Annotated in this window: 50 protein-coding genes, 1 tRNA gene and 1 riboswitch (1 of these 52 only partly in view); of the genes, 14 read left to right on the forward strand and 37 right to left on the reverse strand. The window is 63.9% G+C overall.

Annotated elements, in window-relative coordinates; translation table 11 throughout:
- Positions 1-185 precede the first annotated feature (185 nt).
- Positions 186-899: an SIMPL domain-containing protein gene (locus C7I85_RS00005; protein WP_106721865.1), complete on the reverse strand. Its 714-nt coding sequence runs from the start codon at positions 897-899 to the stop codon at positions 186-188.
- A 134-nt stretch (positions 900-1,033) separates the two neighbouring features.
- Between C7I85_RS00005 and C7I85_RS00010 the strand changes: the two genes are divergently transcribed.
- Positions 1,034-1,109: transfer RNA gene (locus C7I85_RS00010), tRNA-Ile, on the forward strand.
- Between the two features lie 207 nt (positions 1,110-1,316).
- On the opposite strand, the gene C7I85_RS00015 is transcribed toward C7I85_RS00010, so the two are convergent.
- On the reverse strand, positions 1,317-2,864 hold the full coding sequence (locus tag C7I85_RS00015; RefSeq protein WP_106721867.1) for a sensor histidine kinase: 1,548 nt from the start codon (positions 2,862-2,864) through the stop codon (positions 1,317-1,319).
- A gap of 252 nt (positions 2,865-3,116) precedes the next feature.
- On the opposite strand from C7I85_RS00015, the gene C7I85_RS00020 reads away from it, so the two are divergent.
- Positions 3,117-3,848 carry a response regulator transcription factor gene (locus C7I85_RS00020; protein WP_106721869.1) on the forward strand — a complete coding sequence of 244 codons (732 nt, stop codon included), beginning with the start codon at positions 3,117-3,119 and terminating at the stop codon, positions 3,846-3,848.
- Here C7I85_RS00020 and C7I85_RS00025 read toward each other — a convergent pair.
- Complete coding sequence (locus C7I85_RS00025) at positions 3,821-6,736, reverse strand: hybrid sensor histidine kinase/response regulator (RefSeq protein ID WP_106721871.1); 2,916 nt, start codon at positions 6,734-6,736, stop codon at positions 3,821-3,823. The two genes, C7I85_RS00020 and C7I85_RS00025, sit on opposite strands and share 28 nt — an antisense overlap.
- A gap of 305 nt (positions 6,737-7,041) precedes the next feature.
- Between C7I85_RS00025 and C7I85_RS31990 the strand changes: the two genes are divergently transcribed.
- Positions 7,042-10,110, forward strand: coding sequence for an autotransporter outer membrane beta-barrel domain-containing protein (locus C7I85_RS31990; RefSeq protein ID WP_106721873.1), 3,069 nt, complete (start codon positions 7,042-7,044; stop codon positions 10,108-10,110).
- A 253-nt stretch (positions 10,111-10,363) separates the two neighbouring features.
- Here C7I85_RS31990 and C7I85_RS00035 read toward each other — a convergent pair whose 3' ends face one another.
- Entirely contained in the window at positions 10,364-11,086 is a 723-nt protein-coding gene (locus tag C7I85_RS00035) for a DUF1868 domain-containing protein (protein WP_106722552.1), read from the reverse strand.
- Positions 11,087-11,318: 232 nt separating this feature from the next.
- Between C7I85_RS00035 and C7I85_RS00040 the strand changes: the two genes are divergently transcribed.
- Positions 11,319-11,615 carry a hypothetical protein gene (locus C7I85_RS00040; RefSeq protein ID WP_106721875.1) on the forward strand — a complete coding sequence of 99 codons (297 nt, stop codon included), beginning with the start codon at positions 11,319-11,321 and terminating at the stop codon, positions 11,613-11,615.
- Between the two features lie 49 nt (positions 11,616-11,664).
- Here C7I85_RS00040 and C7I85_RS00045 read toward each other — a convergent pair whose 3' ends face one another.
- The 5 genes from C7I85_RS00045 to C7I85_RS00065 form a co-directional block, all read right to left on the reverse strand.
- The gene (locus C7I85_RS00045) at positions 11,665-12,585 is read right to left on the reverse strand and encodes an ABC transporter permease (RefSeq protein ID WP_106721877.1); all 921 of its coding nucleotides are present in this window, start codon (positions 12,583-12,585) and stop codon (positions 11,665-11,667) included.
- Positions 12,585-13,652 (reverse strand): ABC transporter permease, encoded by a 1,068-nt coding sequence (locus C7I85_RS00050; protein ID WP_181257035.1) that lies wholly within the window; start codon positions 13,650-13,652, stop codon positions 12,585-12,587. The genes C7I85_RS00045 and C7I85_RS00050 overlap by 1 nt, the downstream gene beginning before the upstream one ends.
- Positions 13,636-15,174 carry an ABC transporter ATP-binding protein gene (locus C7I85_RS00055; RefSeq protein ID WP_106721880.1) on the reverse strand — a complete coding sequence of 513 codons (1,539 nt, stop codon included), beginning with the start codon at positions 15,172-15,174 and terminating at the stop codon, positions 13,636-13,638. Before C7I85_RS00055 ends, C7I85_RS00050 begins: the two co-directional genes overlap by 17 nt.
- Before the next feature lie 98 nt (positions 15,175-15,272).
- Positions 15,273-16,367, reverse strand: coding sequence for a BMP family ABC transporter substrate-binding protein (locus tag C7I85_RS00060; RefSeq protein ID WP_106721881.1), 1,095 nt, complete (start codon positions 16,365-16,367; stop codon positions 15,273-15,275).
- A 49-nt stretch (positions 16,368-16,416) separates the two neighbouring features.
- A complete protein-coding gene (locus C7I85_RS00065; protein ID WP_106721882.1) occupies positions 16,417-17,193 on the reverse strand; it encodes a GntR family transcriptional regulator in 777 nt (258 codons plus the stop codon).
- Positions 17,194-17,437: 244 nt separating this feature from the next.
- On the opposite strand from C7I85_RS00065, the gene C7I85_RS00070 reads away from it, so the two are divergent.
- The 4 genes from C7I85_RS00070 to C7I85_RS00085 are packed head-to-tail and all read left to right on the forward strand — an operon-like array spanning position 17,438 to position 21,692.
- Positions 17,438-18,304, forward strand: a complete 867-nt coding sequence (locus C7I85_RS00070; RefSeq protein ID WP_106721883.1) for an aromatic ring-hydroxylating oxygenase subunit alpha — start codon at positions 17,438-17,440, stop codon at positions 18,302-18,304.
- A 38-nt stretch (positions 18,305-18,342) separates the two neighbouring features.
- Positions 18,343-19,245 (forward strand): aromatic ring-hydroxylating oxygenase subunit alpha, encoded by a 903-nt coding sequence (locus C7I85_RS00075; protein WP_106721884.1) that lies wholly within the window; start codon positions 18,343-18,345, stop codon positions 19,243-19,245.
- A 20-nt stretch (positions 19,246-19,265) separates the two neighbouring features.
- Positions 19,266-21,035 carry a Rieske 2Fe-2S domain-containing protein gene (locus tag C7I85_RS00080; RefSeq protein ID WP_106722553.1) on the forward strand — a complete coding sequence of 590 codons (1,770 nt, stop codon included), beginning with the start codon at positions 19,266-19,268 and terminating at the stop codon, positions 21,033-21,035.
- 9 nt (positions 21,036-21,044) lie between these two features.
- Positions 21,045-21,692, forward strand: a complete 648-nt coding sequence (locus C7I85_RS00085) for a glutathione S-transferase family protein (RefSeq protein WP_106721885.1) — start codon at positions 21,045-21,047, stop codon at positions 21,690-21,692.
- Positions 21,693-21,695: 3 nt separating this feature from the next.
- On the opposite strand, the gene C7I85_RS00090 is transcribed toward C7I85_RS00085, so the two are convergent.
- The 4 genes from C7I85_RS00090 to C7I85_RS00105 form a co-directional block, all read right to left on the reverse strand.
- Positions 21,696-22,016, reverse strand: coding sequence for a DUF982 domain-containing protein (locus tag C7I85_RS00090; RefSeq protein WP_106721887.1), 321 nt, complete (start codon positions 22,014-22,016; stop codon positions 21,696-21,698).
- A 31-nt stretch (positions 22,017-22,047) separates the two neighbouring features.
- A complete protein-coding gene (locus tag C7I85_RS00095; protein ID WP_106721889.1) occupies positions 22,048-22,305 on the reverse strand; it encodes a DUF982 domain-containing protein in 258 nt (85 codons plus the stop codon).
- Between the two features lie 188 nt (positions 22,306-22,493).
- Positions 22,494-23,741, reverse strand: a complete 1,248-nt coding sequence (locus tag C7I85_RS00100; protein WP_106721891.1) for an MFS transporter — start codon at positions 23,739-23,741, stop codon at positions 22,494-22,496.
- A gap of 17 nt (positions 23,742-23,758) precedes the next feature.
- Positions 23,759-24,373, reverse strand: coding sequence for an isochorismatase family protein (locus tag C7I85_RS00105; RefSeq protein WP_106721893.1), 615 nt, complete (start codon positions 24,371-24,373; stop codon positions 23,759-23,761).
- A 283-nt stretch (positions 24,374-24,656) separates the two neighbouring features.
- On the opposite strand from C7I85_RS00105, the gene C7I85_RS00110 reads away from it, so the two are divergent.
- Positions 24,657-25,619, forward strand: coding sequence for a helix-turn-helix domain-containing protein (locus C7I85_RS00110; RefSeq protein ID WP_181257036.1), 963 nt, complete (start codon positions 24,657-24,659; stop codon positions 25,617-25,619).
- A gap of 6 nt (positions 25,620-25,625) precedes the next feature.
- Here C7I85_RS00110 and C7I85_RS00115 read toward each other — a convergent pair whose 3' ends face one another.
- From C7I85_RS00115 to C7I85_RS00175, 13 genes are all read right to left on the reverse strand, one after another.
- Entirely contained in the window at positions 25,626-25,832 is a 207-nt protein-coding gene (locus tag C7I85_RS00115) for a TOBE domain-containing protein (protein ID WP_106721897.1), read from the reverse strand.
- Positions 25,833-25,879: 47 nt separating this feature from the next.
- Positions 25,880-26,671 (reverse strand): ABC transporter ATP-binding protein, encoded by a 792-nt coding sequence (locus tag C7I85_RS00120; protein WP_106722554.1) that lies wholly within the window; start codon positions 26,669-26,671, stop codon positions 25,880-25,882.
- On the reverse strand, positions 26,668-27,657 hold the full coding sequence (locus C7I85_RS00125) for a FecCD family ABC transporter permease (RefSeq protein WP_245444774.1): 990 nt from the start codon (positions 27,655-27,657) through the stop codon (positions 26,668-26,670). Before C7I85_RS00125 ends, C7I85_RS00120 begins: the two co-directional genes overlap by 4 nt.
- Before the next feature lie 62 nt (positions 27,658-27,719).
- Positions 27,720-28,769 carry an iron ABC transporter substrate-binding protein gene (locus tag C7I85_RS00130; RefSeq protein ID WP_106721901.1) on the reverse strand — a complete coding sequence of 350 codons (1,050 nt, stop codon included), beginning with the start codon at positions 28,767-28,769 and terminating at the stop codon, positions 27,720-27,722.
- Positions 28,770-28,966: 197 nt separating this feature from the next.
- The gene (locus tag C7I85_RS00135; protein ID WP_106721903.1) at positions 28,967-29,284 is read right to left on the reverse strand and encodes a hypothetical protein; all 318 of its coding nucleotides are present in this window, start codon (positions 29,282-29,284) and stop codon (positions 28,967-28,969) included.
- A gap of 138 nt (positions 29,285-29,422) precedes the next feature.
- Positions 29,423-29,779: a cupin domain-containing protein gene (locus C7I85_RS00140; protein ID WP_106721905.1), complete on the reverse strand. Its 357-nt coding sequence runs from the start codon at positions 29,777-29,779 to the stop codon at positions 29,423-29,425.
- Between the two features lie 39 nt (positions 29,780-29,818).
- Positions 29,819-31,201 (reverse strand): NAD(P)/FAD-dependent oxidoreductase, encoded by a 1,383-nt coding sequence (locus C7I85_RS00145; RefSeq protein ID WP_106721907.1) that lies wholly within the window; start codon positions 31,199-31,201, stop codon positions 29,819-29,821.
- A 26-nt stretch (positions 31,202-31,227) separates the two neighbouring features.
- Positions 31,228-32,346, reverse strand: coding sequence for an ABC transporter ATP-binding protein (locus tag C7I85_RS00150; RefSeq protein ID WP_106721909.1), 1,119 nt, complete (start codon positions 32,344-32,346; stop codon positions 31,228-31,230).
- 1 nt (position 32,347) lies between these two features.
- A complete protein-coding gene (locus C7I85_RS00155; protein WP_106721911.1) occupies positions 32,348-33,133 on the reverse strand; it encodes an ABC transporter permease in 786 nt (261 codons plus the stop codon).
- Positions 33,130-34,038, reverse strand: a complete 909-nt coding sequence (locus tag C7I85_RS00160) for an ABC transporter permease (protein WP_106721913.1) — start codon at positions 34,036-34,038, stop codon at positions 33,130-33,132. Before C7I85_RS00160 ends, C7I85_RS00155 begins: the two co-directional genes overlap by 4 nt.
- Positions 34,039-34,066: 28 nt before the next feature.
- A complete protein-coding gene (locus C7I85_RS00165) occupies positions 34,067-35,149 on the reverse strand; it encodes an extracellular solute-binding protein (protein WP_106721915.1) in 1,083 nt (360 codons plus the stop codon).
- Positions 35,150-35,845, reverse strand: coding sequence for a helix-turn-helix domain-containing protein (locus tag C7I85_RS00170; protein ID WP_106721917.1), 696 nt, complete (start codon positions 35,843-35,845; stop codon positions 35,150-35,152).
- 180 nt (positions 35,846-36,025) lie between these two features.
- The gene (locus C7I85_RS00175) at positions 36,026-36,499 is read right to left on the reverse strand and encodes a 6,7-dimethyl-8-ribityllumazine synthase (protein WP_106721919.1); all 474 of its coding nucleotides are present in this window, start codon (positions 36,497-36,499) and stop codon (positions 36,026-36,028) included.
- 82 nt (positions 36,500-36,581) lie between these two features.
- A riboswitch (FMN riboswitch) is annotated at positions 36,582-36,729 on the reverse strand.
- Positions 36,730-37,030: 301 nt separating this feature from the next.
- Here C7I85_RS00175 and glpD point away from each other — a divergent pair.
- The 3 genes from glpD to C7I85_RS00190 all read left to right on the forward strand — a co-directional run bounded on the left by glpD (position 37,031) and on the right by C7I85_RS00190 (position 42,027).
- Positions 37,031-38,554 carry a glycerol-3-phosphate dehydrogenase gene (glpD, locus tag C7I85_RS00180; RefSeq protein WP_106721921.1) on the forward strand — a complete coding sequence of 508 codons (1,524 nt, stop codon included), beginning with the start codon at positions 37,031-37,033 and terminating at the stop codon, positions 38,552-38,554.
- Positions 38,555-38,823: 269 nt separating this feature from the next.
- A complete protein-coding gene (gene ilvD, locus C7I85_RS00185; RefSeq protein WP_106721924.1) occupies positions 38,824-40,662 on the forward strand; it encodes a dihydroxy-acid dehydratase in 1,839 nt (612 codons plus the stop codon).
- A gap of 150 nt (positions 40,663-40,812) precedes the next feature.
- Positions 40,813-42,027: an MFS transporter gene (locus C7I85_RS00190; RefSeq protein WP_106721926.1), complete on the forward strand. Its 1,215-nt coding sequence runs from the start codon at positions 40,813-40,815 to the stop codon at positions 42,025-42,027.
- A gap of 156 nt (positions 42,028-42,183) precedes the next feature.
- On the opposite strand, the gene C7I85_RS00195 is transcribed toward C7I85_RS00190, so the two are convergent.
- From C7I85_RS00195 to C7I85_RS00240, 10 genes are all read right to left on the reverse strand, one after another.
- Positions 42,184-42,444 carry a zinc ribbon domain-containing protein YjdM gene (locus tag C7I85_RS00195; RefSeq protein WP_146148818.1) on the reverse strand — a complete coding sequence of 87 codons (261 nt, stop codon included), beginning with the start codon at positions 42,442-42,444 and terminating at the stop codon, positions 42,184-42,186.
- A 214-nt stretch (positions 42,445-42,658) separates the two neighbouring features.
- Entirely contained in the window at positions 42,659-45,181 is a 2,523-nt protein-coding gene (secD, locus tag C7I85_RS00200; protein WP_106721930.1) for a protein translocase subunit SecD, read from the reverse strand.
- A gap of 100 nt (positions 45,182-45,281) precedes the next feature.
- Positions 45,282-45,692, reverse strand: a complete 411-nt coding sequence (locus tag C7I85_RS00205; protein WP_106721932.1) for a hypothetical protein — start codon at positions 45,690-45,692, stop codon at positions 45,282-45,284.
- Between the two features lie 282 nt (positions 45,693-45,974).
- Positions 45,975-47,162 carry a serine hydrolase domain-containing protein gene (locus C7I85_RS00210; protein WP_106721934.1) on the reverse strand — a complete coding sequence of 396 codons (1,188 nt, stop codon included), beginning with the start codon at positions 47,160-47,162 and terminating at the stop codon, positions 45,975-45,977.
- Positions 47,163-47,182: 20 nt separating this feature from the next.
- Positions 47,183-48,379: a serine hydrolase domain-containing protein gene (locus tag C7I85_RS00215; protein WP_106721936.1), complete on the reverse strand. Its 1,197-nt coding sequence runs from the start codon at positions 48,377-48,379 to the stop codon at positions 47,183-47,185.
- A 57-nt stretch (positions 48,380-48,436) separates the two neighbouring features.
- Entirely contained in the window at positions 48,437-49,471 is a 1,035-nt protein-coding gene (locus C7I85_RS00220; RefSeq protein WP_106721938.1) for an extracellular solute-binding protein, read from the reverse strand.
- Between the two features lie 42 nt (positions 49,472-49,513).
- A complete protein-coding gene (locus C7I85_RS00225) occupies positions 49,514-50,317 on the reverse strand; it encodes an ABC transporter permease (RefSeq protein ID WP_106721940.1) in 804 nt (267 codons plus the stop codon).
- A complete protein-coding gene (locus C7I85_RS00230) occupies positions 50,310-51,230 on the reverse strand; it encodes an ABC transporter permease (RefSeq protein ID WP_106721942.1) in 921 nt (306 codons plus the stop codon). The genes C7I85_RS00225 and C7I85_RS00230 overlap by 8 nt, the downstream gene beginning before the upstream one ends.
- Positions 51,231-51,233: 3 nt before the next feature.
- Positions 51,234-52,334 carry an ABC transporter ATP-binding protein gene (locus tag C7I85_RS00235; protein ID WP_106721944.1) on the reverse strand — a complete coding sequence of 367 codons (1,101 nt, stop codon included), beginning with the start codon at positions 52,332-52,334 and terminating at the stop codon, positions 51,234-51,236.
- A gap of 136 nt (positions 52,335-52,470) precedes the next feature.
- Positions 52,471-54,135, reverse strand: a complete 1,665-nt coding sequence (locus C7I85_RS00240) for an amidohydrolase (protein ID WP_106721946.1) — start codon at positions 54,133-54,135, stop codon at positions 52,471-52,473.
- Between the two features lie 145 nt (positions 54,136-54,280).
- Here C7I85_RS00240 and C7I85_RS00245 point away from each other — a divergent pair, with 145 nt between their 5' ends.
- Both C7I85_RS00245 and C7I85_RS00250 read left to right on the forward strand, forming a co-directional pair.
- Positions 54,281-55,312 (forward strand): histone deacetylase family protein, encoded by a 1,032-nt coding sequence (locus C7I85_RS00245; protein ID WP_106722555.1) that lies wholly within the window; start codon positions 54,281-54,283, stop codon positions 55,310-55,312.
- Between the two features lie 60 nt (positions 55,313-55,372).
- The gene (locus C7I85_RS00250) at positions 55,373-56,800 is read left to right on the forward strand and encodes an aldehyde dehydrogenase family protein (RefSeq protein WP_106721948.1); all 1,428 of its coding nucleotides are present in this window, start codon (positions 55,373-55,375) and stop codon (positions 56,798-56,800) included.
- 488 nt (positions 56,801-57,288) lie between these two features.
- On the opposite strand, the gene lpdA is transcribed toward C7I85_RS00250, so the two are convergent.
- Positions 57,289-57,339, reverse strand: the 3' end of a protein-coding gene (gene lpdA, locus C7I85_RS00255; protein ID WP_106721950.1) for a dihydrolipoyl dehydrogenase. It continues 1,347 nt past the right edge of the window; 51 of the gene's 1,398 nt are visible here — the last part of the coding sequence; the start codon falls outside the window, past its right edge — the gene reads right to left on this strand; it ends in the stop codon at positions 57,289-57,291.

Genomic DNA, 57,339 nt, shown 5'->3' on the forward strand with positions numbered 1-57,339 from the left:
GACCGACGAACAGATCCATGGGCATGGCTCCTTGACCAGTTAAGCTTGAGGAGCCTGCCCGCAGATTGAAATCCTGTCACCCCCGCAGCGGGAGCGCCACGGGAGCCCCAATCATCCGATCTTTTTTTTGTCTACCGTGCAAGCGCAATTCCAGGCGGCGCCACGGGGCGCCGCCTGGAGTGCGGTCACTTGATCTCGAAGGTGACGTTGACCTGAACGTTGTACGAGTTCTCGCCGGCCTGGACCGGCACCGCGCCGGCGCTGTCATAGGCCACGCTCTTGGCCATCGGCATGGGGCGCGGCTGGAAGGTCTGGTCGGAGATCTCGAGCACGCGGCCCAGCTGCACGCCGGCCGCCTCGCTCAGCACCTTGGCCTTGTCGATCGCGTTCTTCACCGCCATCTTGCGCGCCTCGGTGAGGGCTGCTGACGGGTCGTTGTTGGTGAAGGTGATGCCGCCACCCTGGTTGACGCCGAGCGAGACCGACTTGTCGAGGATGTCGCCGGCCTTGGCGAGATCGCGCACCCGCACCGACAGCGTGTTGGTGACCTGGTAGGCGATCAGCTGCGCCTCCTGGCTGCCATCCGGCTTGTTGTTGTAGTTGTAGCGCGGGATGATCTGGATGCCCGAGGTCTGCATGTCGCGGTCCTCGATGCCCGCGGCCTTCATGGCCGCGATCACCGCGGCCATCGCGTCGTTGTTGGCGTCGAGCGCCTCGCGCGCGGTCTTGGCCTCGCGCATCACGCTGAGCGAGAGCAGCGCAAGATCGGGGGCGACAGACTTTTCGCCTTCGCCGGTCACGACGATGCGCTGCGGCGGCTGATTCTGCGCCTGGGCGGCGGTGAAGGCGGGGAGCGCCATCGCTGCGGCAAGCGCCAGTGGGAGGTAATACTTCGTCATGCAAATCTCCAATATCGTCGTCCCTATCGAAGCGGCACTATGTTGCGATTATGGGTGGATTGCGGCAAGTCCAAACTGTTTGCGGGATAAGCCTTGTGCGCTTCGCAAAAAGACTCTATCCAGCCCAATGAGTGGGGCCTGTAGCTCAATGGTTAGAGCCGGCGGCTCATAACCGCTTGGTTGGGGGTTCGAGTCCCTCCGGGCCCACCAATCCTACCATAAGTGTTTGATTTTATTGGATTATTATTGGATAGCCTTGCGGCTGCCCAACAAGGTTGCCCAGCGGGTTATCGCGCATCAATTTGACGACTTTCGCCATGCCGGCAGCGGCGAGTCGTGCTTGCTCCGCAGATCGTGAACAAAGCTCGGCGTGTTCAATATTGTCCTAGTCGAGAATTTTGCGATCCGCCCCCAAGGTCAGCGGCTTCCTATGCGATGGAATAGTTTGCTCGGCAGAATGATCTCGACGCTCACACCGCCCATTGTCCGGTTGCGGGTATAGCTTCCTTGCAGTTGCGATTTGATCGTGAGGTCCAAGAGCCTCGAGCCGAAGCCACTGTCGCCGGCGGCGGGTTGGTTGCTTGCCCTGGAAACTCTCTCGATCCACTTCATATGCAATGCGTCGACGTGGCGCTTGATGTGTACTTCCAGAGTTCCATTCGGATCGCTTAGCGCGCCATATTTGGCCGAGTTCGTTGCCAGCTCATGGAAAACGAGAGCAAGCAGGGTGACGGTTCCGCTATCGATAAAGACATCATCGCCATCGATGACGAGCTGTTTTTCGGACCCTCCCTCGTAGGGTCTAAGCAGAACACCGATCAGTTCCTTGAGCGAAGTAAGCTCGCCTGCGGCGTTGGGAGAGGTGTTCATGGTCCGTATGAGGCCATGTGCATGCTGCAGCGCGACGAGGCGATTTTTCAGCGTGTCGGCCAAGGGTCGCAAATCGGGGTTGTCCCTGATGGACAGGCCGATCAGTCCGTTGACCAGAGCGAACAGGTTCTTGATCCGATGCTCGAGTTCGTTGGACACGATCTCACGCTCGGCGGCGAGATATCTGAGTTGTTCGAGAACCTCGTTTCTTGTCGCCGTGGTCGTGGAGATGATGAGCGGACCCAAAGTGACCAGTGCGCGCCCGATCGCGATCGACAGCACCAGCGAGTGATTGATATTCGACAGATCGACATAGGCCAATGTCGTCGCAGTGACGGTCCATGCGCAGTATGCGAAGGTCAGCACAGCCGTCAGGAATACGCGATAGGAAATCGCGCACAAAAGAAGGGCCGGAACCGGGAATGCGAGCGCGGCCAGTCCGCCGAACAAGGTTCCCGCGGCGGCCGAGACGATCAGCACGATGATCGGTGCCAGATCGTGAAGGGTAAGCGGCAGTTGCCGCGTCCAATGCCCCTGTTGCGGGAGGGTCAGGATCATCGGCAGAAAGGCTAGCTGGTTCAAAAGCTCGACCGAAAACCAGTATTGAAAGGCGTTGACCGTTTCGGGGGTGCTGAACACGCGCCCGCTCAGGATCGAGCCCACGATTCCAGCGTAAAGGGACGCCGGGACCACGGCCGAGAGCATGTAGAAGACCGAGATCGGGCGCTCCAGGCGCTGGTCGACCCGACTGAAACTCGAAAGCAGGCTATAGCCGACGGCGACAACGCCAAAATTATAGGCGGCCAGTCTCGCGCCTTCGACAATCCCGAAGCCGATAATGGGGAGCGCAATCACGAGCCCTGCAAGACAAGCAATCCAGCCGAGGGGGCGCGCCAGCATAGGAAAGCGCACCAGCATGCCGAGCATGAACGCATTGGCAGGCCAGGCCAGCGCCAGCACGCTGTTGTAGTCGGTGTAGACGCCTAGAGCGAAGAGTGCAGAATAGGCCGCGCCGAATAACAGGTAAGGAAGCCAGGCCCGGTTCGAGGTGAATAGTCTTCTTATCTTGGCGTCGACTTCACCGGCACTGAGCATGATCCACCATTCCAGGGGCTAGCATCCCAGGCTTCGTTGAGCCAATTGCAAGGTAACCACCAATGCCCTTCACCGACAAGCGGGACGCAGAGGGAACATTGGTGCGCTACGCGCCGACGCCCGGAGCCGCCACGGAAACAATCGCCTCTGCGAGCACCTCGATTTGATGTCTCGCTGCACCGACACAAAAAATCTCCTCCAGAGCGTTCTCCAGTCCTTCACGGCGGTTTAAGAGGCGTCGGAAACGAAAATATGCGACTCGGTCGGGAGTTGGGTTTGCAGATCATGGCCGAGCCGCGTCCATCAGTCCTTCTCGTGGAGGACGAAGTCTTCGTGCAGACGTTGCTGGCGGCCTATCTGGAGAAGGAGGGCGTCTCGGTTACGGTGGCTTCCACGGCTGCCGAGATGCGCGCAGCGCTACGCTTGCCGGGCCAGCCGGTCGATGCCATCGCCCTCGACCTCGGTCTTCCCGATGAAGAGGGGCTTGCGCTCCTCCGGCAGCTGAGGACACGGCTGAAGGTACCGATCTGCATCACCACGCAGGACAACTCGGCGACCAGCCGCGCCGTCGCGGCGGAACTGGGGGTCGACGACTATCTGGTAAAACCATTCCACCCGCGACAGCTCATCGCCAGTCTCATGACGCTGCTGGGCAGGAAGAGCGAGGCGGGTGCACCGGTGCGACTTGAGGGATGGTCGTTCGACAGCGCCGCCCGTGTGCTGACAAATCCTGGGGGCCAGCCCGTTCCTCTGACGCCGGCCGAATTCGATGTGCTGGCGGCGCTGGTGAAGGCCGCAGGGCGTACGGTATCCCGTGCGCATCTGCTGGATGCGATTGCGTCCGACAGCAGCAGTGCGTCCTCGCGTGTGGTGGATGTGATCGTCAGCAGCCTGCGTCGCAAGCTGGGCGATCCGGCGCGCACGCCTCGCCTGATCGTCACCGTGCCCGGCGTCGGCTACCGGTTGTCCGCCAGTCCCGAATAAGTGCTTCGCAGGTCTTCGGCGGCGCGCTCTGCCATGGTGAGCGTGGCCTGCATTTCCGCGTCGATCTCGACTGTCGACGATTGAGTCAGCCGATTTTCGAGCTTCGCAGCTGCGGCGCCTAGCGCCGTCAGGCCGGCCAATCCTGCCGAACCGGCCAGCCGGTGTGCGGCAAAGCACACAGCCTCCCGGTCGCCGCGTTGCGCGGAAGCCTTGATCTCTGCGGCGCCGCTTTCTACCGCCGCCAGAGCCTGCCCGACCAGCCGGTCAACGGTCTCCGCTCCGAGCTCCTGCTGCAATGATGCCAGGAAATCGACCTTCTGCGCTTGGGGAGCAGGCTGAACGAGCGGTCGGCCCGCGCAAACTGCGTCGATCGTGCGCTGCAGGTCCTCGGGCATGATGGGCTTGGAGAGGTAGCCATCCATCCCTGCCTCAATGCAACGCTCGACCACGCCCGCCGCGACATTGGCAGTGACGGCGACGATCGGGACGGTCGCCACCTCTCCCCGCTGAGCACGGACGTGGCGAACCAGTTCCATCCCGTTCAGGCCAGGCATTTCGAGATCGGCCAGCACCACGTCCACCGGCCGCTCGGCCAGTAGCGCGAGCGCCTGTACACCGTCCATGGCTTGCTCGACGCGGTGGCCCATCACGTCGAGCAAGCCGGAGAGGACAAAGCGATTGTTCTCGTCATCGTCGACGACGAGAATGCTGAGACTTTTGCGAATGGCATCGTCCTGTCGTGGGGGAGACTGGATTTCGATTTCGCCTGCATCTGCCGCCGGCAGCGGCAATCGGACCCGGAACCTGCTGCCCCGCCCCAGCTTGCTATCCGCCGTGATGGAGCCTCCCATCGCTTCGGTCAGCCGCAGGCAGATCGCTAGCCCTAGGCCGGTGCCACCGAACCGGCGGGCGATCGAGGAATCGGCCTGCACGAAGGGTTCGAACAACCGGTCCAGTCTGTCCTGTGGGATGCCGATGCCGGTGTCGGCCACGTCCAGCCGGATCCAGTCGGCACGGGCCGTGTCGGGCGCGGCGGACAGGCGAATCTCGCCGGTCTCGGTGAACTTCACGGCGTTGCCGACGAGGTTGAGCAGAACCTGACGGAGGCGGTCGGCGTCGCCCATCACCGTCGCGGGCAATGCCGGATCGACGGTGACCGTGAGCGATACGTTTTTCTGCTCGGCACGCAAGCTCATGATCGCCTGGACATCGGCAAGCAGCGCGCGAAGGTCGAAGGGCACGTAGCTGGTTTCCAGCTTGGCGTCGGAGATTTTCGCGAAATCGAGAATGTCGCCGATCGTCGCCAGCATTGCGGCGCCGGTGCGCTCGGCGACGTCGACCGCGGTGCGGACCTTGCCTTGCAGCGGCATGGATTTGAGCAGATGGATGGCCCCGAGCATCCCGTTCATCGGGGTGCGGATCTCGTGGCTCATGACTGCAAGAAAGTCCGACTTGGCGCGATTGGCAGCGTCCGCCGCGACGAGGGCGGTCTGAAGTTCACGCGTGCGCTCGTCGACCGCCCGCTGCAGACGCTCTCGCTCTTCTTTCTGGAAGGCCGCCAGTTCCTGCTGCGCTTGCTCCCTGGCGCGTTGCATTTCGCGCAGGCGCCCGATCGCGGTGAGCGCGAGCAAGAGCATGATGGACAGATTGTTCCAGGCAATTTCCGGCCCGAAGGACCAGGATGCCGGAAAGACGCCGAGAATGTGCCCCAAGTAGAGGAAGAACCTGACGGCCGCGGGGCCGCTCGCGAGCATCACAAGGCGGGCGTTGCCGAAGCCGCGGCGCCAGCTGTCCAGCACGGCGACGATCCATATGGCCTCATAGGCGATTTGCAGGGCCGTGAGGTTGGAGACCACGGCTCTGTAGTCGCCGAATGCGGCCGCTAGGGCGCCTGCCAGCAGGACGGCACTGAGGATGCAGAGGGTTCTCCACCAGACCGCAAGACGGTCAATCCCGATGAACATCGCCGTCATCGTGCACAGAAGGACGTGCGCGATCGGGCCGAGGACACCCGGCGCACGCAAGACCATATCGCCGCCGCCCGTCAGGATGAAACGGTACAAAAACCCTTGAAAGGCCATGTCGTATGCGATTTCGGCCATGGCGCCGCCAGCTAGCGCCAGGAAGACGCGATCACGGCGCGCAAGGCCGAGGGCCAGGCTGAACAGCGCCATGGTGCCCATGGAACCGATGAGCAGCATCTCGATGAGCACATCGACCGCCTCCGCCTCCCGGAAGCTGGCGGGTCTCCACATGCTGGCGTCGATGCCGACGGAAGAGCGGCTTTGCACACGCAGCGCGACGATGATCCGCTCGCCCGGCGCGAGCTTGATGGGAAACACGGATGGCGCTGCCCGGACCGGGCGGCTGTCGAGAGGTATTCGATTGCCGGCGAGCAGTGTCTCGGAGGGCGTTTCCTCGCCGGGGGCGAAGCGGAAATATCGCACATCCTCCAGCCGCACGGCGCCAATGGACAGCCATCGCGTGACCGGCTGATCGCTGCCGTTATAGAACGCGCTGCGCAGCCAGAAGGCCGAGCTTGTAAATCCCTGGGACATCGTTCGGGGTGATGCCTCAACCCATCCCGACCGGTTGAGCGCCTCGCTGGCGGAGAGCCGGCCGTCGCGGTCTTCAAGAAAGGACAGCGATTGAACCAGTGACAGATGATCGGTGACGCGCGAAAGGTCCACGCCGTCTTCGTCGGCCGCTGCGAAGCTGCACGAGAACAGCGCCAGTGCAGCGAGCGCCAGAAGACAGATCGCCAGGCTGCGGATCGGAGCAGGGCAGGCTTTCAGCAGGCGGCTCGTCGAGCGCGCGCTGCATTCGGGCCGGTAGGAATGCGAGCCCTTGGTCTCCCATGCGGGCGCGTAGTCGGCGATGATCGTCATCGGTTGGAGACCAGGGCTTTATGTGCCCTGGCATGCGCGCTGCATTCGGGCCGAAGAAGGATGCGAGGCGCTGTTGATCACGCGGCCGCCCGCAGCACAAGTGCCGGCATGCAATCACATTCCAGATGATCGGCGAGGATGAGCAAAGACCCGCCGCGTCTTTACATCCCTTTACAACGCTTAATCAGATTGCCGGACAAATCTCAGGCGACGGAGCGTAAGTAGCTTCAATCGAGCCGTACCAAAAGGGCGGGCGGCGACTAGTCGATTGGGGTAAAGCATTGGAAATTTCGAGACTGCATTGGATGGCTCTGGACGCGGATAAAGCCATCCACCGGACCCTTCGCATCAGCGGCCTGGTGGCGACGCTTCTTCTCAGCACAGCGCTCACCGCGCCGGCATTTGCCGCCGGTGGTGACTCGTGGTCTGACGCTAGCCACGTGGCGCCCGGAGGCGATGATTCTCTGGAGTTCAACGAAAGCCATGCGGGTGGGGATGGCAACATTTACGGCAGCGGCGGCGGTGGTGGCGGCGCCGGCATCGCCGGCGGTCAGGGCGGCGCGGGACATGACGGTGTTACGCCGGGGGGCGCAGGCGGCGGTGGTGGTTACCCGCGCGATGGCGGCGACGGTTCAACGGACACCCTGGGATTTGGCACCGGCGGCGGTGGTGGGGCACATGGCTACTTTGATTATTTTCAGACGCCGGTCCCGGAGTACTCGACAACCGGTGGCAATGGCGGCGCCGGCGGCGCGGCTACGACTGTCGGAGCCACGGGGGGCGGTGGCGGCGCCGGCGGCTATGGCGCCGCTGTCCGGCTAACGGTGGCTAATGTTTATGGAGGGCGTGTGGTACCGTCCCATGCCGTTTACACCGGCGGCGATGGCGGTGACGGCGGCGATGGTCTCAATGGTGCTCGCGGCGGCAATGGCGGCAGCGGGGGAGCCGGACTGGGAATCTATAACCCGCTCCCTGACACTTGGTTTTCTCTGAACTATACGATCAGAGGCACAGTGACCGGGGGCAATGGTGGCGACGGCGGCGCGAATGGCGGCGCTGGTGGCAACGGTGGCGCCGGAATAGCCGTGTCGTATTTGCCGAACACAATGTGGCTCGATATTGACGGTGCGGTGACGGGCGGCAATGGTGGCGCCGCTGGCTCGAATGGCGGCCTCGCTGGTCTCGGCGGGGTTGGCGTGGAAGGCTCGTCGTTGTTCATCTTAGTGCGCGACGGCGGCAGCATCACCGGCGGTATGAGTGGCGATTCCCTGTCGCGGGCGAACGCCGTCAACTTCACCGGCGGCGGTAATACTCTGGTCTTTTTCGGGGCAACATCGCAGTTGTCCGGCAACATCAACGTCGCACAAGACGCATCCGTGTTGTTTGCCTCCATGCTGGATGACGGCACGGAAGTCGACAATGTCATCACCGGCGGCGGATCCGTTTTGACGGATAGCACTATCACGTTGACCGGCACCAACACCTATTCCGGCGGTACCACGGTGTTCAACGATGGCATCCTGACACTCTCCGGCGCCGGCACGTTGGGAGATGCATCCGGCAGCACCAATGTCCGTATGGGCGGCATCCTCGATCTCGGCGGCACGACGCAGACGCAAGCTACCGTGCGTCTGGGCGATTTCGGCGGCGAGGGCACGATCCGGAACGGCAATCTGAATGCAGCTATCTGGTCGGCCGGCGGCACTATCGAGAATGTCGGCGGCACCGCCAGCCTGACCACGACCGATGGCACCACGACGTTGCTGGGCACCAACAGCTATAGCGGTGCCACCGTCGTGGACGGCGGCAGGCTCAAGGTGCAGGGAGCAATTACCGGCACTTCGTCGGTCGACGTAAACGACGGCGGCATCCTGGGGGGCAACGGTGTCATCGATGCGCCTGTCGTCCGCATCAACGACGGCGGCATCGTCGGTCCTGGCAACTCGATCGGCACGCTCACCATCAATGGCGATCTCGAGCAGAAGAAGGGCTCGACCTACGAGGTGGAACTGACCTCGGCGGGCCTGACCGATCGCATGAACGTGTCCGGCACGGCAACGATCGAGAAGGGCGCGCTGCTCAATGTCGTGAAGCTCGACACCGCGCCTTATGTGCTGGGCACCAGCTATCTGGTGCTGCAGGCCAATGACGGCGTAAGCGGCAAGTATACGCTGACCGGCGACACCGCGCTCTCGGCCTTCATCGGGCTGGTCGGCCGCTACGAGCCGACGCAAGTCTATCTCGATGTGACGCGGACCAAGTCCTTCGCCGCTGCCGGCCTGACCCGGAACCAGAGGGCGGCCGGCGCGGGCGCGGAGAGTCTCGGCAGCGGCAATCCGCTGTATGAGTCGATCCTCATGGCGCCAACTGACGCGATAGCGCAGTACGCCTTCGATCAGATCTCGGGCGAAATTCATGCTTCAGCCAAAAGCGTGATGATCGAGGACAGCCGCTTTGCGCGCGATGCCGCCATGGATCGTCTGCGCGACGCCTTCGACGCGGTGGGTGCGGTACGCTCGCCGGTGACGACCTATGTCGACGGCAAGCCGGCGTTGGCCGCCGCCAGCACCGAAGGCTTTGCTTTCTGGAGCCGCGGCTTCGGCTCCTGGGGCCAGTGGGATAGCGACGGCAATGCCGCTACCATCAAGCGCGACATCAGCGGCTTCTTCGCCGGCGGCGACGGCATCGTCGCCGACACCTGGCGCGTGGGCGTGCTCGGCGGCTTCAGCCGCTCGACGTTCAATGTCGAGGATCGCTTCTCGGCGGGCTCGAGCGACAACCTCCATGTCGGCCTTTACGGCGGTACGCAGTGGGGGGATGTCGCTTTCCGCTCCGGCGCGGCTTACACGTGGCACAGGATCTCGACCGACCGGAGCGTGACCGCCGACTACAATGCCCGCACCGCGCAAGCCTTCGGCGAACTCGGTTATGGCATCCAGGCGGGCAGCGTGGCCTTCGAGCCCTTCGCCAATCTGGCCTATGTGAACCTTGCCACCGACGGGTTCAGCGAGAGGGGGACGGGCGGCGAGATGGTGCTGACTGGCGCCAGCTCCTCCACCAATGCGACCTTCACCACGCTCGGCGCGCGCGCCGCGACCAGCTTCAGCCTGGGCGCGACGACGGCCACGGCCAAGGGCACGCTCGGCTGGCGTCACGCCTATGGCGACGTCACCCCGCTCTCGCAGATGCGGTTTGCCGGCGGCGATGCCTTCACCATCGCTGGGGTGCCGATCGCGCGGGACGTGGCCACGGTCGAAGCAGGACTCGACTTCGCCCTGTCGCCCACCGCGGTCCTCGGCGTCTCCTATGGCGGCCAGTTCGGCTCGGGTCTTTCCGACCAGTCCGTCAAGGCCAACTTCAACGTGAAGTTCTGAGGAAGCGGCAAAAGCTAATCGCTCTCGTCCAGTGAACTTCAGGCCCTGGTTTCGAGAGCTGATCGGGTGGGCACGGCATTCCGTGCCCACCCTTTTTTATATCAAGAGTTGCGTCCGATGTTTTTTTCCGGACGCGCCCGGCTAGAGCGACGGGCATTCTGACGAATGCTATTCCCCCGCTCTATCCGTTTTCTTAGCCGCATTTGTGCGACGCCAGACGATTCCGTCTGGCTGCAAAATGCTCTAGCCCTTCTCAGGCCTCGAAATCGAATATCAGCAGTTCGGTGAAGTGGTTCATGTCCTCGAAGGCGCAGAAGGCCGGCGGGTCGAGCTCGATGATCGGCATCTCCCGACGGATATCGGCGGCAACCTCGTCGAGCATGGCCTGCCAGCGCGGCAGCGCCTCATCTTCCAGCCAGTCGGTCGCGTAGCCGAAGGTGATGTGGAAGTGATAGTCATCGTGGTCGGGATGGCGATAGCCGAGAAGATCGGCGAAAGCATCGCGCCACTCCCGCATCACCATGCGATCTTGCTCCGTCGCGCCCTCGACCAGAAGGCCCGACGGCCGGGCATGCGTGACCTCAACCTGAAAGGGATCGAGCATCGAAAAGGCTTCCAGCCGCTCGCCCATGATATCGGTCACCTCATCGATCGGCGTATCGAGCGGAAGGTCGTGCGGCCAGAAATCCGCCCGCCGGCGATATTCGATGATGCCCTGGAAGAGCGTCATGTGCAGGCTGGTGATCGGGGTGAAGACGAATTGCGGCGCTTCAGGCATGGCGAGGAATTTCTCGCGCGCCTCGATCAGGACATCCTGCGTCTGCGAATCCTTCGTCACATGGCAGACGATGGTGTTGCCGGGTTCGGGCAGGAAGCCGCCGACTTTCCGGTAACGGGTGCCGAGATGCAGCGGCGGGGCGGGGTTGCGGGCCTTGGAATAGGCAAGGACTTCGGGAGACAGAGAATCGAGGCTCATCGCGGACATATCCATACGTTGGAAGACTGCCTGGCTTTACGTCCCGACCAAGAACGCCGGATGACGGTTTAGCCAAAGAGTTGAGAATGTTGGGCGCGAGAGCTTGCTGCTGCAAACGAGCCTGCCGTTGCGGCGCGCCTTTCCTGCTCTCGATAAACTTCGTCCGATACGTCAAAGTTAATAGCGCGGGTTCGGTGGCGGGCGTAAGTTGGCGCAGCGGAAGGAAGCTGCCATGCGCGATTATCTCAAGATTCACTCCGGTCTAGGGAATGGCCTCTTGCCTGAAGAGCTCGATCTGCTCGACGCGCTGGTGAGACGCGCTGTCAGCGAGTTGCGCATCACCGACCTGGGCGACAGGAACGAGGTCGCCGCGCGGATATTGTCGCTCTATGCGATTGGCGGCCGAAGCCCGGACGAGATTCTGGAAATCACCATCCGCATGCAGCGTCAGGGCGTTACGCCCGGCGGCCGGCGGTCCGAGTGCCCGCCGCCAAAGCGCGCACCTGCGGCAATGCGGGCTCGGCGCTGAAGCATTTCTCCCTTACTACCGATGGCACCGGCCGACGAGCGACCGGTGTTTAGCTTGCCGGGCGGAACGGCTTTGCCAAAGATGCAGGGAAGTGCAGCGCCAGGATCTGGCGATTGCGCGAGATGATGACCAGAACCACGATGGTGGCGAGATAGGGGAGGGCGGAGAGTAGCTCCGAGGGCACGGCAAGGCCCAGCGCCTGACCCTGAAGCTGCAGGATCGTCATGCCGCCGAACAGCCAGGCGCCTAAAAGGACGCGCAACGGCCGCCAGGTGGCGAAGACCACCAGCGCCAGCGCGATCCAGCCCTTGCCGGCGGTCATGTTCTCGACCCAGAGCGGCGTGTAGGCGACCGAGAGATACGCGCCCGCCAGCCCCGCCATCAGCCCGCCGAACAGCACGGCCATGTAGCGGATCTTGATCACCGGATAGCCGATCGCATGCGCCGTCTCGGGCGACTCGCCTATGGTGCGCAGGACCAGTCCGCCCTTGGTGCGGTAGAGGAACCAGCTGATCACCGCGAACATGACAATCGCCAGATAGACCAGCGGGTCGAAGCGGAACAGCATGGGCCCCAGCACCGGGATGTCGGACAGGAGCGGGATATGCACCGGCTTCAGCGCATCGATCGGCGTGCTGCCGAAATTGCGGCCCAGGAAGGCCGAAACGCCCGAACCGAAGATCGCCAATGCCAGACCGGCGGCGTACTGGTTGGTGAGGAAGGTGAGGGCCAGAACGCCAAACAGAAGCGAGGCGGCTGCACCCGCGAGCGCGCCGATGACGATCGCCACCGGCATCGGCAGGCCCGAGATCACCGCCCAGAAAGCGAAGGCCGCGCCCATCAGCATCATGCCCTCGATGCCGAGATTGAGCACACCGGACTTTTCGACCACCAGTTCGCCCAGCGCAGCGAAGATCAGCGGCGTCGCGGCGACGATGGTGCCGGTGAAGATGGCGAGGAACAGGTCCATCACGCGTGCTCCGGAATGAGGCGGATGCGGTAGAAGATGAAGAAGTCGGCCGCGAGCAGGAAGAACAGCAGGATGCCCTGGAAGACGCGCGTCAGCGACGACGACAGGCCGAGCGTCAGCTGCACCGTCTCGCCGCCCAGGAACAGGAGCGACATAAGCAGGCCGCCAAGCACGATGCCGAAGGCATTGAGCCGGCCGATGAAGGCGACGATGATTGCCGCAAAGCCGTAGCCGGGCGAGATCTGCGGCGACAGCTGGCCGAGCGGCCCGGACAGTTCGGCCATGCCGGCGATGCCGGCCGCGGCCCCGCCGGCCAGCAGGCCGGTCCAGACGGCTGCGGATTCGCGGAAACCCGCATAGCGCGCGGCAAGGGGGGCCGCGCCGCCGACCGACATCTTGTAGCCGAGGAAGCTGCGGTCGGTGAAAAGCCACATCACCAGCACGGCGACGCCGGTGATGAAGATCGACGGGTTCAGCCGGTAGGAATAGTCGAAGGGCTCGAACATCGCCGCTGCAGGCAAAAGCGCGGTCTGTGGGTAGTTGAAGCCGGCGGGGTCGCGCCACGGCCCGTGCACCAGCCACGACAGAAACAGCGTGGCGATATAGGTGAGCATGAGCGTGACGAGGATTTCGTTGGTGTTCATGCGCGCCCGCAGGAAGGCGGGAATTGCTGCCCAGAGCATGCCGGCGCAGGCGCCTGCGAGAACCATCAGCGGCAGAAGGAGCGGGCTTTCGGGGTCTGGATAAAACAGGCCGACGCCGCAGGCTGCGATGGCGCCGATGATCAGCTGGCCCTCGGCGCCGATGTTCCAGACATTGGCGCGGAAGCCGACGGCAAGGCCGCAGCCGATGAGGATCAGCGGCGAGGCCTTCAGCAGAAGCTCGGACAGGCCGTTCATGGAATTGAGCGGCGCGATGAAAAAGGCCTGCAAGGTCGAGAGCGGATCGTAGCCGAGTACGGCGAACATCGCCGAGCCGACCAGCAGCGTGAGCACGGTTGCCACAACCGGGGCGGCGACGCGCATGGAGGCCGACGGTTCGGTCCGTTGTTCAATTCTGAAGCGCAACTTGGCCACTCCTGCCGGTTTCGTTATTGCCGCCGATCCTGGTCATGAGCAGGCCGACTTCCTCGCGGTTGGTTTGCGTGCGGATGAGGGACGGGGAGACGCGGCCCTGGCAGATCACAAGCAGCCGGTCGCAGATCTCGAACAGCTCGTCTAGTTCTTCGGACACCACCAGTACGGCGGCGCCGGCGCGGCTCAGATCCACCAGCGTCTGGCGGATGAAGGCCGCCGCGCCCACATCGACGCCCCAGGTCGGCTGCGAGACCAGAAGCAGCTTGGGTTGCAGCGCGATCTCCCGGCCGACGATGTATTTCTGCAGGTTGCCGCCCGACAGGCTTTGCGCGGCGGCCTGAACGCCATTGGCCTTGACCTTGAATTTTTCGATGACGGCGCGGGCAAAGCCGTTGGCCTTGCCCCGGTCGACGAGGCCGCGCCGCACCAGGCCAGCCTTGTGGCCGGTGAGCACGGCGTTCTGCCACAGCGAATGCGGGGGCACGGCGCCGCGCCCCAGGCGTTCCTCCGGCACGAAGGTGAGGCCCAGCTTGCGGCGCGCCGCGGCGTCCAGCCGATCGACGGGCTTGCCGTCAATCCCGATCGAGCCGCCGTCGCGGTGCAGGCGCTCGCCGCTGAGAAGCGAGATCAGCTCGGCCTGGCCGTTGCCGGAAACGCCGGCAAGGCCGACGATCTCGCCGCCGTGGACGTCGAAGGAAATGTCGCTGAGCGCAATGCCGCTCTTGCCGGCGGGAGCCGAAAGGCCGCGCACGCTGAGGACAGGCTTTTCGCTGCGCACCGACGGGGTGACGTGCATTTCCGGCAGCTTGGAGCCGACCATCATGCGCGCCAGCTCGATCGCGGTGGTTTCCTTGGGTCGGGCGGCTCCCGTCACCTTGCCATTGCGCAGCACGGTGGCGCTATCACAAAGCTCCTGCACCTCGTCGAGCTTGTGGCTGATGTAGAGGATGCTGCAGCCTTCGCTGGCCAGCTGGCGCAGCGTTTCGAACAGTTTTGTCACCGCCTGCGGCGTGAGCACCGAGGTCGGCTCGTCCAGGATCAGGAGCTTGGGCGACTGAAGAAGGCAGCGCACGATTTCCACCCGCTGGCGTTCGCCGACCGAGAGGTCGTGTACCCGTTGCCAGGGATCGATCGGCATGCCGTAGCGCGCAGAAAGCTCGGTGATCTGCGCTGCCAGCGCGTTGAGATCGAAGGCGCCGCTGACGGCGAGGGCGATGTTCTCGACCACGGTGACAGATTCGAACAGCGCGAAATGCTGGTAGACCATCTCGATGCCGAGCGCGCGCGAGGTGGCGGGGTTGTGCGCCTCGATGAGCTTGCCGTCGCAGACGATCTCGCCCGAGTCGGCCTGCGCGGCGCCGTAGATGATCTTCATCAGGGTGGATTTGCCGGCGCCGTTCTCGCCGAGCACGGCATGGATCTCGCCCGGCAGGATCGTCATCGAGATGTCGTCATTGGCGACGACACCGGGATAACGCTTGGAAATATTGCGTAGTTCGAGACGGGGAATCATTTCCTGTCCTGCCGTGCGACCAGTCTTGCTAGGTTGGACGAATGGGCAGGCAACCGGCGCGGCGGGGCCGCTCCGGGTTGCCCGCCGCTTCTATTCGATCAGGAGAGCTTCCCGATCATTCCCTTGACGAACCAGTTCATGCCGCGGATGTCGGCATCGGCCAGGACCGCGCCGGCCGGAACCTTTACGTTGCCGTCCTGGTCCTTGAGTTCGCCGGCATAGGGATGAACCTTGCCGGAGCCGATGTCCGCCTCGAGCTGCTTGAGCTTGGCGATGACGTCGGCCGGGATCGCCTCATTGTAGGGCGCCATCTTGACCACGCCGGCGGCCAGGCCGTCCCAGCGCACCTCCGGCTTCCAGTTGCCTTCGAGCACCCCCTTGGCTGCGCGCAGATAGTCGCTCGACCAGTCGAGTGTGAAGGCGGTGAGCTGCTTGCCGGAGCCGAACTTCGACATGTCGCTGGCGTAGCCGATCGACCATGCGCCCTTTTCGCCGGCAACCTGAACGCCGGTGGCGGTGTCCGTCATCGAGCAGATCACGTCGCAGCCCTGTGAGACCAGCGTGTTGGCGGCTTCCTTCTCCTTGCCCGGATCGAACCAGGAATTGAGGAAGAGCGCGTTGCAGGTGATGTCGGGATTGACGCTCTGCGCGCCGAGCAACAACGCATTCGCCGGGCCGACGATGTCGGGGATGGGGAAGCCGCCGATGAAGCCGATCTTGCCCGTCTTGCTCATATGCGCGCCGGCGGCGCCGGCCACGTAGCAGCCTTCATAGTACTTGGCTTCGAAGGTGCCGAGGTTGGGCAGGTGGACGATGCCAGAGCAGTGCTCGAAAGCGACTTTTGGGAAACGCGGAGCCACCTTCTGCAGCGGCGTGCCGTGCGAGAAGCTGGTGCCGAAGATGAGCCTGTTGCCGGAAGCGGCAAGCTCGCGGAAGACGCGCTCGGCGTCCTGCGGCATGAAGATGTTGTCGATGACGGTGATCTCGACCTTGTCGCCGAGCTCGGCCTTGACGGCGTCGACCGCGAGGCTGTGCTGTTTGGTCCAGCCAATCTCGGCGATCGGCGAGACATAGACCACGCCCATCTTGAGAACTTCCTGCGCGTTGGCGATGCCGGCGAAGCCGCCGGTGCCGATCGCCGCGCCGACAGCACTCGAATATTGCAGGAATTGCCGTCTGTTGAGGTTGTGCATTTTTAAGACCCTCTGTTGGTTCCGAACGCTGCGCCTGATTTTTCTGGTATCAGGTCTGTTTTGAGGCGTGGACGTGGCGATGCGTCGCTTTTGCGCCTTCTTCTTCCATTTTTTTCGCCACTGCCGGTTTTGCCACGCCGTTCAAGCTGCCCTCGAGATAGGGCGCCAGCGCTTCACGCGGCGTCATCTCGGGGAAAACCTGCCTGTCCATGATGTAGCCGCGCACGACGGCACGGTGATGCGTGTCGATGAGCTCCATCGCCTGCTTGAGTCTCCCTTTCTCGAGCAGGTCGATCAGCCGCGCATGGTCGTCGAGCAGGTTGCAATAGTCGAAATCGGCGGTGATCAGCGAGCGCAGCAGCGTGGTGCGGCGCAGCAACTGGGCGTGGATGTCCTGCATGACCTTGTTGCGGCTGAGGCGCACGAACACCGTGTGGTATTCCTGGCCGAGCACGTCGGCCAGCGCGTCGTTGCCATTTGCCACCGCCTGCCGCTGGCGCTCGACATGCTGGCGCAGCTCGGCCCAGCCGACGGGACCAAGCCGGTCGCTGAGCTGGGCGGCGACGCCCTGCTCGACCAGCGTCAGCGCGTCGTAGATCTCGATCGCCTCCTGCATGCCGGGCTTGGCGACGAAGGCGCCGCGATTGCGCTCGATCTGCGCCAGCCCGTCATCGGCGAGGCGGATCAGCGCCTGGCGCACCACGATGCGGCTGACATTGAAGATTTCCGCCAGCTCGCGCTCGCCGAGCTTGCAGCCGGGCACGAGGCGGTGATCGATGATGGCGCGTGTAAGGGTGTCCGCAATCGCTTGGGAACGGCTGCTCATTGCGCGTGTCTCCGCCGCTCGGGCGAGGCTTCCTGCATGGCGTTCACATTCCGTGGGGGAGGGCTTGAAGCGCCTCATGTCCCAGATGACAACCTGCCCGCATCGGAAGGCAATCGTCGAAACCTGTCAATCAAAAATGTGATTTTGTCAGCCACAAATTTATTGATTGATATCCAATCTTGTGTTTCCAATGACCCTACCGAGCTAGGTTCATGGTGAAGGGCTAGCCAGGGAGGGACGGGCGATGCCGGAAACGATCCCCTGCAGCGACAGAGTACTCCTGAACGACTGGCATGTGGTGGCGGACCGCTCGATGCTCTCGCCCCACGCGCCCATTTTCACACGCCTTCTGGGCGTCGACCTCAGAATTGACAGCAGCGACCGCCATGGCACGCAGCTGGTTCGCGCCGATACCGGCGAAACGGTTAAGACCGTGACAAAATACGGCTTTGTCTGGGCCTGTCTCGGCACGCCCGAGCGCGACATACTTTATATTCCCCAGGCCGATGAGCCGGATCGTTATCTGGTGACCGGCGGCTCCATCGCGGTGAAGGTTTCGGGCCTGCGCGCGGTCGAGAATTTCCTGGACATGGGGCATTTCCCCTTCGTTCACACCGGCTGGCTGGGCGATGAGCCGCATACCGAGGTGGCGCCCTACAGGGTGGAACTGACGGAGGACGGCGAAGTGCTGGCCACCGACTGCAAGTTCTACCAGCCGGTGGCTTCGCCCACCGCGACGGAAGGTTTCATTGTCGACTATGTCTATAAGGTGATACGGCCCTACACGGTGGCGCTCTACAAGAGCAACCCGATCCAGAAGGAACGGCTCGACGTCATCACGCTGTTCGTGCAGCCGGTCGACGAGGAGAACTGTGTCGCCCATCCCTTCCTCTGCTATCTCAGGGAGGGTATCGACGAGGCCTCGATCCGCAGCTTCATGCAGCTGATCTTCGCGCAGGACAAGCCGATCCTGGAGAACCAGATGCCGAAGCGGCTGCCGCTCGATCCGCGTGCCGAAACGCCGATCCGGGCTGACGCGGTTTCGGTTTATTATCGACGGTGGCTGCGCGACCGCGCCGTCACCTATGGCGCCATTCCGGCCCGCCCCTGAGGCGTGGACGGACGGTGAGACGGACAGGAAAGAAGACGATGCAACAGAGCAGATGCACGGACCCGGTGATCCTCAACCTCTGGCACCCGCTGGCAGCGTTGGTTGATATGCAGCCCGGGGTCGTGTTCGATACCGTGCTTCTGGAAGAGCGGGTCAGCTATGCCCATGACGGGCAAGGGGAGGCCGCCGCATGGCGCAGCTTTGCCGGCCTGCCGGCAGGCGCCGCGGTGGAGATCGATCAGCTGGTCGAAACGCTGCCGGTCAAGGTCGCCTATGGCTATCTCTGGACCTCGCTCGGCACGCCGGGCGAACTGTTCCCTATTCCCGAATTTGCGGAAGCCGATCGCCGCAAGCTCAACGCCGCAACGCTGGGCGTCAACGTCTCGGCCCCGCGCGCCATCGAGAACTTCCTCGACATGGGCCACTTCCCCTATGTCCACACCGACATTCTGGGCGCCGAGCCGCACACCGAGGTCAAGGAATACGACGTGGAAATCTCGGTCGAGCGCGACGAGATCCTGGCCACGCGCTGCCGCTTCTATCAGCCGAAGGCCTCGACCGTTTCGACCGAAGGCGCGGATGTCGACTACGTCTATCGCGTGCCGCACCCCTATTGCTCGGTGCTCTACAAGTCGAGCCCGGCCGACGAGAGCCGTCTCGACGTCATCGCCATCTTCCTGCAGCCGATCGACCAGGAGCATGTGCGCGCGCATATGATGCTGTGCGTGCTCGACGACGAGAACGAAGACAAGATCATCAAGCGCTTCCAGCAGACGATCTTCGGCCAGGACAAGCCGATCCTCGAGAACCAGTTCCCCAAGCGGCTGCCGCTCGATCCGCGCGCGGAAACGCCGATCCGCGCCGACAAATCCGCCATCGCCTACCGGCGCTGGCTCAGCCAGAAGGGCGTGACCTACGGCGTCATCCCGGCGGCGACCTGAGACGAGAACCGGAGACAATGATGCTGGACCAAGCCAGGACCCGGTGGCACCCGATCGCCGCCGCCCACGACCTTCCTCTCCGCCATGTCTTCCATGGCCAGCTGCTGGGCCGCGAGTTCGCCGTCTGGCGGGCCGACGACGGCTACGTCAATGTCTGGGAGAACCGCTGCCTGCATCGCGGCGTGCGCCTTTCGATCGGCATCAATGACGGCCGCGAGCTGAAGTGCCAGTATCACGGCTGGCGCTATTCGAACCGCACCGCCGGCTGCACCTACATCCCGGCCCACCCGGCCGACGCGCCGGCCCGCACCATCACCAACCGCACTTTTCCGGCGGTCGAGCGCTACGGCCTTGTCTGGTCGGCGACCGATGAGCCGCAGGGCGAGGTGCCGGAAGTGGCGGGGCTGGCCGAAGGCGAGTTTTTGGGGCTGCGCGGCATTCCGGTCAACGCACCGGCCGACCGGGTGGTGGCCCGGCTGAGGGGTTATTCCTTCCAGCCGAGCGGCAGGATCGACGGCAACGACGCCGAGATTGCTGTGGAGGCCGCCGGCGATTTCTCCGTGGCGCTGCGCGCCCGCGAAGGCGGCGCCGAAACGCTCGCCGTGTTCTTCGTTCAACCGGTCGATTCCAACCGCTCGGTGATCCGCGGCGTGCTGAACAGCGACGCAGAAGGTGCTGCGCGGCTCGCTGTGCTGCGCCATCACAATGAACGGCTCAGCAAGCTGCGCGACGCGATCGAGCAGGAAGCAGCCCAGGCGCCCGCGCCTGAGCCGATCGCGCCCCAATTCGAGCGCCTGCCAGCCGAGCTGGCCGAAATGCCGGAGCTTACCGCGCATGGCCGGAAGGCGGCGCTGCGCGTGCAGGTGGCGCGCAAGTGGCAGGCGGCCGACGGCATCGCCGGCTTCGAGCTCAAGCCACTTAGCGGGCTCTTGCCGACCTTCCAGCCCGGCGCGCATATCGACGTGCATATGCCCAACGGCGAAATCCGCCAATATTCGATCGCCAACGGTCCGGGCGAAAGCGACCGCTACGTCATCGGCGTCAAGCTGGAGCGCGACTCCAAGGGCGGTTCCGTCTGCATGCACGAGAGCGTGCGCGAGGGCGATGTGCTGGCGATTTCCGAGCCGCGCAACAATTTCCCGCTGCGGCGCGACGCGGTGAAGACCATCTTCGTCGCCGGCGGCATCGGCGTCACGCCGCTTCTGGCCATGGCGCAGGCGCTGCACCATCAGGAGCTGGCTCACGAATTCCACTACTTCACCCAGGGTGAGAGCCAGCTTGCCTTCCGCGACCGTCTCGACGGGCTGAAAGGCACGCTGGTGCCGCATCTCGGGCTGGATCCCGAGGCAACCGGCGCAAAGCTGCGTGAGATCCTGTCGGTCTACAAGTTCGGCATGCATCTTTATCTCTGCGGCCCCGGCCCGATGCTGGAGACGGCGCGGAAGATCGCGGCCGAGGCCGGCTGGCCGGAAGGCGCGGTGCATTTCGAATATTTCAAGAACACCAACAAGATCGACGACAGCTCGAGCTTCGAAGTGGCGCTGGCACGCTCCTGCATGACGCTCAAGGTGCCGGCCGGCAAGACGATTCTGGAAGTGATGCGCGAGGCCGGCATCGATATGCCGTCGTCCTGCGAGCAGGGCGCCTGCGGCACCTGCCTCGCCACCGTCATCGAGGGCGAGCCCGATCACCAGGACGTCTATCTCAACGATGCCGAGAGGAAATCCGGCACCAAGATCATGACCTGCGTGTCGCGCGCCAAGTCGGCTCGCCTCGTTCTCGACCTCTAGGAGCAGCCGATGATCACGCTCTACGACTACGAACTCTCGGGCAACTGCTACAAGCTCCGGCTGCTGATGAGCATATTGGGCATCGACTACAAGACGGTGCCGGTCGACTTCTATCCCGGCCGCGAGCACAAGTCGGACTGGTTCCTGCGGCTTAATCCGCTCGGCCAGCTGCCGGTGATCGACGATGACGGTTTTGTCCTGCGCGACGCGCAGGCGATCCTCGTCTACCTCGCGTCGAAATATGACGCTTCCGGCACCTGGTATCCGCGCGACAATCCCGAACTGCTCGGCCAGATCAGCCAGTGGCTCGCCTTTGCCGACGGCATCACCTCGACCTCTTCGGCCGCGCGGCTGCATGACGGCATGTTCTACGATTTCGACATCGAGACGGTGCGGGCCGGCGCCCACCGGCTGTTCCGCATTCTTGACGAGCATCTGTGGTTCGGCGAGCAGGAAGGCCGCGACTGGCTGTGCTCGGCCGACCACCCGACCATCGCCGACATCGCCTGCTTCCCCTACATCATGCTGTCGGAGGAGGGCGGCATCTCGCGCCAGGACTACCCGGCGATCCGCCGCTGGTGCGACCGCGTCAAGCGCATCAAGGGCTTTGTCGTGATGTCGGGCGTGTTTCCGGCCGGACCGGCGAAGGCGGCGTAAGGCTCAGACCAGCCGGTTCGAGACCCTACCGCTGCCATACCTTGTGGACGTGCGCCTGCGGGAAATCCCGGGGAACGCGTCCTTGGCCAGAATGCCGGCGGTCTTGGTGAAGTTGAAGAAGGCCTTGCGCGCGTCTTCGGCGGAGGCCTGCTCGACGCTTGCGGAAAAGCAGGCGTTCAGCGCCTTCTGGTAGACCGGTCCCTGTCGGCCGGTCGGCCAGGCGAGAAGGAAATCGAGCGCCTGGTCCACGCCGTAGATTTCAGTGATCGGCTTTTCGGCGTCGAGCGAAAGCCGCACAGGCATGAAAAACTGCAAACTATCCATCACGCACCCTCCACGCATTAAAACTAAACAATTAAGAAACGAAGTCGTCAAACAAGATTCCGGCTTCACGCGCGGCTTCGACAAATGCTTCGCGCGCGACTTCCGGCTTTTTCAATCCTTGCAACACCTGCAGGCAGGCATAGCGGGCATCCCTGTGCTTGATGCTACCGGCAGTGGGCCATCTATTGAGCAGGATTTCAGCCGCCTGACGGGCGTTGGAAACATTGTAGACATCACCAGTGATGCCCAGCGAAATAGGCACCGGCTTATCGAACCATCCATATTCCATGGTGACATCCCCGAAAAGGCTTGCGGGTGATCAACGCGCATGTGCGTTGGAGGTTGCAATACAGGTGGAATTTCTTCTGCTGGCTTTCAAGATGAGCGGACGGCGCACAAAAGCATCGGGCCCGGAAACCCTATGAAAAAGGTCTCCGGGCCCGGTCACGATTACTTCAAATGGCTGTGTTCGCGCCCTCAGGCGGCGACGGCAGCGGCCACCTTGCGCGGCGCGGTCTCGCGCAGGAACAGGCTCACCACCACGCCGGCCAGCAGGCCGCCGAGCGCGAGATAGAGCGTGTACTGGATGCCGTACTGGTCGGCCACGAAGCCGGCCACGAAGGGCGCGACACCGCCGCCAAAGATCTCGCCTGCGCCCGACACCATGCCGATGGCCGAGGCGATCAGCACTGCCGGCACGGCTTCCGTTGCCACCGGGCCGGTGAAGAGCGCCAGCAGGCCAAGGCAGAAGAAGGCCGAGACGAAAAGCAGGGCAAACAGCAGCCACGGATTGGGCCCGGCCTGTGCGAACAGGATCAGGAACACGGCTGCGCCGACGAAGGCGAGGAAGGCGGCGATCTTGCGGCCGATCAGGTCGGAGATGCCGGGTACGCCGAATTCGCCGAGGAAGCCGCCGAAGCCGATTGCCGACATCACGAAGCCCATCTGCGGGCCGGTCAGCTTGAGGAAGTCGACCAGATAGTTCGGGATCATCGCACCCATCACGAAGACGCCGCTCATGGCGCAGAGCAGGCTGAGCATGGCAACCAGCACGTTGCGGTTGCGCAGCAGGTCGCGCCAGCGCGGCGACTGCGCGGGCGTTGCCTTTTCAGCAACCGGGCGCGGGGCTGCTGCGGCGCGCTTCGGCTCGCGGATGATGCTGTACATGAAGATCGCTAGGATCAGGCCGGGAACGGCCGAGATGACGAACACCCAGCGCCAGGAGGGCACGACCTCGAGCAGTTGCGTGGCGATGATCGGGGCAAAGCCGAAACCGAACAGCGCAAACAGGCTCTGCTGCAGGCCCTGGTTGAAGCCGCGGCGCCTCGGATGCGAGGCCTCGCCTGTGGCAGCGACGCTGGTGGGGCAGAAGGAGCCTTCCGCGACGCCCATAAGCGTGCGGATGATGAGCAGGCTGGCGAAGCCGCCGGTGAAGCCGGAGACGGCCGAGAGCAACGAGAAGACGATGAGCGCCGGGATCAGCACCTTGCGGCGGCCGATGCGGTCGGAAACATTGCCCATGATAATGGAAAACGCGCCCCAGGAGAGACCGAGCACGCCGACGATGGTGCCGAGGTGCTGGTAGGTCAGGCCAAGGTCTTCCATCATGGCCGGGAACAGCGGGGTGATCAGCCAGCGGTCGAGCCCGACCAGGCCGAAGCCGAGGCCGAGCAGTGTGACGGCCTTCCACTCATAGGATTTGTCGAAATTATCTGGTTGTGACACGGGTATTCTCCTCCCCCTCAGAAGTGTTCGATGAGTTCGCTCGCGGTCATGATGCGGCCGAACACGCGGCCGATGATTTCGAGCGTTGCGTTGTGCGAGGCCTCATCCAGCCCGCCATTGGCGTCGCTGATGAAGGCCACCTTGTAATCGCGCATGAAGGCGCTGCGGGCGGTGGACTCACAGCAGATGTTGGTGACGGTGCCGATGACGATCACCGTGTCCACCTGACCCGCGCCGCGGATGTTGCGCAGCAGCGTTTCGAGCTGCGTGTCGTGGAAGGCGTCGTAGCGGTGCTTGCTGATGACCGTCTCATTGGGCAGCGGGGTCAGTTCCGGCACGATCTCGATGCCTTCGCTTCCCTCGCGCATGCCGGTCACCTTCAGCTTGGGCTGGTAGGCGGTTTCGAGCGGCGAGATTTCGAAGCGGTCGCTGAGGACGTGGCGTGTGTAGATGACCGGCACGCCGGTTTCGCGGCACGCGTCGACCACCCGTCGCATGGTCGGGATGCGATGACGCGCCATGGCCACTTCCATGATCGCGCCTTCGTCGACGAAGTCCTTCTGCATGTCGATGACCAGAAGGGCGGCACGATCCTTGTCGAAGGACCACGGTTCTTCCCTATGCTCAGGCATTGTTGCACTTTCTGTTCGTTGGCGGTAAGCCACCGTTAGGCGTCGCTCCGACCCTGTCGGGGCCGCCGCTGCGGCGGAATGACTCGACACTGGCCAGTTTTGGATTTGCTGGCCATAGATGGATGCCTCGCTCACCGTGCGATGTCCGAAACGGACAAGACTGGAGTCCGCCGGTGACAAATCTTCCCAAGGGTTCGCTCTATGAAACGACAGGCGGAACAGTACCTATACCCAATGGTCTGCGAGCGTTTCGGCACGCCGGATGAATGGGGAGGGGATGGACGTGATTGAGGTTTCGCAGCCGTCGCTGACGCGCGCCTCGACGCAGGACGTGCCCGAAAGCCAGCGCATCGACTATTGGGAGGCCTATAACGCCTCTTCGCTCACCGGCATCCGCTGCTCCACCCATGACAGCCGGGGCCTCAGCGCCAGCGTGGCACGCTGCGAGGTGCAGGGACTGACGCTGAGCGACATTCGCGGCAACCAGCACATCGTCGAGCGCACGCCGCAGATTGTGCGGAACCAGCCCAAGGATTCCATCTTCGCCTGCCTGCTGATCGAAGGCAGCGCCTTCTTCTACCAGCACAACCGCTGCCTCAACATCAGCGCCGGCGACGTGCTGATCTACGACGCCGAGCAGCCATTCCTCTATGGCTTTCCGGGCATCATGCGGCAGATCCTGATCGACATTCCGCGCTCGAGGCTGATGGACGAATGCAGGGCCGGGCAGCTCAGCACGCCGGTGCAGATCGACGGTCATGTCGGCGCCGGGCGGACGCTGTCGGGCGCCTTGCGCAATGCCGGCCTGCGGCTGATGGCGGGAACCAGGCCTGAAGATGCCGAGCGCTGCTGGCAGCTGATCTCCACCATCTTCAACGGCGGGCCGGGCATGCAGCGGTCGCGCATCCTGCCGCTGGTCGAGGCCAAGAGCATCATCTCGAGCCATCTTTCGAACACCGAACTGGGGCCGGAATTCGTGGCCGAACGGCTTGGCATTTCGGTGCGCCATCTCAACCGCCTGTTCGGCGGCGAGGACGTAACGGTCGGCGAACATATCCGCAATGAACGGCTGGACAGCGCCCATCGCGACCTGTCGGACGCTGGGCAGGCCGGCGCCACCATCGGCGAGATCGCCTACAGGTGGGGCTTTGCCGACCTTGGCAACTTCAACCGCGTCTTCAAGCAGCGCTTCGCGACGACGCCGAGCGAGGCGCGCAAGAAGGGGCTGCTGAAGCTTTTGTCCTGACCCGGATCAGTCCACCGCGACCATGACGTCGGAGGCCTTGACGACGGCATAGGCCTGCTTGCCGACTTCGAGCTTCAGGTCGTCGACCGACGCATTGGTGATCGATGCGGTGACCACGGTACCGCCGATGTCGATGCGGACATGGGCCGTGGTCGCGCCCTTGGTGACTTCCACCACCTTGCCCTTCAAGACGTTCCTGGCGCTGATCTTCATCGGTCGGTTCCCTTTCGTCCTCAGGTTGCCGTGTCAGTGAAGGCGCTTCAGGGCTGCACGTCAACCTGCGTCAGCGAAGGCGCGCAGACGTGACGGCCGGCGGCCTCCACGAAGGCCACCGCCACATCGATGCCGTAGAGCTCCTTGAGCCGGGCGGGGGTGACGACCTCGGCGGGCGTACCGAGCGCCACGAGCCGTCCCTTCTTCATCAGCGCGACACGGTCGGCGCAGGCATAGGCATGGCCCGGATCGTGGGTGGAAAGCACGATGGCGAGGCCGGAGGCAGCCAGCGCGCGGATGCGCTCCAGCACGCGCGCCTGGTTGCCGAAGTCGAGGCTGGCGGTCGGCTCGTCCATGACGATCATGTCGGGTTCCTGCGCCAGCGCGCGGGCGATCAGCACCATCTGCCGCTCGCCGCCGCTGATGGCGGTGTAGAGGCGAGGGCCGAGATGCGAGATGCTGAGTGCTTCGAGCGCGGCCTTCGCTGCTTCGCGATCCGACGCCGAGGGCGTCGAAAAGGCGCCGATGCGGCTGGCGCGGCCCATCAGCACCACTTCCAGAACGCTGAACGGAAAATAGGCGGAGTTGGCCTGCGGCACGTAGCCGAGCCGGCGAGCGAATTCCGGTCGCGAGAAGCTTGCCACGTCGCGGCCGTCGAGGCGCAGCATGCCGCCCTGGCTGGGGATCAGCCCCAGCAGCGTCTTGAAAAGCGTGGTCTTGCCGCAGCCATTGGGTCCCAGCAGGCAGAGCACTTCGCCGGTGCTGATCGACAGCGAAACGTCTCGGCCAACCGGCGCGCGCGGATAGCCGAAGGCGAGATCGATTGCTTCGAGCGTCACTGCCATCCGCGCCTCGCGGTCATCAGGATATAGAGGAAGAAGGGCGCGCCGATCGCCGCGGTGAGGATGCCGAGCGGCACTTCGATGGCGGCGATGGAGCGGGCCAGCGTATCGACGCCGATGAGATAGGCCGCGCCCAGCATCAGCGAGGCGGGCAGCAGGCGCGAGAAGTCGGGTCCCACCAGCATGCGCGCAATGTGCGGCACCAGAAGCCCGATCCAGCCGACCACGCCCGAGACGGAGACGGCCGAGGCGGTGAGCAGCGTTGCCGCCGCAATGAAGATCCAGCGATAGCGTTGCGTCTCGACGCCGAGCGCGCGCGCCTCCTCATCGTCGAGCGACATCAGGTTCATGCGCCAGCGCAGCAGCACCATCGGCAGGAGCCCGAGCGCCATGGCCGGCAGGATGGACGCGAGGTCGCCCTGGGTGATGCTGGCGAGACTGCCGAGCAGCCAGAAGGTGATGGCCGGTAGCTGGTTGTAGGGATCGGCCAGCACTTTCAAGAGCGAGATGCAGGCGCCCAGCAGCGCGCCGACGGCAACGCCAGCCAGGACCAGCGCCAGCGCGGGGTCGCGCCCGCGCACCGCGAGGCCGATCGAATAGACCAGCGCCACCGCGCCCAGCCCGCCGAGGAAGGAAAGGCCCTGGATGGCCATGACCGGCAGCGACAGGAAAATGCCGGCGACCGCGCCGAGGCTGGCGCCGGCGGAGACGCCCAGAATGTCGGGCGAGACGAGCGGGTTGCGGAACAGGCCCTGATAGACCGCACCCGCCGCCGAAAGCCCCGCGCCGATGAGCAGCCCCGCGAGCACACGCGGCACGCGCACCTGCCAGACCACCGTTTCCACGGTGGTGGAGAGGCCGCTTTGCGTGCCGGTGAGCTTTGCGAGGATGACTGCGGCGACCTCGCCGGGCGAGACGTCATATTTGCCGATGGCGAGCGATACCAGCACCAGAACCACGAGCGCCAGCGCGGGCAGGGCCATCACCGGCCAAACCCGGCGTTGCGGACCGGAAGCGGCCCGCGCCTGCGTGGCAGACTGCCTCGTCATTTCGCCGGTGGCGCGGAATGGGCCAACAGCGTGTCGATCTGCGCCTGCGTCAGGTCGACATGGTAGAAGAGCTTGTAGAAGTCGCGCACGTCCGATCCCAGATCGATGTTGGTGACATCAGGATAGAGCACCTTGGCCAGCCAGGCGAGGCCGACGACGCGATTGACGCCGGGGGGCGAGTCGAACCAGCCGAAGGGCACGGTGGGCGCGCGGTAGACGCGCTTGTCGCGCACCGCGGCCACGCCCGACCACTGCGGGTCTGCCAGCACCGACTTCTGGAATTTTGGATCGAGCGCCAGGATCACGTCGGGGTTCCAGGACAGCACCTGCTCGAGCGAGACATTGGCAAGCCCGCCTGAGCCCGCCGCCTCGGCGACGTTCCTGGCGCCGGCGATGGCGAGGATTTCCATGTTGATCGAGCCGGCAAGGCCAGTTTCGAGCCCTTCGGGTCCACGGCCGTAATAAACCCGCGCGCGCTTGTCGGCCGGCACCGCATCGATGACGCCGTTCAGGCGCGAAACGGCCTTTTCGGCATAGTCCGCGAGCTTTTCGGCCTGGTCCTTCGCGCCGACGATGTCGCCCGCCTTGCGCAGGCTTTCGGCCGTCTTGGCGAAGCGCCCGTCGATCAGCACATAGGGAATGCCGGTCTGCTGCTGCACGCGGTCGGCGAGCGAAGCATAGGTGTCATCGATGGTGCCGACGTCGATGATGACGTCCGGCTTCATCGCCAGCACCGCCTCCAGATTGGCGGTGTTGCCCTTGCCGGTCAGGCGGCCGTGGACGGGCAGGTCGCGATAGGCCGGCGCGATGAAGGTCTTTTCCTCCGCCGAAGGCTCACGCACCCAGCCGACCATCTTTTCGGGGGCCAGGGCGTAGATCAGCACGGACGCGGGCGGACCGGCGGCCATCACCCGGTTGATGGTTTCGGGCAGTTCGACCTTTCGACCGGCGTCGTCGACGATTGCGCGCGGCCCGGCCATTGCAAGGCCGGCGAACAGCCAGGCGACCATCGCCGACAGGATGACGAGAAGATTTCGACGATGCATGGCTCTTTCCACCCTCCGATAGCCTGGTCGCATTGTTATGTACGAACGAATATATCGGTCAAGCGTGCGTCGCGAAGAATCCTCGCGGATTTTTGGGTTTGGATATGGCTTATTGACTATAGTGCTAGGCAACCGATGACGCCGGCTCGGGAGCGCCGTCAGCCGGTTGCTGGGCGCCCAGCTGATCGGCCGCTGCTTTAGTCGTCGTTGGAGGCGTTGAGGTCTTCGGGGCGCAGCCCGTCCTCGATGTCGCGGTCATAAAGCACCGCGCGTACAAAAATGGTGTTGGCCGCGCCGGGCTCGATGGAAAAGGCGCCGAACTGCAGTGCCTCCGGGTCGTGCTCGGGAATGTGCAGCGAGACGCCGCCGCCCGGCTTGTCGGTCGGCGACATCAGAAATTTCACGCCGTTGGGCAGCGTGACCTCGATCTCCTCGGCATCGATCCGGGCTGATTTGCCGTTGTTGATGGCGCGGAAGGTCACCACGCCATGCTTGCCCTTGTCTTGCTGGTTCATCGCTTGTCCGGAGCCAAGCCGTCCAGTGGGGCCGGAGCCTTGGCTCTAACTCCTTGTTTTGACGCGTGATCGGAAAAGTCTGCTCCTTTTCGGCTTCACGCGCCAGTGGAGATTTCGGCAAGCGATGCCGAGGCGCGATCAGGCTTCCTGGTGCATGATGTAGAGCTTGCGGGTCTTTTCGTGGATCGTCCACTCGCCGCGCCAGCCCTTGGGGAGCACCAGAACTTCGCCGGCGCGCACCTCCTGCGTGCGGCCGTCCGGGCCGTGCAGCGAAACGCGGCCGGAAACGATGTGGCAGGTCTCGGAATTTTGGTCGCGCGCGGCGGTGAAGCGGCCGGGCGTGCATTCCCACACGCCGATTTCGAGCTTGCCGTCCGGCGAGGTCCACAGCGTCGCTGCCGCTTCCATCTGGTCGCCCTCGATGGAGGTCGGCTTGGGTTCGGCGGCGCCGAGGTCGATTGTTGCGAGATGGGCGAAGGTCTGGAAGTCGATCATGGCGGCCTCTGAAAAGGGATTGGATATGAAAGTTCTGGCTCAATGTCCGGTGAGGCTGTCGGCGAAGGCCGCCAGCTTGGAGGTGTGCTGGAGCCCGGCTTCCTCGCGCTCGTCGGCGATACGGTAGAGCTGGTACATCGAGTGCACGCCCAGCCACCGCAGTGGCTCGGGTTCCCACTTGCTCACCTTCCGGTTCACCCAGGGCAGGCGGGTGAGTTCGGTGTCGCGGCGCAGGATGAGGTCGCGCAGCGTGCGGCCCGACAGGTTGGAGCTGGAAACGCCCAAGCCCACATAGCCGCCGGCCCAGGCGATGCCGCTGTCCTCATCCAGCCCGGCGGTGGTGCACCAGTCGCGCGGCACGCCAAGCACGCCGCACCAGGCATGGTCGATCTTGAGGTTGCGGGTCTGGGGCAGCAGCCGCATCAGGATCTTGTAGAGCTGGTCGATGGTTTCCTGCTGGGTCTGGCCGCCCACGTCGGTCTTCGAGCCATAGCGATAGGGCACGCCGCGGCCGCCCATGGTGATGCGGCCCTCGCGGGTGCGCTGGGCGTAGCAATAGGCGTGTGCCGCGTCGCCGAGCAGCTCATAGCCGTTCCAGCCGATCTCGTCCCACAGCGACTGCGGCAGCGGCTCGGTGATGATCTGGGCGCTGTTGAGCGGCAGCCACAGCCGCTCATTGCCGGGGATGCCGGCGGTGAAGCCCTCGGTGGCGCGTACGATGATCGGCGCCCGCACCGTACCGCGATTGGTCGTGACCTTGCCCTTTTCGATGCCGAGCACGGTGGTCTGCTCGTAGATCGGCACGCCGAGGCGCTCGACCGTGTCCGAAAGGCCGCGCACCAGCTTGGCCGGCTGCACGCGCGCCATGCCGCGCAGCACATAGGCGCCCTGGACGTTGTGAATGTTGATGCGCTCGCGGGCTTCCTCGGCGCTCAGGAACGCGATGCGGTCGGCAGGCATTTCCCAGGCCTTGGCCTCTTCATACTCGGCGCGTGCGCGGTCGAGCTGAGGCTTGTTCGTGGCGACCGTGATGTTGTCGACGCGGCGGATGTCGGCGTCGATGCCCTCGGCCTCAGTCACCGAGATCACCTCGTTGACAGTGCCATACATGGCGCGCTGCATGTCGATGACGGCGCCGCGCGTGGACGTCTTCAGATATTTTTCGCGAGACCAGCCGAAGCCGCCCGACAGCCAGCCGCCATTGCGGCCCGACGCTCCGAAGCCGGCGAATTCCTTCTCCACCACGGCGATGCGGATCGAGGGATCGGCCTTCTTCAGGTAGTAGGCGGTCCAGAGGCCGGTGAAGCCCGCGCCGACGATGCAGACGTCGGCCTCGATGTCGCCGGGCAGCGGCGGGCGGTAGGCCGGCAGGCCGATGTCGGCATACCAGAAGGATATGTTGCCGTTGACTTTGGCGTCCATGGTTTGGTCCTGCGGGGGATGTGAGGTCAGGTGAGGGTCAGGTCGGCGCGCTCGTCGTCGGCCAGAAGCTTGCAGTCGGAAATGTGCCAGCGCAGATCGACCTCATCGCCGATCGCGAACTGCTGCGCCTCGAGCGGCGCGCGCACGATGGCGACGGAACCGTCGCGCAGCGTGACCTGGTATTTCGAGCCGGAGCCGAGATAGATCGCCTCGCTTATGTTGCCGGTCAGGCTGTTCTGGCTGTCGGCCTGAGGCTTGTTGCCGGGTGCCAGCGACAGCTTTTCGGGGCGCAGCAGGATCACCGGCTTCGCGCCGTTGGCAAGCTTGTTGCTGGCCACGATCCGCTGGCCGGCGACCGTGAGGCTGGTCTCGCCGCCCGAAGTCTCGGCATTGCCGCGCAGCGTGGTCGACTCGCCGATGAACTTGCCGACGAAGAGCGTCGCCGGCTCGTCATAGAGCTCGCGGCCGGTGCCGACCTGCTCGATGCGGCCCTGATTGAACACCGCGATGCGGTCGGACAGTACCAGCGCCTCTTCCTGGTCGTGGGTGACGTAGACGAAGGTGGTGCCGAGTTCGCGATGGATGCGCTTGATCTCCAGCTGCAGCCATTCGCGCAGTTTCTTGTCCAGCGCGCCGAGCGGCTCGTCCATCAATAGGAGAGGGGGATCGAACACGATGGCGCGCGCCAGCGCCACGCGCTGCTGCTGGCCACCGGAAAGCTCGCTCGGATAGCGATGGGCGAAATCGGCCATCTTGACCATGTCGAGCGCGCGGCGAACGCGCTTCTCGCGCTCGCCTTTCTCGATCCCGCGCAAAGTCAGCGGATAGGCGACGTTCTTGCCCACGGTCATGTGGGGGAACAGCGCGTAGTGCTGGAACACCACGCCGATGTTGCGCTTGTGGGCGGGCACACCGAGGATGCTTTCGCCGCCGACCGACAGCTCGCCCGAGGTGAGGTCGGTGAAGCCGGCCACCACGTTGAGCGTGGTCGTCTTGCCCGAGCCCGACGGCCCCAGCAGGGTCATGAACTCACCGGGCTTGATATGCAGGCTGACATCGTCGAGCGCGGTGAAGGAGCCGTAGCGTTTGGTGGCGTTGCGGATGTCGATTGCGGCGCCGCGTTCTCTGGTCTTGGACGTGGTCATCTCAGCGCCTCCTTTGCGAGCCGATGATCAGCCCGCCGGTGATGATGAGCGACGTGGCCAGGAAAATGATGGTGCCGACTGCCGTGACCGTGGGGTCGGCGTCGCGGGTGATGCTGGTGTAGATCTGGACCGGCAGTGTTTTCAGGTACGGGCTGGTGATGAACAGCGCCACGATGATCTCGTCGAAGGAGGTCACGAAGGCGAAGAGCAGGCCCGACAGGATGCCGGGCAGGATCAGCGGCAGCGTGATCGTGCGGAAGGTGGTGAGGCGGTTTGCGCCCAGGCTGGCGGCAGCCGTCTCCAGCCGCACGTCGAACACTTCAAGGCTCGCCGACACCGCAATCAGCACGAAGGGCACGGCCAGCATGGTGTGGGCGATGACGAAGCCCAGCGTCGTGCCGACGAGCTGGTAGTTGAGGTAGACGGCATAGATGCCGATCGCCAGCACCACGCCCGGCACCACCATCGGCGTGATCAGGATGGCGCGCAGGATGCCGGCACCGGCATGCTTCATGCGGCTGAGGCCTAGTGCGGCGAGCGTGCCGACGATGGTTGCCGTAACCGCGACGATGGCCGCCACGCGCAGTGAGTTGAAGAAGCTCGACGACCAGTCGGGATTGGTGAAGAAGTTCTCGTACCAATGCCAGGTGAAGCCGGACGGCGGGAAGGCGAGCGACTTCTTCTCGTTGAACGACATCGGGATGATGACGAGCGTCGGCAGGACCAGCCAGATGGCGACCAGCAGGCAGAACAGGCCGAGGATGATGCGGAAAGGCTTCATCGTCACGACCTCGACGCTTGCTTATGCCGCTGGCGCATGAGGGGCGCAGCAAGGGCGAGAAGGATGAAGGTCGACACCAGAAGCACCACGCCCATGGCGCCGCCGCGGCCCCAGTTCAGCAGGCTCAGCACCTGGCTCTGCACCAGCGTCGACAGCATGGTGCTGCGCGGGCCGCCGAGCAGGGCCGGCGTGATGTAGAAGCCGAGCGCCAGAATGAAAACGATGATCGCGCCGGCGAAGACGCCCGGCAGCGAAAGCGGTAGATAGACCTGCCAGAAAGCCAGCGCTGGGCGCGCGCCAAGGCTGCGGGCCGCCTGCACGAGCCGGAGGTCGATGCCGCGCATGACCGAATAGAGCGGCAGGATCATGAAGGGCAAAAGCACCTGCGCCATGCCGATGACGACGCCGGTGGGCGTGCGGATGAGCTTGACTCCGCCAAAGCCGATCGCCTTCAGCACCGAATTGATGACGCCGGAGTCCTGCAACAGGATCACCCAGGCCAGCGTGCGCACCACGCCGCTGACCCAGAACGGCACCAGCACGCAAAGGATCAGCACCAGCCGCATGCGCGGGCCGACGACCGTCATGAGGTAGGCGTAAGGATAGGCCGCGATCACGCAGACGAGTGTGACCCAGGCTGAAATGGAAAAGGTGCGCAGGAGCACCTGGATGTTGACGTCGGTGGAGAAGAACCAGACGTAGTTCTGCAGCCCCCATTCGGGTTCGGAGAAGCTGCGCGACACGATCGTCAGCAGCGGATAGGCCATTGCCGCGATCAGCAGCAGGACGGCCGGCAGCGCCAGCAGGGACGGGTAGGCGGCAAGCCGCCAACGCCGCGGCTGTGCCGCCACCCCATTTGCCTGCCGGGGGCCGGAGCCCCCGGGCGCGGTCGTGTCGATTGTCTGGCTCACTCTCTCAGCCTCGATTTCAAGTCTCGGCTCAGTTGCCGGCCATCAGCGCCGTCCACTTCTCGGAAGCGGCGTCGAAGTTCTGGACCCAGAACTTGATGTTCTGCTGGTAGCCCTGCTTCACCCGCTCGGGCGTGTTGGTGAGGAAGGCCGCCACCGACGGATCGACCTTGGGCTGCGCCTCATTGTTGATCGGCGAGTAGGAGGTCTTTTCGGTCAGGACTTCCTGCGCATTCTTGCCTAGATAGGCGTTGATCAGCGCGTAAGCCGCGTCCGTGTCCTTCACGCCGACCGGGATGGTCAGCTGGTCCATGACCACGAGCCAATCCTGCCAGACGGGCGTGTACTGCGCGCCGTTCTTGACGGCGGTCATGGCGCGGCCGGTCCACATCAGGATCATGTCGGCTTCGCCGGATTCGGCGAGCTGCTGGGATTCCGCACCGGTCTTCCAGTAGATGGTGTCCGGTCCAAGCGCCTTGATCTTGGCGATGCCCTTGTCGATGTCTGCCGGCGTCATGTTCTCCACCGAACCGCCGTCGGCCAGGACGCCCTGCTCGATCAGGCCGCCGATCGGATCGCCGCTGCCGTCGATGGCGCGGATACCGGGGAACTTCTCGGTGTCGAAGAAGTCCTTCCAGCCCTTCGGCGGGTTATCCTTGTAGGTGTCGTTCTTGTACATCAGCACGACGCCGTAGTTCATGGCCGGCACGCTGCACTCGCCGACCTGGCCGGCCGGAATGTGCGAGACGTCGATCTTGGAGAGGTCGAGCTTCTGGAACAGGGTGCCGCAGTGCACGTAAGGCGGCAGGTCGGCGGTGTCGACGACGTCCCAGGTGACGTTCTTGGATTCCACCTGCGCCTGCAGCTTGGCGATTTCGGTCGGGCCGTCGTTCAGCAGCGTGACGCCCGTCTTGTCGACGAAATCCTTCAGCGCCGCGTTCTGGCCGTCCTGGTAGATGCCGCCATAGGAAACGAAGGTGAGCGTCTTGCCCTTGAGCGAGCCGTCAACGATGGTGCCGGCGGGCGGCGCTTCCTGCGCGCTGGCCGCAAAGGTGCTGACAAGAGCGATCGCCGTTGCGCCGGCAATGCCGGCCAAAGCTGATTTGTATCCCATTTATTCTTCCTCCAATGACCCGCTGTCTGCTTGAACTGGCCGGGATGCGAGTGGTGTCCGGGCCACGTATTGGTCGAGATCGACGGCGCCGCTGGTGGGGGGCGCGATGATCCACAGCACCTCGGCCGGCGTGTTGCCGACATTGATGGTCTTGTGCGGTGTCGAGGTGGCGTATTCGATGCTGTCGCCTTCGCTCAGCAGGAAACTCTCGGAGCCAAGCGTCAGTTGCAGGCGGCCGCGCAGCACGATGAATATTTCGTGCGAGTCGCCGTGCGTGTAGGGCAGGTCGCCGGTCGAGCCGCCGACGGCGAACTCGCCGGAATAGATTTCCACCGACTGGATCGGGCGACGCGAGATCAGCGTCTTGCGATAGCCTTCGCTCACCGGCAGCGCCGGCCGCTCCGCGCGCGTCAGCACGCTGTGCGGCGAAACCTCGGTCTCGTCGAAGAGATTGGCCACGCTGATGCCGAGCGCATTGGCAATCAGCATCAATGTCGAGGTATTGGCGCCCGAAAGGCCGCGCTCGAGCTGGCTGAGGAAGCTCGCGGTCGTGCCGACCATGTCGCCGAGCTGGCGCAGCGTCAGCCGCCTTGCCGTGCGGTAGGCCTTGACGCGAGCGCCAAGAATTGTCGAGCGGCGCGCCTCCATCCCGGCGGTTGCGCCATCGCTCACGGGGTGATCTTCCGCAAGTTTCATCCGTCCTCCCAACGGGTTCACTTGACAGCCTATTAAGTCACTTTACGAGCCGTCAAGTTGATTCTTTCCGAGCTTGGCAAGAATCGGCAGTCGGTAAAAGGGGAGGAGGCGGCCTAAGAGGGCTGCGCGGCAATGTTTTCCACCGCCGCGCAGGGAGTATCTCTGTGTAGAAACAGCCAGTTACGCGGCGACTGCGGCGCGCGCGACGAGGATCTGGTGAGCCGCGTTGGCGGCTTCCTGACCCTTGACCTTGAAATGCTCGAAAAAGAACTTGTGGTGCTCTTCGCTCTCGTGGAAGTGGTGCGGGGTGAGCACCGCCGACAGCACCGGCACGTTGGTCTGCAGCTGTACGGTCATCATGCCGTCGAGCACGGTGCCGGCCACGAAGTCGTGGCGATAGATGCCGCCGTTGACCACGAAGGCGACGCCGAGGATGGCGTCATAGCGGCCGGTCTCGGCGACCAGCTTGGCATGCAGCGGGATTTCCAGCGCACCGGGCACGTCGAAGATGTCGACGACGGCCTTGCCGTTCGACAGCGCCTGCGTGTTCTCGATGAACGAGTTCACGCACTCATCGACGATGTCGGCGTGCCAGCGCGCGCGGATGACGGCGAGGCGGCGGGTTTCGAATTCGCGAGGGGGGATCTGATTCATGGGTCCTTACTCCGTTCAATGACCAGAATCAGGACGCACGAGACGAAGCATAATCCGCCCACCACGGGCGTCTTGAGGCTCCGTTCGTTCTCTTTCATCCGGACTATGACCGTCGGCTCCGGAATTCAACCGGATCTGCTGACCTTTCCGGGAAATCCGGAAAGCGCTCGCGGGCTCAAGCTTTCGCTCTTACCGCCGGTGGGGAGTTTCACCCCGCCCTGAGAACTTAACGCGGCGTTTATGGGATATTGCCGGGCGGCTCGTCAATCCCGCTTGCACGGGCCGGGGCGGGTCTGTGGAGGGCACTTTCGTTTTGGAGGGCGTGGCTCAAAAGCACTTTCGTTTCTATGTTCCGATTTGCAAAACGAAAATGCTTCATGTTCTTGTCTCAATGGCGGGCCATCCAAGGGAATGGATCAAATGAGCATCGGTCCGTGTGTTTTCGTTTGACATTCGTTATTGTTTCGAATTATTTCTTTATTCGATAGGTGCAGGCTGGGGCTCGGCCTGCCGATTTTTCATGCGCGGGCAATGAGCGAATCTCCGATCCACGATATTTTCATCATCGGCGGCGGCATAAATGGCTGCGGCATCGCCCGCGACGCCGTTGGCCGCGGCTATTCAGTCTGCCTGGCGGAGATGAGCGATCTTGCCAGCGGCACCTCTTCGGGCTCGACCAAGCTGATCCATGGCGGCCTGCGCTATCTCGAACATTACGAGTTCCGGCTGGTGCGGGAAGCGCTGATGGAGCGCGAGGTGCTGTGGAAGATGGCGCCGCACATCATCTGGCCGATGCGCTTCGTGCTGCCTTATGCGAAGGGCCTGCGCCCCGCCTGGCTGATCCGGCTCGGCCTTTTCCTTTATGACTATATCGGTGGCCGAAAGCTCCTGCCGCCGACCAAGACGCTGGACATGCGTACCGATCCGGCCGGCAAGCCGCTGAAGCCGCTGTTCGCGACCGCGTTCGAATATTCGGACGGCTGGGTCAACGATGCGCGCCTCGTCGTGCTCAATGCGCGCGACGCGGCCGATCGCGGCGCCGATATCCGCACCCGGACCAAGGTGACCGGCTTGCGCCGCGAGGGCGATCACTGGGCGATCCTGCTTGAGGATCAACGCAGCGGGGCGGCGGAAGAGGTGAGGGCGCGCCTCGTCGTCAATGCCTCCGGCCCCTGGGTCGACAGCGTGCTCGCCGGCCCGCTCGGCAAGCAGGGCGTCCACAATGTGCGGCTGGTACAGGGCAGCCATATCGTGGTGCGCAAGAAGTTCGACGATCCGCGCGCTTATTTCTTCCAGAACAGGGATGGGCGCATCATGTTCGCCATCCCCTATGAGGAAGACTTCACGCTGATCGGCACCACGGATCGCGACTACAAGGGCGATCCGCACGACGTGAAGATCAGCGAGACCGAGACCGGCTATCTGTGCGCGGCGGCGAGCGAATATTTCGCGCAACCCGTGCGGCGCGAGGACATCGTGTGGACCTATTCGGCGGTGCGGCCGCTCTATGACGACGGCGCCTCCAAGGCGCAGGAAGCCACGCGCGACTATGTGCTGAAGGCTGACGAGGCGGGCGGCGCGCCGCTCATCAATGTCTTCGGCGGCAAAATCACCACCTATCGTCGCGTGGCCGAATCCATGCTGGAGAAGATCGAGGCCCATCTGGGCAAGCGCGGCAAGCCGTGGACGGCTTCGGCCGCTTTGCCCGGCGGCGATTTTTTCAAGGTCGGCTTCGATGCCCAGGTCGAGAACCTCAGGCTAGCGTACTCGTTCCTCGACGCCAGCCACGCTCGCCGGTTGACGCGGCTCTATGGCACGCGGGGCCATGCGCTGCTCGGCAAGGCGCAATCCGTCGCCGATCTCGGCCGCAATTTCGGCGCCGACCTCTACGAGGCGGAGGTTCGCTACCTGATGGAGCACGAATGGGCCGAAACGGCCGAAGACGTGCTATGGCGGCGCACCAAGCGCGGCCTACATATGAGCGAAGGACAGCGTCAGGCGCTCGACGAATTCATGCGCGGCGTGAGTGCGCAGAAGAGTGCTGCCGCTGAATAGCAGGCACAAAAGCCGCTGAATCGACGCCTGAACCAAGGCCGCTGAACCAAATATGGCAAAGTTTCATGCCAGAGGGTGACGCGGCGGCGGTTTTTCGCTATGAAGGAGTAACCGCGGGTACGGTTGGGGTGCGAAAGGCGGAGATTGCTCCGGATTTGGCTGCCGGCCGAATGCCTGCGCGGGCGTTGGCGCCTTTCGAGAATTGAAGTGGCCGACGTCCTGCAAGCGCCTTTTTTCTAGGTCTCTGACCCTAGCTTAGGAAGATTCCGATGCCAGCTTATCGCTCCCGCACCACCACCCACGGCCGCAACATGGCCGGCGCCCGCGGCCTTTGGCGCGCCACCGGCATGAAGGACAGCGATTTCGGCAAGCCGATTATCGCGGTGGTCAACTCCTTCACCCAGTTCGTGCCGGGGCACGTGCACCTCAAGGATCTCGGCCAGCTCGTGGCGCGCGAGATCGAGAAGGCAGGCGGCGTCGCCAAGGAGTTCAACACCATCGCCGTGGACGACGGCATCGCGATGGGCCATGACGGCATGCTCTATTCGCTGCCGTCGCGCGAACTGATCGCGGACTCGGTCGAATACATGGTCAACGCGCACTGCGCGGATGCCATGGTCTGCATCTCCAACTGCGACAAGATCACCCCCGGCATGCTGATGGCGTCGCTGCGCCTCAACATCCCGACCGTCTTCGTTTCGGGCGGCCCGATGGAAGCCGGCAAGGTGGTGCTGGCCGGCAAGGAGCATGCGCTCGACCTGGTCGACGCCATGGTGGCGGCCGCCGACGACAAGGTTTCGGACGAGGACGTGAAGGTCATCGAGCGTTCGGCCTGCCCTACCTGCGGCTCGTGCTCGGGCATGTTCACCGCCAATTCCATGAACTGCCTGACCGAGGCGCTCGGCCTGTCGCTGCCCGGCAACGGCTCGACGCTGGCAACGCATGCCGACCGCAAGCGCCTGTTCGTGGAGGCCGGCCACCTGATCGTCGACCTCGCTCAGCGCTATTACGAGCAGGACGACGAAAGCGTGCTGCCGCGCAACATCGCTTCCAAGCAGGCGTTCGAGAACGCGATGACGCTGGATATTGCCATGGGCGGCTCCACCAACACGGTGCTGCACATCCTGGCCGCCGCCCATGAGGGCGAGATCGACTTCAACATGGACGACATCGACGCTCTGTCGCGCCGGGTTCCGGTGCTGTGCAAGGTCGCGCCCGCCAAGGCTGACGTTCACATGGAAGACGTTCACCGCGCCGGTGGCATCATGGCCATCCTCGGCCAGCTGGACAAGGCGGGCCTCCTCAATCGGGATACGCACACGGTCCACACCTCGACCCTCGGCGAGGCGCTGGAGCATTGGGATATCTCGCGCTCCACGAGCCAGAGCGTTCGCGATTTCTTCCTCGCGGCTCCGGGTGGCGTGCCGACGCAGGTCGCCTTCAGCCAGGACCGTCGCTGGGACGAGCTCGACCTCGACCGCACCAACGGCGTCATCCGCTCGGCCGAGCATCCGTTCTCCAAGGACGGCGGCCTTGCCGTGCTCAAGGGCAACATCGCGCTCGACGGCTGCGTGGTGAAAACCGCGGGCGTCGACGAGTCGATCCTCAAGTTCTCGGGCCCGGCCAAGGTGTTCGAGAGCCAGGACGCGGCGGTGAAGGGCATCCTCGGCAACGAGGTTAAGGCCGGCGACGTGGTGGTGATCCGCTATGAGGGACCGCGCGGCGGTCCGGGAATGCAGGAAATGCTCTACCCGACCAGCTATCTGAAGTCGAAGGGCCTCGGCAAAGCCTGCGCGCTGCTCACCGACGGCCGCTTCTCGGGCGGCACTTCGGGCCTGTCGATCGGCCACGTTTCGCCGGAAGCCGCCACCGGCGGCGCGATCGGGCTGGTGCGCGATGGCGACATCATCGACATCGACATCCCGAACCGCACCATCGGCCTGCGCCTTGACGAGGCAACGCTTGCCACCCGCCGCGCCGAGCAGGACGCAAAGGGCTGGAAGCCGGTCGAGCAGCGCAAGCGCAAGGTGACGACCGCGCTGAAGGCCTATGCGGCTTTCGCGACCTCGGCCGACCGTGGCGCTGTGCGCGACCTCGGCGAGAATTAATCCCGAATGAGGCGGTGGCCTGACCTATGGAAAGGCCGCCGTCTGACCTAAGACGCGGCCACTGGCCGGGTTTATTTTGACAATGGCAGGCAACGCGTCCGCACCAGAACCGCACGCGTTTTTTTGCTGCCCTGAACAGGACCTAGCATCGTGACCGACGCATCGACGACAGCCGGCCGGATACAGGCGGACAACACTGTTTTTGCGATCATTCTGGCGGTGAGTTTCTGTCACCTTCTCAACGACATGATGCAGTCGCTTCTGGCGGCGATCTATCCGATGCTGAAGACGGGCTATGGCCTCGACTTCTGGCAGATTGGCCTGCTCACCATGGCCTTCCAGGTTACGGCCTCGCTGTTCCAGCCGGTCATCGGCATGTACACCGACAAGCGGCCGATGCCTTATTCGCTGCCGCTGGGCATGGGCTCGACCATGTGCGGCCTGCTGATCCTCTCGCATGCCGGCAACTACCCGCTGCTCTTGCTGGGCGCCTCGATGATCGGCATCGGATCGGCCGTGTTCCACCCCGAATCCTCGCGCGTGGCGCGCCTGGCCTCCGGCGGTCGCTTCGGTCTTGCCCAGTCGCTGTTCCAGGTGGGCGGCAATTTCGGTTCCGCGCTGGGGCCGCTGCTGGCCGCCTTCATCGTCGTGCCCAAGGGGCAGACGAGCGTGGCCTGGTTCTCGGCCGCAGCTCTGCTCGGCATGATCGTGCTGTTTCAGGTCAGCGGCTGGTACAGGCGCCATGGCGCGACTTCGGCCAAGCGGCTGGCAAAGTCCGGTAGCGTTGCCCTGCCGCGCCGCAAGGTGGCGATCGCGCTGGTGGTGCTGGCGACGCTGGTGTTCACCAAGAACATCTACATGGCGAGCCTGTCGAGCTACTACACCTTCTACGTCATCCATAAGTTCGGCGTATCGGTGCAGGAAGCGCAGGTGCTGCTGTTCATCTTCCTCGGCGCGGTTGCGGTCGGCACGGTGGCGGGCGGACCGATCGGCGACCGCTTCGGCCGCAAGTTCGTGATCTGGTTCTCGATCCTCGGCGTTCTGCCCTTCACGCTGGCGCTGCCCTATGCGGACCTGTTCTGGACGCGCATCCTGACCGTTCTGATCGGCCTGATCCTGGCGTCGGCCTTCTCGGCCATCGTGGTGTTCGCGCAGGAACTGGTGCCGGGCCGCGTGGGCATGATCGCGGGCATCTTCTTCGGCTTCGCCTTCGGCATGGGCGGCATTGCGGCTGCGGTGCTGGGCATTGTCGCCGACAGCAAGGGCATCGACTTCGTCTACCAGATCTGTTCCTACCTGCCGCTGCTCGGTCTCCTGACCGTCTTCCTGCCGTCGTCGCGGGAAATGCGCGCCCAACTGGCCTGAACGACAAAGCGCGAGGGCAGTCGGCTGCCCTTGCGCCTCTCAATACGGCCCGATAGTCGGGCGAGCGATCTTCGCGCATTGCGCGTCGAAGCCGCCAAGGCGGTGACGGCAAAGCGGTTGGTCCCTACGACTTGATGCCGAGGGACTTGGGGCCGATCAAGCCTTCTTCAAAAACTCCGTGCGCAGCACCAGGCCCTTCACCTGCTTGGTGTTGCACTCGACTTCGGCCGGATTGTCGGTCAGGCGAATGTTCTTCACCATCGTGCCGCGCTTGATGGTTTCCGAGGTGCCCTTGACCTTCAGGTCCTTGATCAGGGTTACCGAGTCCCCGTCCGCGAGCTGGGTTCCGTTGCTATCTTTCACGATGATGTCGTCGGGCAATTCGCTGTCTTCTTTCGTGTTGGGGGAAGAGTGGATGATCGGTTGGGGCCTGGGTTAGGCAATTCTAGGCGGATGTACAATGGCCGAGGCTACATGGCTGCTGCCCGGGGCAGGGCATGACGCCAACGGCGCCATCCTGGTTCCACGACAAGCATAGCTGACGGACGACCCGCGAACAAAAACGGCGCCCCGAAGGGCGCCGTTTCGTTTTTCGGATCCGCTCCGACGGATCGGAGCGGATGGATCAGTGTCAGCTCTTGGCCGGCACCGTCTTGCTCTCGACGCGCTGCGGGTGGTGCTTGGTCCACCAGTCGCCCAGGAGGAGCAGGATCGGAGCTGCGATGAAGATCGACGAGCTGGTGGCGATCACCACGCCGAAGACCATTGGTATCGAGAAGTTCTCCACCGCGCTGCCGCCCCAGATCGCCATGGGCAGCATCGACAGCAGGATCGCGACCGAGGTGTAGATACAGCGTGCGAACACCTGGTTGATACTCATGTCGATGACCTGGCGCAGCGGCATCTTCTTGAAGAGCCGCAGGTTCTCGCGCATGCGGTCATACACCACGACCTTGTCGTTCACCGAGTAGCCGATGATCGTCAGAAGCGCGGCGATGGCCGTCAGGTTGAAGTCCAGCCCGACCAGCGCGAAGAAGCCGACCATCTTGGTCGTGTCGAGGATCAGCGTCGCGATCGCACCGAGCGCGAAGTTCCACTCGAACCGCCACCAGATGTAGACCAGCATCGCGAGTGCCGCGAACACCACCGCCATCACGCCCGAATGCGCCAGCTCGCCGCTGACCTTCGGTCCGACGACGTCGACGCGGTCGAACTTGACGGTCGGATCGAGCTTCTGGACGGCGTCCTTGACCTTGGTCACGGCAGCGGTCTGAGCCTGCTCTCCGCCTTCCTGGCGCTGCACGCGGATCAGCACGTCGTTGTCGCCGCCGATGCGCTGCAGGGCCACTTCGCCGAGGTCCAGGCCGCTCAGCGTAGTGCGCAGCGAGGCGAGGTCGGCCGGCTGCGAGGTGGTGATCTCAACCTGGATACCGCCCTTGAAGTCGATGCCGTAGTTCAGGCCCGGCTTGAAGAACAGGCCGATGGACGCCAGCGACAGCAGGATCGAGACACCGATGCCGAGGAAGCGGGCGTTCATGAAGGAGATCGAGGTCTTCTCCGGGAAGAAGTGGACCAGCGGCTCGATCTTGATGGTCTTCATCTTACGACGACGTACCACCTCGGTCATGATCACCTTGACGATCGCAACGGCCGTGAACATCGACAGACAGGTGCCGATGATCATGGTGATGGCGAAGCCGCGGATCGGGCCCGAGCCGAACATGAACAACAGCGCGGTGACGATCAGCGAGGTGACGTTGGCGTCGACGATGGTCGAGAAGGCGCGCTTGAAGCCGTGGTCGAGCGCGGCAAAGGCGCTCAGGCCTTTCTTCGATTCCTCTCTTATTCGCTCGTTGATGAGGATGTTGGCGTCCACGCCGAAGCCGATGCCGAGGATGATACCCGCGATACCGGGCAGGGTCAGCGTCGCGCCCATGATGGCCAGCACGCCGATGGTGAGGATCAGGTGCAAGAGCAGGCCGAAATTGGCGATCATGCCCCAGCTGCCGTAGAGCGCCACCATGAATATCACGACGGCGACGAAGCCGGCGATACCGGTGTAGAGGCCCATGCGGATGACGTCGCCGCCGAGGTCCGGACCGACGGTGCGTTCCTCGATGACGGTGAGCGGGGCGGGCAGGGCGCCGGCGCGCAGCAGGGCCGAGAGCACTGTGGTGTCCTCAACGGTGAAGCTGCCGCTGATCTGGCCCGAACCGCCGGTGATCGGCTCACGGATGGTCGGCGCGCTCAGCACCTTGCCGTCGAGCACGATGGCGAAGGGGCGACCGACATTGGCCTGGGTGATTTCAGCAAACTGGCGGGCACCGACGCTGTCGAAGCGGAACGAGACGATCGGCTCCTGCGTGCGCTGGTCGAAGCCGGCGCGCGCATCCGTGAGGCGCTCGCCGCTCAGCGCGACGCGGTCCTCGATCGGATACTGCTGCTGGGTCTTGGCATCCGGCAGCATGGTCACGCCCGGAGGCAGCGGTTCGCCCGGCTGCACATTGGCGACCATGTGGAATTCCATCTTGGCGGTCGAGCCGAGCAGCTGGCGCAGGCGCGTGGGGTCCTGCAGGCCGGGCAGCTGGACCAGGATGCGGTCCGAGCCGACGCGCTGGATGGTGGGCTCGGCCACGCCGACCTGGTCGACGCGCTGGCGCACGATTTCAAGGCTCTGCTGGATCGCCGCGTCGACACGGTCGCGGATGCCGGCCTCCGTGAGGGTCAGCTTGATCTGTTTGTCGGTCGAGGCGACGTCGATGTCGGCGACGCCGGCGCCGAAGCCGGTGGCAACCGGAGTGGCCAGCTTCTTCAGGATGTCGAGCGCCTGGGTGCGCTGGGCGTCGTCGTCGATGCTGATGACGACCGCGTCACCGGCCACGCGGGCCGACTGCACCGGAATGCGCTCCTTGCGCAGCGCGCCGCGCGCGTCGTCAAGCAGCGAGCGCAGGCGGTCGGCCTTCAACGCATTGGCGTCGACTTCAAGAACAAGGTGGGAGCCGCCCTGAAGGTCGAGACCCAAGGTGACCTGATGCCTGAACCAGCTCGGCATTTTATCGAGCACGGAGGGCGGCATGGCGCTTGGAAGGGCGGCGAAGACGCCGATAAGGACGATAATGGCATAGGCCATCACCACCCATTTTGAAGTTCGCATTGCTTCTGGTCCTGTCTATGCGCAACGCCGGCCGCTCTCAGGCCAGTCAATCCGCAGTCATGTTCAAATATGTGAAGTCGTTGTCGAGCGAACAGGTCGCTCAGGCCCAAAATGGCGGCGCGCGGGCGCGATTTACCAGCGCATCGGCCTCATGCAGGCCTGCCGGTGCGATTTCGGGACGGCAAGGCTTCGCCGCCGAGGCGAGATACCACTGCGATGCCGGCAGGATCGCCGAACCGCCGTCGCCCGTCGGTAGCAGGGATTTTAGGGCTAGGCCGCGCCAGTCGGCGATGATGAACAGGCGCTGCTGGCCGGTCAGGCTTGTCCGGTCTCCCGCGGGATCGCCCGCGCGCTGGCTGGCTGCGCCGACAGCGTTGGCCAGCTGCATCGAGCGGGCAGGGGAGACCGTGCCGAGAACGCCATGCGCGGCTGCCAGCCCGACCACGAACCAAAGCAGCACAACGGATGCATATCCGCGCTCTGCCGGTCTGTTGGGTCTGCTGAACATCATCGTGCGGGGTCGTTCCTACGGCTCTGTTGCCCAAGTGTAACACGAGGACACAGATGCTCCTACACCATTGCGCCGCAAACGCATAACCCCAAAAGATCAGTCGAAGGTCTTTGAAGAGATTTTGTGCGGCGAGGGAGCGCTTGCATCCATCCCGGACATACAGGTTCCGGGCAGGCAAAAACCGTCGGTCAATGCGTCGCAAATGGGGCGAAGCGAGCGACAAAAGCGCCCGGTTCGCCCTGAGATCGATCACAAAGCCCGGAGCGTTGCGCCAGCGGGAGCCTAAAGTAGCTTGGCCACCGTCTGGAACAGGACCAGGTTCTGCTTGTCGAGCTCGTCGTCGACGGGCAGGGGCTGCGACGACATCTTGACCAGAACCGCCTCGTTTGCCGGATCGACATAGAGCCACTGGCCGTGGATGCCGATGCCGCAATAGGGCTCGCCCTCGAAGCCGGTCTGGTACCACTTGTTGCGGTAGCTGCCATTGGGCATCAGGAAGGCAAAATCGCCTTTCTTCCAGGCCTCGCGGTCGCCGCCGGTGGCGGTGTCCTTGACCCAGCCTTCAGGCAGGATGCGCCGACCTTCGTGGACGCCGCCATTTCGCATCATCTCGCCGACGCGGGCGAGATCGCGCGCGGTGACCGAGATGCCGCCGGCGGCGCGCCCGCTGCCTTGACCGTCGACCGTGATGCGGCCTCCGCGCCTAGCGCCGAGCGGGCCCCACAGGCGTTCGACCATGAGGTCGGCGTAACGCAGGCCCGAAGCGCGCTCGACGATGATGCCGAGCAGGTCGGAATTGGGCGAGCGATAGCGGAACACTTCGCCATGCTCGCCGGCGCCCTTGCCGATGGTCATCAGGAAGGCCAGCAGCTTCTCGCTGTCGGCGCCGTTGGTGTTGGGATTCCACAGCGTCGAGCGGCGGTAGCGCGCGAAGGCGCTTTCGGGATCGAGGTAGAGTTCCTCGAAGTCGATCGTCGTGGTCATGTCCAGGACGTGCTGGACGGTGGCGTCGGCAAAGGCTGTGCCCGCGGCTTCAGGAATGTACTTCGTGACCGGAGCTGCCGGATCGAGCAGGTCGTCGGCCTGCAGCGCGCCCGCGAGAATGGCGGTCAGCGATTTCGAGATGGAGAAGATGATGTGGCGGCCGCCCGGCGTCATGTGCGGGGCGTTGTATTCGCCCACCACCTTGCCGCCCTTCAGCGCCACGAAGGCGTCGGTGTGCGTGCGTTCGAGGAAGGCCGCGATGGATTCGGAGCCGGCGTCGGTGGCTACCGTCTCGTCCAACAGCGCGCCCAGGTCTCCGGCCGGCGCCTCGGGAGCGTCTGTCGGCGCCGCGATCTCCGAGGTTGGCACCAACTCGCCGACATTCTGGAACGACCAGCGATTGTAGGGAGCGGTGCGCCAGTTCTCTATCGTGACGTCGGAGCGGGCAAAGCCAAATTGGCGCGCAAAAGCGGTCTGGGCGGTCATGTACGGTTCCTCGGCAATGTTCAGGCGAGTGCGTCGGCGATCGCGTGGATCGCCTTCAAGGTGGCGACGGAATAGTCGCGATTGGTGAAATCCGGGTAGGTCGAAAGCTTTACGACGACCATCTCGTGATCCCAGTTGATATGGATGAGTTGGCCGAAAACGCCCCGGCACATCAGCGAGCGCGACTCCGCATCCTCGATCCAGAACTGGTTCTTGTAGGAGCCGGTGGGGAAGCTTTCGCTGTAGAGAGGGCCATGGATGCCGGTGCGCGTCGCTTCGACCCAGCTGGCGGGAACCACGCCGCCGCCATTGTCGAGGATCAGCTGTCCGAAACGGGCATAGTCGCGAAGCGTGGCGTTGAAGCCGCCATCGGCCAGAGCGTAGCCGGCGCTGTCGACGGTGAAGCAGGCGCTTTCTTCGGCGCCGATCTTCTGCCAGAGCTCTTCCGAAACCAGCTGCGCCAGGCGCTTGCCGGTGGCGCGTTCCATGGCGAAGGCGAGAACGTCGGTCTCGATCGAACGGTAGACGAACTCCTCGCCATGCGGGCGGTCCGTCTCAGTCAGGCCGAGGATCAACTCCCACATGTGGGTCGGCCACTTGAACGCCGGGTCGGTGCCCGGCGGAACGGGTTTCCAGCCGGCAGCGACGTCGACCTGACCGATCTCGGAATAGGGGTTGGTATATTCCTCGCTGAAGCGTACGCCGCTTCTCATGTCCAGAACATGCTGCAGTGTGGCGCCGCGCCAGCCCGTCCGTTCCAGTTCGGGCAGATAGCGGGTCACGGGCGAAGCGGGGTCGATAATGCCGCGGCCGGCAAGAATGCCGAACACCGTTGCGGTGACCGATTTGGCCATCGACTGCGACAGGTGCAGCGTGCGCGGCGTCATGCCGTTGAAATAGCGTTCGTAGACGACCGCGCCCTTCCTGAGCACCAGGAAGCCGTCGGTATAGGATTCATCTAGATGGCCGGCGAGCGTCTGCTCCGGGCCTGGGCCATCCGCGACCAACAGGTCGTCGAGATCGAGTTCGTTGCGCGCCAGTTCGCGCACAGGGCCTTCGCCGCGCCAGACTTCGGCGGTGGGCAGAAGCTCGCGAATGTGCTGGAAGGCCCATCTGTTCCAGGGCGCCCGGTCCCAATCCAGCCGGGGCGGCACCATCTGCGGCGGCGATCCTTGCATGATGGGGGGAAGTGGATCGCTGTTGCGATATGAGGTCATGGCAGCCGCACGCAAAAAGAACGGCCCGGCGGATGCGCCGGGCCGTAAAGGCAGATGTTACTTCTGGAGCTCGGTCCAGATCTTGGTGTAGAGCGCCTGCGTTTCGGGCGAGCACATCTTCTGCAGTTCGCCGTGCGGCTTGGCGTCCGCCGGGATCACCACTTCCGGAGCGTCCTTCATGTCGTCCGGCATGTACTTCTCCGAGCCGGAGATGGCGTTGGCGTAGCGGTGGAAGGCCGACAGACCCGCCGCGTTCTCCGGATCCATGATGAAGTTCTGGAAGAGCTTGGCGTTCTCGACGTTCTTGGCTTCCTTCAGAACGACGACGTTGTCGCTCCACATGCCGAAGCCTTCCTTCGGATAGTTGAAGTGGATCTCGGGATGAGCCAGGCGCTGACGCAGGGCCGAGCCGTTCCAGTCGCTGGTCGCCTTGAAATCGCCGGCGCCCATGCGCTCGATGGTGTTGTACTCCATCGCGACCCAGTTCGGCTTGGCCGCGACCAGCATGTCGCGAACCTTCTTCAGAAGAGCCTTGTCGTCGGTGCACTGCTCGCCGCCGAGATACATGATGGCAGCAAACATCACGTCGCCCATCTCGGGCACGACGTTGACCTTGCCCTTCAGCTCGTCAGGCGTGTTGAAGATGATGCTCCAGCTGTCGGCCGGGCCCTTGTAGGCGTCGGTGTTGACGACCACGCCGATGGTGCCCCAGGCCCACGGAACGGTGAACTTGCGGCCGGGGTCGAACTCAGGGTTGGCCCATTCCGGCGCTACGTTCTTGAAGTTCTCCATCGTGGACGGATCGGTTTCCTGAACGAGGCCTTCCTCGATCCAGATCGGCACGTAGGTCTGCGAGGGGATCGCGATGTCGAAGCCGGTGCCGCCCTGACGAACCTTGGCGAGTGCGGTGTCGTTGGAGTCGTAGTCGGTGATCGTCACCTTGACCTTGTACTTCTCCTCGAACTTCTTGATCACGTCGGGGCTGGTGTAGTTGCCCCAGTTGTAGATGTTGAGCTCGCCCTCGGCGCGGGCCAGGCCCGTCGAGGCAAGCAACGCCAGCCCGATTGCCGGCGCGGTGGTCTTCCAGTTCATGGCAGTGCTCCCATTGGTTGTCTGCGGATTGGTCGCGTTGGATTAGTCGCGTTTTCTGCTGGCAAAGAAGAAAAGCGTCACGATGAGGATCGAAAGCAGCAGGAAAGCCGTCGAAATGGCGTTGATCTCGGGCGTGATGCCGCGCCGGATCTGGCCGAGCATGTAGGTCGGCAGCGTGTCCTGCCCGCCGAGCTTGACGAAGTTGGTGATGACTACGTCGTCGAGCGAGATGACGAAGGCGAGCATGAAGCCGGCGAGAATGCCGGGCCACAGAAGCGGCAACGTCACGCGCCGGAACGCCTTGAACGGCGTGGCGTAGAGGTCGGCTGCGGCCCGCTCGAGCGTCAGGTCCATGCTTTCCAGCCGCGCCCGGATAGGCAGGTAGGCGAAGGGAATGCAGAAGGCCGTATGAGCGCCGATGAGGTAGCCGAGGCCGGCATAACCGGTCCACACCTTGATGCGCGAGAAGAAGATCAGCAGCGCAACGGCTGTGACGATCTCGGGCACCATCAGCGGCTGGTTGATGAAGGCGTATTTGAAGGTCAGGCCGCGATAGGCCTTGGTCCGCGTCGTCGCCAGCGCCGCCATGGTGGCTGCGATGGTCGCAAACGTCGCCGCCAGCACCGCGATCTGGAACGACCGGATGGTGGCGTCGATAACCTGGTCGTTGTTCCAGGCCGAGGCGAACCATTTCAGCGAGAAGCCGCCCCATTCCGACGTCGATGTCGCCGCGTTGAAGGCATAGGCCACCAGAATGATGATGGGCAGATAGAGCGCGACGAAGCAGATGACCGCAATCGTGGTGAAGCCCGGCAGGGCCTTCAGGTCGAAGCGACGCTTAGCCATGACGCACCTCCGAGGAACCGGCGTTGCGGACATAGGCAAGCAGCGCAATCATGACGATTGCCATCAGCGTGATCGAGATGGCTGAGCCGAGCGGCCAGTTGCGGCCCTGGCCGAACTGCAGCTCGATGAGGTTGCCAAGCATCATGTTCTTGCCGCCGCCGAGCAGGCTGGGCGTCACATAGGCGCCGAGCGAGGGGATGAAGACGAGGATCGAGCCAGCGATGACGCCCGGCTTGACCAGCGGGAAGATGATGCGGCGCAGCACCGCAAAGCGCGAGGCATAGAGGTCATAACCAGCCTCGACGAGGCGGAAATCGAGCTTTTCCATGCTGGCATAGAGCGGCAGCACCATCAGCGGCAGATAGACATAGACCATGCCGATCATGATGGCGGTGTCGGTGAACAGGATCTGGATCGGCTGGTTGATGAAGCCGGCCTTGATGAGCAGGGTGTTGATGATGCCTTCGTTGCGGATGATCTGCAGGATCGCGAAAGTGCGGATCAGCAGGTTGGTCCAGAACGGAATGGTGATCAAAAACAGCCACATCTCACGCGTCCGCTCTGGCCGCGTGGCGATGAAATAGGCGGTCGGAAAGCCGAAGACGATCGTCAGCAGCGTGGTGCCGATCGACAGTTTCACCGAGCGCCAGAAGATGGCCAGGTGAGCATCGGCGAAGGACAGCGTGTCGTCGAATATGTCCCTTTGCAGGAAGACGCTGATCCAGCCGTCTGTGGAGAACTTCCATTCCACGTCGCCATAGGGGCCGGCCGCGAGGAAGGAATAGATGAGAACGATAAAGAGCGGGCCGATGGCCGCCAGGAGAATGATGATCAGCGCCGGGGCTGAGAGTAGCCACCGGTTCCTGATATCCTGACGTTCGGCGCTGAGGGCGGTTTCCTGTGCGCTCGCCATCTGTCAGTCCTTCAGGATCTGCGCGACGTCTTGGCCGAACTCGATGCCCACGCGCTCTGCCTTGGCAAAGCCGTTGTGGCCGTTGCGGCTGTTCTGCTGGCGAACGATGAAGGGCGTACCGTCGTCTAGACGCACGTGGAAATGCGTGTCGGTGCCGAGGTAGACGACGTTCTCGATATGGCCGACATGGGCCGAGGTGCCGTTCGGCGCTGCAACGCGCGCGTGCTCGGGCCGGACCACGAGGGTAACCTTGCCCTGCGGGCTGGAGCCGCTCGGGAACGTGGCCGGGATTTCCTTGCCCGAAGACAGGCGCACGGTGGCGCGGCCGTCATTGGCCGACACGACGTCGGCGTGGAGGAAATTGGTTTCGCCGATGAAGTCGGCAACGAAGCGCACCGCCGGGCGGTCGTAGATGTCCCAGGGCGAGCCGACCTGCAGGATCTTGCCGGCCGACATGACCGCGATGCGGTCCGACATGGTCAGCGCTTCTTCCTGGTCGTGGGTGACGAAGATGAAGGTGATGCCGGTCTCGTGCTGAAGACGCTTCAGCTCGATCTGCATTTCCTTGCGCAGCTTGTAGTCGAGCGCCGAGAGCGGCTCGTCGAGCAGCAGCACTTTCGGCTGCGGGGCCAGGGCGCGGGCCAGTGCGACGCGCTGCTGCTGGCCGCCGGAAATCTGGCTGGTCTTGCGGTCCTTGAGGGCCTCCATGCGCACCAGCTTCAGCATCTCGGCGACGCGCGCCTCGATCTCGGCCTTGGGCTTTCCCAGCATCTCCAGGCCGAAGGCGATGTTCTGGCCCACGGTCATGTGCGGGAACAGCGCATAGCTCTGGAATACGGTGTTGACCGGCCGCTTGAACGGCGGCAGCGGCGCAATATCCTGGCCGTAGAGCAGGATCTGGCCGTCTGTTGGATAGTCAAAACCCGCGATCAGCCGCAGCAAAGTGGTCTTGCCGCAGCCCGATGGGCCCAGAAGAGTGAAGAACTCGTTTTCGCGGATCGATACGGAGACGTTGTCCAGTGCCGCGAACTGAGCATCCCCCGTACCAAACAGTTTACTTACGTCGCGGACTTCAATCGCATTCTTATCCGGCATTTCCGGCACGCATACCCCTGTATAGAGTGTCCCGCCTTTATCGGCGCTTTTTATGTCCTGCCAATTGTCAGCACATGCAGCTTAGCTTGGCAACTGTCTAAACTGAACAAAGATTGAAGTGGATATCTCCCGCCTCTGCTTGCCGCTATGCCTGATAGGTGACCTTGCCGCCGCAGATCGTCGTGGCCGGGCGAATCTCTTGCAGGGCCTCCGGCGCGGTGGCTTCGAGGTCGCCCGAGAGCACCACGAGGTCGGCGAAGAAGCCGGGCTTGAGCCTTCCCTTGCGGTCTTCCGTGAACTCGGCATAGGCGCCTTCGACCGTGTAGGCGGCAAGCGCCTCATGCAGCGAGAATCGCTGGTCAGGCATGTCGTCGGCCCATTTTTCACGCGTCATCGAAGCCTGCATGCCCGCGATCGGATCGATCGGCGAAACCGGCCAGTCTGAGGCAAAGACCACATGGGCGCCGGCTTCCTTGAGCGTGCGCGAGGGGTAGCTGACGTGCCAGCGATCGCGGCCGATCCGCGAGACGGTCGGCTCCAGGGGCAGGCCCATCGAGCCGGGCGGATGGGGAGGCTGCATGGAGGCGATGACGCCGAGGTCGATGAAGCGCGGAATGTCGGCTTCGGTCGTCACCTCGATGTGCTCGATACGGTGGCGGCTGTCGCGCTTGCCGTTTTCCTTTTGCGCCGCCTCATAGCCGTCAAGCACTGCGCGCACCGCGCCGTCGCCGATGGAGTGCACGGCGATTTGCAATCCACGCTTGTCGATCGCCACGGCCAGTTCGCGGAACTGTTCCGGTGTGAACAGCGGCTCGCCGACCCAGTCGGGCCGGTCGGCATAGGGCTCGATCATGACGGCCGTCCAGGAATCGAGCACGCCGTCATAAAAGACTTTCACAATGCCCGAATGCAGGTAATCGGACGCATAGCGTTCGGCCATGCGGGAGGCTTTCTCCAACATGTCGAGGGTCATGAAGTTCTTGTAATGGAAGGGAATTTGCACACGGCAGGAAAGGCCTTCCGCCGCATCGATTTCCGACAGCAGTTCGAGCTGGTAGAGGTTGCCGTCCATGTTCTGGATGGAGGTGATGCCGTGCTTGGCGCACCAGGCAAGGCCGCGGCGCATGATGTCGCGGTCGGCGTCGCGTTCGGCGGTGCTCGGCGCAGGGTCAGGCTCGCCGCCTGTGGACAGACCAAGGCGCGTGCGCTCTTCGCCTGCCAGCTTCAGCACCGGGCCGAAGGCTTCGTTTTCGCGCAATTCGCCGGTGGCGAGGCCATCCTCGCCCATGACGACCTCATTGCCGGGGCCGACCTTCTTGCCGTGCAGGATGCCGGCCATTTCCAGCGCCTTGGTGTTGGCCCACATGGTGTGGTGGTCGGGCGCGGCCATGGCGAAGGGACGGTCGGGCAGGATGCGGTCGAGATGATGACGCGTTACCGTTTCGCCGGGCAGGACCGTGTAGTCGACACCCTGGCCGACCAGCATCTTGGCGTCCGGACGGGCGGTGGCATAGTCGCGGATCGCCTTCTGCAGCGCCTCGAAGCCGTGCACGCCTTGAAGCTGGAGATGCGCCAGCTCGGCCGCACCGGAGAACAGATGCATATGCGCTTCGATGAAGCCGGGAACGACCGAGCCGCCCTTGGCGTCGATGACCCGCGTGTCGGGGCCTTTCAGATCGAGAATGGAATTGTTGTCGCCGATGGCCTGGATCAGGCCGCCCTGAATGGCGATGGCCTCGGCTTTGGAGTTGGCCTCATCCATGGTCAGGACGCGGCCGTTGATGACGATCAGATCAGCGTGGGAAGGCATTTCAGTCTCCGATGCGGTCCTACGCTAGCAACCGCCGGAAACTTGGTATGATGCCAGATACACCGTCAGTCTTGGCACAGGGGCACTCTTGTGGAAATGCGGGGCCTGTGGCTAGGTCACGCTCCAATCGACTGAAAGGAAAATGATGAAGACGGTTTTTTCTCCGCTCCATGCCGGTCATTCCGGACAGATGGAGCTGGTTGCCGGCGCAATCGTGCCGGGTTTCGAGAAGCCTTCGCGGGCGGAGTACATCAAGGCCAGGGTTGAGAGCGAGAAGCTGGGACCCATCCTGGCGCCGACGGAGCATTCGCTGGACGCCGCCAAGCGCGTGCACCGGGCCGATTACATTGATTTTCTGCCGACGGTCTGGCCGTTGTGGCAGGAAGCAGGCTTCCCCGGTTCGGCCATGCCCTTCACCTGGCCCACGCGCGGCATGCGTGGCGACGTGCGCCCGTCGCGAATCGACGCTCTGCTCGGCTACTATTCGATCGACGCCGGCGCCACCTTCGTCGAAGGGACGTGGAAGGCGATCAAGTCGTCCTATGATGTGGGTCTGACCGCCGCCGAGGTCGTCAAGGCTGGCGAGCGCAGCGCGTTCGCGCTTTGCCGTCCGCCCGGCCATCATGCCGGCTCGGCCTTCATGGGCGGCTACTGCTTCATCAACAACGCCGCCGTCGTGGCGCAGTGGTATCGCGACCAGGGCGCGGCACGCGTCGCCATCCTCGACGTCGACTACCACCACGGCAACGGCACGCAGGAGATCTTCTACGAGCGCGACGACGTGCTGGTGCTGAACCTGCACGGCGACCCGATGACCGAATATCCGTTCTTCCTCGGCCATGCCGACGAGCGCGGCGCAGGCAAGGGCGAGGGCTTCAACCACAACTATCCGATGGCTCCGGGAACGCCTTGGGACAAGTGGAACGAGGCGCTGGAAGACGCCTGCAAGAAGGTTGCCGCCTATGGCGCGGACGTCGTAGTCGTCTCGCTGGGCGTCGACACCTTCGAGAAGGACCCGATCAGCCAGTTCAAGCTGAAGAGCGAGGACTATCCGAAGATCGGCGCGCGCATCGCCAAGCTCGGCCTGCCGACGCTGTTCGTGATGGAAGGCGGCTATGCGGTCGAGGAAATCGGAATCAATGCCGTCGGCGTGCTGACGGGCTTCGAAGGCGCCTGACCTTCAAAAGGGGCGCCCGCCGAGGCGCCCCGAATACACTCCAGATCCGGAACGGAAGACATGAGCAACCATCTGAAATTCTACATCGACGGCGAATGGGTCGCGCCGGTGAAGCCTGCAACGCTGGACGTGATCGACCCGTCCACCGAGGAGGCCTACACCACGATCTCCCTCGGCTCGAAGGCCGACGTCGACAAGGCCGTTGCCGCCGCGCGCGCCGCCTTCGCCAGCTTCTCCCAGACCACACGCGAACAGCGCCTGGCGCTGCTCAATAAGGTGCTGGAAATCTACAACCGTCGCTACGAGGACGTGGCGCAGGCGATCTCACAGGAGATGGGCGCGCCGATCACCTGGGCTCGCGAGGCGCAGGCCGCTGCCGGCCAGGTGCATCTCGAATCGACCATCAAGGCGCTCGAAGACTACGAGTTCAGCCATCAGCGCGGCGGCACCATGGTGGTGAAGGAGCCGATCGGCGTCTGCGCGCTGATCACGCCCTGGAACTGGCCGCTCAACCAGATCGTCTGCAAGGTGGCGCCGGCCATCGCAGCGGGCTGCACCGTGGTGCTGAAGCCGTCGGAAATCGCACCGATCAGCGGCATCGTCTTTGCAGAGATCATGCATGAGGCGGGCGTGCCTAAGGGCGTGTTCAACATGGTCAACGGCAACGGCCCGGATGTTGGCCAGGTGATGGCCGAGCACCCGGATGTCGACATGGTGTCCTTCACCGGCTCGACGCGTGCGGGCATCCTTGTTGCCAAGGCCGCGGCGGATACGGTCAAGCGCGTGGCGCAGGAACTGGGCGGCAAGAGCGCCAACATCATCCTGCCGGATGCCGATTTTGAGAATGCCGTGCGCGACGGCGTCAACGCCTGCTTCGGTAATACGGGTCAGTCCTGCGACGCGCCGACGCGCATGCTGGTGCCGGCTTCCCGCCACGACGAGGCGCTGGAAGTGGCCAAGGCGGCTGCCGAAGCCCATCGCACCGGCGACCCGCGCTCGACCGAGACGCAGCTCGGACCGGTCGTCAGCCAGCTCCAGTACGACAAGATCCAGGGGCTGATCGAGACCGGCATCGCCGAAGGCGCCAAGCTGGTGGCGGGCGGCCTCGGCCGGCCCGAGGGCCTGAACCGCGGCTACTACATCCGGCCGACCGTGTTCGGCCATGTCACGCCCGACATGACGATTGCGCGCGAAGAGATCTTCGGACCGGTTCTGTCGGTCATCTCCTATGAGGACGAGGACGACGCGGTGCGGATCGCCAACGACACGGTCTATGGTCTGGCGGCCTACATCCAGTCGCAGAACATCGACAACGCCCGCCGCGTGGCCTCGAAGATGCGCGCCGGCTCGGTCTACCTCAACTACCCGGCCTGGGACACGCATGCTCCCTTCGGCGGCTACAAGCAGTCGGGCAACGGCCGTGAATATGCCGACTGGGGCATCCACGATTTCCTCGAGATCAAGGGCATCGTCGGCTACGCCGGCTAAGATTGCGATCGGGCGTGGCGACGGAAACGTCGCCGCGCCCTTTTTCTCTGCGGGCATAGTTCCCGCAATGCGCAGCAGCGCGCAGCTTTGGGCGCCCCAAGGCATAGCCCAACAATTCGGGCGAAGACCGCCTCGAAATTCTCGCTGAAAATCTGATTGGTTTTGCTTCCTATGGAAGCAGGCTTTGCCATCAGCAGAGCCCAAAAAGAAAACACCCGCCGAGGGAGGAGGTTCGGCGGGTGTTTCTATAGGTCGGTCGACAATCGGGAGGAGGTGAAGGTCGACCGTATCCGACAAGGCCCGGGAGGAGGTAGGCCGTTGCCGAAATCACTCGTGCTAAATGCCCGCGTTCGCCTTCTGAAACAAGCATCAATGCTGCATGGCAGCCTTGCAAATTTGTGCGATGCAGCAATCCGACGCATGCAACAGCCACATTTTCTGCGCGCAGCGAGTGCGCGATGCAACATTCGACGGTGGTGCGAAGCGCCTCAGATATGCAACGCGTGGCCGAGCGCCTTGAGCGCCGCTTCCTGAAAGGC

This window comes from Pseudaminobacter soli (ex Li et al. 2025), assembly GCF_003012705.1.
Lineage (GTDB): Bacteria > Pseudomonadota > Alphaproteobacteria > Rhizobiales > Rhizobiaceae > Pseudaminobacter > Pseudaminobacter soli.

Bases quoted from the DNA above. Each gene is read 5' to 3' on its own strand.
- C7I85_RS00085 (WP_106721885.1), top strand. From the start codon at position 21,045: ATGATCACGCTCTACGACTACGAACTCTCGGGCAACTGCTACAAGCTC.
- C7I85_RS00140 (WP_106721905.1), bottom strand. From the start codon at position 29,779: ATGATCGACTTCCAGACCTTCGCCCATCTCGCAACAATCGACCTCGGC.
- C7I85_RS00205 (WP_106721932.1), bottom strand. From the start codon at position 45,692: ATGATGTTCAGCAGACCCAACAGACCGGCAGAGCGCGGATATGCATCC.
- C7I85_RS00070 (WP_106721883.1), top strand. From the start codon at position 17,438: ATGCCGGAAACGATCCCCTGCAGCGACAGAGTACTCCTGAACGACTGG.
- C7I85_RS00150 (WP_106721909.1), bottom strand. From the start codon at position 32,346: ATGACCACGTCCAAGACCAGAGAACGCGGCGCCGCAATCGACATCCGC.
- C7I85_RS00065 (WP_106721882.1), bottom strand. From the start codon at position 17,193: ATGAGCAGCCGTTCCCAAGCGATTGCGGACACCCTTACACGCGCCATC.
- C7I85_RS00075 (WP_106721884.1), top strand. From the start codon at position 18,343: ATGCAACAGAGCAGATGCACGGACCCGGTGATCCTCAACCTCTGGCAC.
- C7I85_RS00210 (WP_106721934.1), bottom strand. From the start codon at position 47,162: ATGACCGCCCAGACCGCTTTTGCGCGCCAATTTGGCTTTGCCCGCTCC.
- C7I85_RS00055 (WP_106721880.1), bottom strand. From the start codon at position 15,174: ATGATTCCCCGTCTCGAACTACGCAATATTTCCAAGCGTTATCCCGGT.
- C7I85_RS00045 (WP_106721877.1), bottom strand. From the start codon at position 12,585: ATGGACCTGTTCCTCGCCATCTTCACCGGCACCATCGTCGCCGCGACG.
- C7I85_RS00105 (WP_106721893.1), bottom strand. From the start codon at position 24,373: ATGCCTGAGCATAGGGAAGAACCGTGGTCCTTCGACAAGGATCGTGCC.
- C7I85_RS00125 (WP_245444774.1), bottom strand. From the start codon at position 27,657: ATGGCCCTGCCCGCGCTGGCGCTCGTGGTTCTGGTGCTGGTATCGCTC.
- C7I85_RS00225 (WP_106721940.1), bottom strand. From the start codon at position 50,317: ATGGCTAAGCGTCGCTTCGACCTGAAGGCCCTGCCGGGCTTCACCACG.
- C7I85_RS00220 (WP_106721938.1), bottom strand. From the start codon at position 49,471: ATGAACTGGAAGACCACCGCGCCGGCAATCGGGCTGGCGTTGCTTGCC.
- C7I85_RS00135 (WP_106721903.1), bottom strand. From the start codon at position 29,284: ATGAACCAGCAAGACAAGGGCAAGCATGGCGTGGTGACCTTCCGCGCC.
- C7I85_RS00040 (WP_106721875.1), top strand. From the start codon at position 11,319: ATGCGCGATTATCTCAAGATTCACTCCGGTCTAGGGAATGGCCTCTTG.
- C7I85_RS00130 (WP_106721901.1), bottom strand. From the start codon at position 28,769: ATGCATCGTCGAAATCTTCTCGTCATCCTGTCGGCGATGGTCGCCTGG.
- ilvD (WP_106721924.1), top strand. From the start codon at position 38,824: ATGCCAGCTTATCGCTCCCGCACCACCACCCACGGCCGCAACATGGCC.
- C7I85_RS00005 (WP_106721865.1), bottom strand. From the start codon at position 899: ATGACGAAGTATTACCTCCCACTGGCGCTTGCCGCAGCGATGGCGCTC.
- C7I85_RS00175 (WP_106721919.1), bottom strand. From the start codon at position 36,499: ATGAATCAGATCCCCCCTCGCGAATTCGAAACCCGCCGCCTCGCCGTC.
- C7I85_RS00230 (WP_106721942.1), bottom strand. From the start codon at position 51,230: ATGGCGAGCGCACAGGAAACCGCCCTCAGCGCCGAACGTCAGGATATC.
- C7I85_RS00080 (WP_106722553.1), top strand. From the start codon at position 19,266: ATGCTGGACCAAGCCAGGACCCGGTGGCACCCGATCGCCGCCGCCCAC.
- C7I85_RS00250 (WP_106721948.1), top strand. From the start codon at position 55,373: ATGAGCAACCATCTGAAATTCTACATCGACGGCGAATGGGTCGCGCCG.
- C7I85_RS00170 (WP_106721917.1), bottom strand. From the start codon at position 35,845: ATGAAACTTGCGGAAGATCACCCCGTGAGCGATGGCGCAACCGCCGGG.
- C7I85_RS00215 (WP_106721936.1), bottom strand. From the start codon at position 48,379: ATGACCTCATATCGCAACAGCGATCCACTTCCCCCCATCATGCAAGGA.
- glpD (WP_106721921.1), top strand. From the start codon at position 37,031: ATGAGCGAATCTCCGATCCACGATATTTTCATCATCGGCGGCGGCATA.
- C7I85_RS00060 (WP_106721881.1), bottom strand. From the start codon at position 16,367: ATGCACAACCTCAACAGACGGCAATTCCTGCAATATTCGAGTGCTGTC.
- C7I85_RS00240 (WP_106721946.1), bottom strand. From the start codon at position 54,135: ATGCCTTCCCACGCTGATCTGATCGTCATCAACGGCCGCGTCCTGACC.
- C7I85_RS00095 (WP_106721889.1), bottom strand. From the start codon at position 22,305: ATGGAATATGGATGGTTCGATAAGCCGGTGCCTATTTCGCTGGGCATC.
- C7I85_RS00115 (WP_106721897.1), bottom strand. From the start codon at position 25,832: ATGAAGATCAGCGCCAGGAACGTCTTGAAGGGCAAGGTGGTGGAAGTC.
- C7I85_RS00025 (WP_106721871.1), bottom strand. From the start codon at position 6,736: ATGACGATCATCGCCGACTACGCGCCCGCATGGGAGACCAAGGGCTCG.
- C7I85_RS00090 (WP_106721887.1), bottom strand. From the start codon at position 22,016: ATGGATAGTTTGCAGTTTTTCATGCCTGTGCGGCTTTCGCTCGACGCC.
- C7I85_RS00165 (WP_106721915.1), bottom strand. From the start codon at position 35,149: ATGGGATACAAATCAGCTTTGGCCGGCATTGCCGGCGCAACGGCGATC.
- C7I85_RS00015 (WP_106721867.1), bottom strand. From the start codon at position 2,864: ATGCTCAGTGCCGGTGAAGTCGACGCCAAGATAAGAAGACTATTCACC.
- C7I85_RS00035 (WP_106722552.1), bottom strand. From the start codon at position 11,086: ATGAGCCTCGATTCTCTGTCTCCCGAAGTCCTTGCCTATTCCAAGGCC.
- C7I85_RS31990 (WP_106721873.1), top strand. From the start codon at position 7,042: ATGGCTCTGGACGCGGATAAAGCCATCCACCGGACCCTTCGCATCAGC.
- C7I85_RS00245 (WP_106722555.1), top strand. From the start codon at position 54,281: ATGAAGACGGTTTTTTCTCCGCTCCATGCCGGTCATTCCGGACAGATG.
- C7I85_RS00145 (WP_106721907.1), bottom strand. From the start codon at position 31,201: ATGGACGCCAAAGTCAACGGCAACATATCCTTCTGGTATGCCGACATC.
- C7I85_RS00020 (WP_106721869.1), top strand. From the start codon at position 3,117: ATGCGACTCGGTCGGGAGTTGGGTTTGCAGATCATGGCCGAGCCGCGT.
- secD (WP_106721930.1), bottom strand. From the start codon at position 45,181: ATGCGAACTTCAAAATGGGTGGTGATGGCCTATGCCATTATCGTCCTT.